Annotated in this window: 49 protein-coding genes, 7 tRNA genes, 3 rRNA genes and 1 riboswitch (2 of these 60 running past the window's edge); of the genes, 18 read left to right on the plus strand and 41 right to left on the minus strand. The window is 58.0% G+C overall.

Annotated elements, in window-relative coordinates; all coding sequences use genetic code 11:
- The 3 genes in view from arsC to C2E19_RS22125 are tightly spaced (at most 2 nt apart) and all read left to right on the plus strand, a layout consistent with a single transcriptional unit that may run on beyond the window.
- Positions 1-265, plus strand: the 3' portion of a protein-coding gene (arsC, locus tag C2E19_RS22115) for an arsenate reductase (glutaredoxin) (protein WP_129395082.1). 89 nt of this gene lie to the left of the window's left edge; only the last 265 of its 354 coding nucleotides appear in the window; its start codon lies off the left edge, out of view; it ends in the stop codon at positions 263-265.
- Complete coding sequence (gene wrbA / locus C2E19_RS22120; protein WP_129395083.1) at positions 262-858, plus strand: NAD(P)H:quinone oxidoreductase; 597 nt, start codon at positions 262-264, stop codon at positions 856-858. The genes arsC and wrbA overlap by 4 nt, the downstream gene beginning before the upstream one ends.
- 2 nt (positions 859-860) lie before the next feature.
- Positions 861-1,286 carry a DUF2069 domain-containing protein gene (locus C2E19_RS22125; RefSeq protein ID WP_129395084.1) on the plus strand — a complete coding sequence of 142 codons (426 nt, stop codon included), beginning with the start codon at positions 861-863 and terminating at the stop codon, positions 1,284-1,286.
- Between the two features lie 90 nt (positions 1,287-1,376).
- Here C2E19_RS22125 and C2E19_RS22130 read toward each other — a convergent pair whose 3' ends face one another.
- Positions 1,377-2,051 (minus strand): DNA-3-methyladenine glycosylase I, encoded by a 675-nt coding sequence (locus C2E19_RS22130; protein WP_123376387.1) that lies wholly within the window; start codon positions 2,049-2,051, stop codon positions 1,377-1,379.
- Between the two features lie 165 nt (positions 2,052-2,216).
- A complete protein-coding gene (gene ttcA / locus C2E19_RS22135; protein ID WP_129395085.1) occupies positions 2,217-3,041 on the minus strand; it encodes a tRNA 2-thiocytidine(32) synthetase TtcA in 825 nt (274 codons plus the stop codon).
- A 384-nt stretch (positions 3,042-3,425) separates the two neighbouring features.
- Here ttcA and C2E19_RS22140 point away from each other — a divergent pair, with 384 nt between their 5' ends.
- Entirely contained in the window at positions 3,426-4,028 is a 603-nt protein-coding gene (locus tag C2E19_RS22140; protein ID WP_129395086.1) for a Yip1 family protein, read from the plus strand.
- Positions 4,029-4,168: 140 nt separating this feature from the next.
- Complete coding sequence (locus tag C2E19_RS22145; RefSeq protein ID WP_129395087.1) at positions 4,169-4,663, plus strand: SprT family zinc-dependent metalloprotease; 495 nt, start codon at positions 4,169-4,171, stop codon at positions 4,661-4,663.
- Positions 4,664-4,748: 85 nt separating this feature from the next.
- Here C2E19_RS22145 and C2E19_RS22150 read toward each other — a convergent pair whose 3' ends face one another.
- Together C2E19_RS22150 and C2E19_RS22155 are read right to left on the minus strand one after the other, a co-directional pair.
- A complete protein-coding gene (locus tag C2E19_RS22150; protein WP_129395088.1) occupies positions 4,749-5,930 on the minus strand; it encodes a CaiB/BaiF CoA-transferase family protein in 1,182 nt (393 codons plus the stop codon).
- Positions 5,931-6,161: 231 nt separating this feature from the next.
- Complete coding sequence (locus C2E19_RS22155; protein ID WP_129395089.1) at positions 6,162-7,496, minus strand: dicarboxylate/amino acid:cation symporter; 1,335 nt, start codon at positions 7,494-7,496, stop codon at positions 6,162-6,164.
- Positions 7,497-7,846: 350 nt separating this feature from the next.
- Here C2E19_RS22155 and C2E19_RS22160 point away from each other — a divergent pair, with 350 nt between their 5' ends.
- Positions 7,847-8,845 carry an AraC family transcriptional regulator gene (locus C2E19_RS22160; RefSeq protein ID WP_129395090.1) on the plus strand — a complete coding sequence of 333 codons (999 nt, stop codon included), beginning with the start codon at positions 7,847-7,849 and terminating at the stop codon, positions 8,843-8,845.
- Positions 8,846-9,060: 215 nt separating this feature from the next.
- On the opposite strand, the gene C2E19_RS22165 is transcribed toward C2E19_RS22160, so the two are convergent.
- The 3 genes from C2E19_RS22165 to C2E19_RS22175 form a co-directional block, all read right to left on the minus strand.
- Positions 9,061-10,407, minus strand: a complete 1,347-nt coding sequence (locus tag C2E19_RS22165) for an ATP-binding protein (RefSeq protein WP_129395091.1) — start codon at positions 10,405-10,407, stop codon at positions 9,061-9,063.
- A complete protein-coding gene (locus C2E19_RS22170; protein ID WP_008079190.1) occupies positions 10,404-11,081 on the minus strand; it encodes a response regulator transcription factor in 678 nt (225 codons plus the stop codon). Before C2E19_RS22170 ends, C2E19_RS22165 begins: the two co-directional genes overlap by 4 nt.
- A 149-nt stretch (positions 11,082-11,230) precedes the next feature.
- The gene (locus C2E19_RS22175; protein WP_129395092.1) at positions 11,231-11,836 is read right to left on the minus strand and encodes a hypothetical protein; all 606 of its coding nucleotides are present in this window, start codon (positions 11,834-11,836) and stop codon (positions 11,231-11,233) included.
- A 144-nt stretch (positions 11,837-11,980) separates the two neighbouring features.
- Here C2E19_RS22175 and C2E19_RS22180 point away from each other — a divergent pair, with 144 nt between their 5' ends.
- The gene (locus C2E19_RS22180; RefSeq protein WP_129395093.1) at positions 11,981-12,772 is read left to right on the plus strand and encodes a dienelactone hydrolase family protein; all 792 of its coding nucleotides are present in this window, start codon (positions 11,981-11,983) and stop codon (positions 12,770-12,772) included.
- A 150-nt stretch (positions 12,773-12,922) separates the two neighbouring features.
- Entirely contained in the window at positions 12,923-13,648 is a 726-nt protein-coding gene (locus C2E19_RS22185; protein ID WP_129395094.1) for a 4'-phosphopantetheinyl transferase, read from the plus strand.
- 117 nt (positions 13,649-13,765) lie between these two features.
- Here the strand turns inward: C2E19_RS22185 and C2E19_RS22190 are convergent, their stop codons facing one another.
- Both C2E19_RS22190 and C2E19_RS22195 read right to left on the minus strand, forming a co-directional pair.
- Positions 13,766-15,376 carry an ATP-binding protein gene (locus C2E19_RS22190; protein WP_129395095.1) on the minus strand — a complete coding sequence of 537 codons (1,611 nt, stop codon included), beginning with the start codon at positions 15,374-15,376 and terminating at the stop codon, positions 13,766-13,768.
- The gene (locus tag C2E19_RS22195; RefSeq protein WP_129395096.1) at positions 15,373-16,095 is read right to left on the minus strand and encodes a response regulator; all 723 of its coding nucleotides are present in this window, start codon (positions 16,093-16,095) and stop codon (positions 15,373-15,375) included. Before C2E19_RS22195 ends, C2E19_RS22190 begins: the two co-directional genes overlap by 4 nt.
- Positions 16,096-16,937: 842 nt before the next feature.
- Here C2E19_RS22195 and C2E19_RS22200 point away from each other — a divergent pair.
- Positions 16,938-19,832, plus strand: coding sequence for a ribonucleoside-diphosphate reductase subunit alpha (locus tag C2E19_RS22200; RefSeq protein ID WP_129395097.1), 2,895 nt, complete (start codon positions 16,938-16,940; stop codon positions 19,830-19,832).
- Positions 19,833-20,136: 304 nt separating this feature from the next.
- Here the strand turns inward: C2E19_RS22200 and flgE are convergent, their stop codons facing one another.
- The 6 genes from flgE to C2E19_RS22230 form a co-directional block, all read right to left on the minus strand.
- Positions 20,137-21,453, minus strand: a complete 1,317-nt coding sequence (gene flgE / locus C2E19_RS22205; protein ID WP_129395098.1) for a flagellar hook protein FlgE — start codon at positions 21,451-21,453, stop codon at positions 20,137-20,139.
- A 30-nt stretch (positions 21,454-21,483) separates the two neighbouring features.
- Positions 21,484-22,212, minus strand: a complete 729-nt coding sequence (gene flgD, locus C2E19_RS22210; RefSeq protein ID WP_129395099.1) for a flagellar hook assembly protein FlgD — start codon at positions 22,210-22,212, stop codon at positions 21,484-21,486.
- Positions 22,213-22,227: 15 nt separating this feature from the next.
- The gene (gene flgC, locus C2E19_RS22215; RefSeq protein ID WP_003227217.1) at positions 22,228-22,671 is read right to left on the minus strand and encodes a flagellar basal body rod protein FlgC; all 444 of its coding nucleotides are present in this window, start codon (positions 22,669-22,671) and stop codon (positions 22,228-22,230) included.
- 3 nt (positions 22,672-22,674) lie between these two features.
- Complete coding sequence (gene flgB, locus C2E19_RS22220) at positions 22,675-23,082, minus strand: flagellar basal body rod protein FlgB (protein WP_129395100.1); 408 nt, start codon at positions 23,080-23,082, stop codon at positions 22,675-22,677.
- Between the two features lie 367 nt (positions 23,083-23,449).
- On the minus strand, positions 23,450-24,277 hold the full coding sequence (cheR, locus tag C2E19_RS22225) for a protein-glutamate O-methyltransferase CheR (RefSeq protein WP_129395101.1): 828 nt from the start codon (positions 24,275-24,277) through the stop codon (positions 23,450-23,452).
- A 46-nt stretch (positions 24,278-24,323) separates the two neighbouring features.
- The gene (locus C2E19_RS22230; protein WP_129395102.1) at positions 24,324-25,256 is read right to left on the minus strand and encodes a chemotaxis protein CheV; all 933 of its coding nucleotides are present in this window, start codon (positions 25,254-25,256) and stop codon (positions 24,324-24,326) included.
- Positions 25,257-25,338: 82 nt separating this feature from the next.
- Between C2E19_RS22230 and flgA the strand changes: the two genes are divergently transcribed.
- From flgA to C2E19_RS22250, 4 genes are all read left to right on the plus strand, one after another.
- Positions 25,339-26,100 (plus strand): flagellar basal body P-ring formation chaperone FlgA, encoded by a 762-nt coding sequence (gene flgA / locus C2E19_RS22235; protein WP_129395103.1) that lies wholly within the window; start codon positions 25,339-25,341, stop codon positions 26,098-26,100.
- A gap of 149 nt (positions 26,101-26,249) precedes the next feature.
- A complete protein-coding gene (flgM, locus tag C2E19_RS22240) occupies positions 26,250-26,576 on the plus strand; it encodes a flagellar biosynthesis anti-sigma factor FlgM (protein ID WP_007960324.1) in 327 nt (108 codons plus the stop codon).
- 48 nt (positions 26,577-26,624) lie between these two features.
- A complete protein-coding gene (locus tag C2E19_RS22245) occupies positions 26,625-27,092 on the plus strand; it encodes a flagella synthesis protein FlgN (protein ID WP_127929418.1) in 468 nt (155 codons plus the stop codon).
- An 88-nt stretch (positions 27,093-27,180) separates the two neighbouring features.
- Entirely contained in the window at positions 27,181-27,927 is a 747-nt protein-coding gene (locus C2E19_RS22250) for a flagellar brake protein (protein WP_129395104.1), read from the plus strand.
- Between the two features lie 291 nt (positions 27,928-28,218).
- On the opposite strand, the gene C2E19_RS22255 is transcribed toward C2E19_RS22250, so the two are convergent.
- The 10 genes from C2E19_RS22255 to C2E19_RS22305 form a co-directional block, all read right to left on the minus strand.
- On the minus strand, positions 28,219-29,613 hold the full coding sequence (locus C2E19_RS22255) for an MFS transporter (RefSeq protein WP_129395105.1): 1,395 nt from the start codon (positions 29,611-29,613) through the stop codon (positions 28,219-28,221).
- Between the two features lie 69 nt (positions 29,614-29,682).
- The gene (locus tag C2E19_RS22260) at positions 29,683-30,924 is read right to left on the minus strand and encodes a glutamine synthetase family protein (RefSeq protein WP_174823977.1); all 1,242 of its coding nucleotides are present in this window, start codon (positions 30,922-30,924) and stop codon (positions 29,683-29,685) included.
- 305 nt (positions 30,925-31,229) lie between these two features.
- Positions 31,230-31,922 (minus strand): sensor histidine kinase KdpD, encoded by a 693-nt coding sequence (locus tag C2E19_RS22265; RefSeq protein ID WP_129395107.1) that lies wholly within the window; start codon positions 31,920-31,922, stop codon positions 31,230-31,232.
- A complete protein-coding gene (locus tag C2E19_RS22270) occupies positions 31,919-33,523 on the minus strand; it encodes a tetratricopeptide repeat-containing response regulator (protein WP_129395108.1) in 1,605 nt (534 codons plus the stop codon). Before C2E19_RS22270 ends, C2E19_RS22265 begins: the two co-directional genes overlap by 4 nt.
- Positions 33,524-33,838: 315 nt before the next feature.
- Positions 33,839-33,954, minus strand: a 5S ribosomal RNA gene (gene rrf / locus C2E19_RS22275).
- Between the two features lie 168 nt (positions 33,955-34,122).
- Positions 34,123-37,016 (minus strand): 23S ribosomal RNA (locus tag C2E19_RS22280).
- A 247-nt stretch (positions 37,017-37,263) separates the two neighbouring features.
- A tRNA-Ala gene (locus C2E19_RS22285) sits at positions 37,264-37,339 on the minus strand.
- A gap of 30 nt (positions 37,340-37,369) precedes the next feature.
- Positions 37,370-37,446, minus strand: a tRNA-Ile gene (locus C2E19_RS22290).
- 81 nt (positions 37,447-37,527) lie between these two features.
- A 16S ribosomal RNA gene (locus tag C2E19_RS22295) occupies positions 37,528-39,064 on the minus strand.
- Together the 16S, 23S and 5S rRNA genes with 2 tRNA genes alongside form the textbook arrangement of a ribosomal RNA operon.
- A 759-nt stretch (positions 39,065-39,823) precedes the next feature.
- A tRNA-Arg gene (locus tag C2E19_RS22305) sits at positions 39,824-39,900 on the minus strand.
- Between the two features lie 294 nt (positions 39,901-40,194).
- On the opposite strand from C2E19_RS22305, the gene C2E19_RS22315 reads away from it, so the two are divergent.
- Complete coding sequence (locus C2E19_RS22315; protein WP_129395109.1) at positions 40,195-40,431, plus strand: hypothetical protein; 237 nt, start codon at positions 40,195-40,197, stop codon at positions 40,429-40,431.
- A 20-nt stretch (positions 40,432-40,451) separates the two neighbouring features.
- Complete coding sequence (locus C2E19_RS22320; RefSeq protein ID WP_129395110.1) at positions 40,452-40,631, plus strand: PA3371 family protein; 180 nt, start codon at positions 40,452-40,454, stop codon at positions 40,629-40,631.
- On the opposite strand, the gene phnN is transcribed toward C2E19_RS22320, so the two are convergent.
- Positions 40,606-41,175 (minus strand): phosphonate metabolism protein/1,5-bisphosphokinase (PRPP-forming) PhnN, encoded by a 570-nt coding sequence (gene phnN, locus C2E19_RS22325; RefSeq protein ID WP_129395111.1) that lies wholly within the window; start codon positions 41,173-41,175, stop codon positions 40,606-40,608. The genes C2E19_RS22320 and phnN overlap by 26 nt on opposite strands.
- 390 nt (positions 41,176-41,565) lie before the next feature.
- Between phnN and C2E19_RS22330 the strand changes: the two genes are divergently transcribed.
- A complete protein-coding gene (locus tag C2E19_RS22330) occupies positions 41,566-41,892 on the plus strand; it encodes an Arc family DNA-binding protein (RefSeq protein ID WP_003178899.1) in 327 nt (108 codons plus the stop codon).
- 114 nt (positions 41,893-42,006) lie between these two features.
- On the opposite strand, the gene mgtE is transcribed toward C2E19_RS22330, so the two are convergent.
- Positions 42,007-43,449, minus strand: coding sequence for a magnesium transporter (gene mgtE, locus C2E19_RS22335; protein ID WP_129395112.1), 1,443 nt, complete (start codon positions 43,447-43,449; stop codon positions 42,007-42,009).
- 321 nt (positions 43,450-43,770) lie between these two features.
- On the opposite strand from mgtE, the gene C2E19_RS22340 reads away from it, so the two are divergent.
- A complete protein-coding gene (locus C2E19_RS22340; protein WP_129395113.1) occupies positions 43,771-44,289 on the plus strand; it encodes a cell envelope protein SmpA in 519 nt (172 codons plus the stop codon).
- A gap of 19 nt (positions 44,290-44,308) precedes the next feature.
- Here C2E19_RS22340 and C2E19_RS22345 read toward each other — a convergent pair.
- The 8 genes from C2E19_RS22345 to ltaE form a co-directional block, all read right to left on the minus strand.
- Positions 44,309-44,385 (minus strand) — tRNA-Arg (locus C2E19_RS22345).
- Between the two features lie 72 nt (positions 44,386-44,457).
- Positions 44,458-44,534, minus strand: a tRNA-Arg gene (locus C2E19_RS22350).
- Positions 44,535-44,605: 71 nt separating this feature from the next.
- A tRNA-Arg gene (locus tag C2E19_RS22355) sits at positions 44,606-44,682 on the minus strand.
- A gap of 107 nt (positions 44,683-44,789) precedes the next feature.
- Positions 44,790-44,880: transfer RNA gene (locus C2E19_RS22360), tRNA-Ser, on the minus strand.
- Between the two features lie 62 nt (positions 44,881-44,942).
- Positions 44,943-45,131: a carbon storage regulator CsrA gene (csrA, locus tag C2E19_RS22365; RefSeq protein ID WP_002554426.1), complete on the minus strand. Its 189-nt coding sequence runs from the start codon at positions 45,129-45,131 to the stop codon at positions 44,943-44,945.
- Positions 45,132-45,318: 187 nt separating this feature from the next.
- Positions 45,319-46,560, minus strand: coding sequence for an aspartate kinase (locus C2E19_RS22370; protein ID WP_053122853.1), 1,242 nt, complete (start codon positions 46,558-46,560; stop codon positions 45,319-45,321).
- 90 nt (positions 46,561-46,650) lie between these two features.
- Positions 46,651-49,269, minus strand: coding sequence for an alanine--tRNA ligase (gene alaS, locus C2E19_RS22375; protein WP_129395114.1), 2,619 nt, complete (start codon positions 49,267-49,269; stop codon positions 46,651-46,653).
- A gap of 146 nt (positions 49,270-49,415) precedes the next feature.
- Entirely contained in the window at positions 49,416-50,420 is a 1,005-nt protein-coding gene (ltaE, locus tag C2E19_RS22380) for a low-specificity L-threonine aldolase (protein ID WP_129395115.1), read from the minus strand.
- 299 nt (positions 50,421-50,719) lie between these two features.
- Positions 50,720-50,892, plus strand: a riboswitch (FMN riboswitch).
- Between the two features lie 101 nt (positions 50,893-50,993).
- Between ltaE and C2E19_RS22385 the strand changes: the two genes are divergently transcribed.
- A complete protein-coding gene (locus C2E19_RS22385; RefSeq protein ID WP_129395116.1) occupies positions 50,994-51,503 on the plus strand; it encodes a 6,7-dimethyl-8-ribityllumazine synthase in 510 nt (169 codons plus the stop codon).
- A 133-nt stretch (positions 51,504-51,636) separates the two neighbouring features.
- On the opposite strand, the gene astE is transcribed toward C2E19_RS22385, so the two are convergent.
- The 6 genes from astE to aruF all read right to left on the minus strand — a co-directional run.
- Positions 51,637-52,647, minus strand: a complete 1,011-nt coding sequence (gene astE / locus C2E19_RS22390) for a succinylglutamate desuccinylase (RefSeq protein ID WP_129395117.1) — start codon at positions 52,645-52,647, stop codon at positions 51,637-51,639.
- 12 nt (positions 52,648-52,659) lie between these two features.
- Positions 52,660-52,950 carry a hypothetical protein gene (locus tag C2E19_RS22395; protein WP_016983958.1) on the minus strand — a complete coding sequence of 97 codons (291 nt, stop codon included), beginning with the start codon at positions 52,948-52,950 and terminating at the stop codon, positions 52,660-52,662.
- Positions 52,951-53,008: 58 nt separating this feature from the next.
- Complete coding sequence (gene astB, locus C2E19_RS22400; RefSeq protein ID WP_129395118.1) at positions 53,009-54,355, minus strand: N-succinylarginine dihydrolase; 1,347 nt, start codon at positions 54,353-54,355, stop codon at positions 53,009-53,011.
- 139 nt (positions 54,356-54,494) lie between these two features.
- Complete coding sequence (astD, locus tag C2E19_RS22405; RefSeq protein WP_164979479.1) at positions 54,495-55,964, minus strand: succinylglutamate-semialdehyde dehydrogenase; 1,470 nt, start codon at positions 55,962-55,964, stop codon at positions 54,495-54,497.
- The gene (gene astA / locus C2E19_RS22410; protein WP_129395120.1) at positions 55,961-56,986 is read right to left on the minus strand and encodes an arginine N-succinyltransferase; all 1,026 of its coding nucleotides are present in this window, start codon (positions 56,984-56,986) and stop codon (positions 55,961-55,963) included. Before astA ends, astD begins: the two co-directional genes overlap by 4 nt.
- Before the next feature lie 51 nt (positions 56,987-57,037).
- Positions 57,038-57,671 carry the 3' portion of an arginine/ornithine succinyltransferase subunit alpha gene (gene aruF, locus C2E19_RS22415; RefSeq protein ID WP_129395121.1) on the minus strand. It continues 386 nt past the right edge of the window, so 634 of the gene's 1,020 nt are visible here — the last part of the coding sequence; its start codon lies beyond the right edge, outside the window; the stop codon is at positions 57,038-57,040.

Here is a 57,671-nt window from a genome sequence, read left to right on the forward strand (position 1 = left end):
CGTCGTGCGTTACCTCGAAACCCCACTGAGCGCGGGGCAAATCAAGGCCCTGCTGGGCAAACTCGGGATCAGCGCACGTCAGCTGCTGCGCAGCGGAGAAGATGAATACAAAATGCTTCAACTCGCTGACGACAGCCTCAGCGAAGCGCAATTGATCGACGCCATCGCCGCGCATCCAAAACTGATGGAGCGACCGATTCTCGAAGTCGGCGACAAAGCCGTGATCGGTCGTCCGCCGGAAAACATCCTGGAGTTGCTGCCGTGAGCGCGCCGTACATTCTGGTGCTGTATTACAGCCGCAGCGGCTCGACCAACGAGATGGCGCGGCAGATTGCGCGCGGCGTCGAACAGGCTGGCTTCGAGGCGCGCCTGCGCACCGTACCGGCGATCTCCACCGAGTGCGAAGCGGTAGCGCCAGAGATTCCGGATGAAGGCGCCTTGTACGCCACCCTCGACGACCTGAAGAACTGCGCCGGCCTGGCACTCGGCAGCCCGACACGTTTCGGCAACATGGCGGCGCCGCTGAAATACTTTCTCGATGGCACCAGCAACCTGTGGCTGACCGGCGCTCTGGTCGGCAAACCGGCCGGCGTGTTCACTTCCACCGCCAGCCTGCACGGCGGCCAGGAAACCACCCTGCTGTCGATGATGCTGCCGCTGCTGCACCACGGCATGCTGATCACCGGCCTGCCCTACAGCGAATCGGCGCTGCTGGAAACCCAGGGTGGCGGCACGCCTTATGGCGCCAGTCATCACGCCGGGGCTGACGGTAAAAAAGGTCTGGATCAGCACGAAGTGGCGCTGTGTCGCGCCCTCGGCCTGCGCTTGGCCAAGACTGCGCAAAAACTGGAGGGCTGACAGTGGCGAAGAAGCCGAAGATTTTGCCTTCCGTCGAATGGCTGGAGCCACGCGTCAAGGCCATGCGGGTAATCAGCCTGCTGAGTTTTTTCGCCTTGGCCGGTTTGCTCGCCGCTTATTACCTGGTCTTCGCCGACCTGCACGGCGCGCGGCCGTGGGTGATTCTGCTGGTCGAACTGATCCCGTGGATTGTCCTCGCTCCGGCGATGATCATGGGCAGCGCGCGCGGGCATTCGTGGATGTGTTTTGTGGTGAACCTGTATTTCATCAAAGGCGCACTGGCGGCGTATGACCCGAATCGACAGTTGTTTGGGGTGCTGGAGATGGTCGCGAGTCTGGCGGTGTTCTGCTCGGCGCTGTTGTATGTGCGGTGGCGGTATCAGTTGAATCGCAAATTGGCGGGTGAAGGCGAAATCTCTATCGCCTGAACGGACGCCTTCGCGAGCAAGCCCGCTCCCACAGGGGAACGCATTCCAAAATGTGGGAGCGGGCTTGCTCGCGAATGGGGCGACGCGGTCTTAATGGTTGACGGTGTACGCGAGCATCATCGAAATCTGGCTCATCGCCCGCCCGCCGCTCTGTTCATGCCACTGATTGAAGGCGTCCTGCACAATCGCCAGATCACGCTGGCTGGTCGGCACCTTGTCGACGATCTTCTGCGCATTCAGCGCCGCGACCACGTCGTAGCTCGGCACGAATGTGTCCTTGCCGACCATGCGCAAAAAGCGTGGTGCCGACAGCCCGCCGAGTTGATGGCCGTGCTTTTTCAGGTAGGTCCACAAACCGACGATATCGGTCACCGGCCAGTCAGCAATCAGCGCGCCGAAACTGCCTTTGTCCTTCTCGACATCGAGAATGAACTGCGCATTGCGCGGCACACTCTTGAGCTTGCCCAGATGACGGATGATCCGTGCATCCTGCATCAGGCGTTCGAGATGCTCGGCACTCATCAGCACGACTTTTTCCGGATCGAACTTGAAGAACACTTCTTCGAAGGCCGGCCACTTGGCGTCGACCAGACTGTGCTTGAGGCCGGCACGAAACACGCGCAGGGCCATGGTCGAGAGGTAGCGGTCGTCGCTGATCTTGCGCAGTTGCGCAGGGGTCTTGGGAACGGGCAGATGGGCTTCCAGTTCAGCTGCCGAACCGAAGCGGTTCAGACAGTATTCGTGCAGCCACTTGTAATCGCGCATGCCCTCTCCTATCGAATGAAACAAAAAACCAATGTGGGGCCCTTGTGGCGAGGGGATTTATCCCCGTTGGGCTGCGCAGCAGCCTCAGACTATTCTGGGAGCGCTTCGCGCTCCAACGGGGATAAATCCCCTCGCCACAAAAGCGCGGCCACATAAAAATGGGGTTTACAGATTGACGATGTTGACGAAGCGCGAAGCTGCGGTCTCGTCGATCTTCAGGCTGGTGAAGTCGAACAGGTTGCGGTCAGCCAGTTGCGACGGGATGACGTTCTGCAGACTGCGGAAGATGCTTTCAGTTCGGCCCGGGGTCTTGCGCTCCCAGTCCTGGAGCATGTCCTTGACCACCTGACGCTGCAGGTTTTCCTGCGAGCCGCAGAGGTTGCACGGGATGATCGGGAATTCCTTGAGGTCCGAATACGCCTGAATGTCTTTCTCGTTGCAGTACGCCAGCGGACGGATCACCACGTTGCGGCCGTCATCGGCGCGCAGCTTCGGCGGCATCGCTTTCAGGCTGCCATTGAAGAACATGTTGAGGAAGAACGTCTCGACGATATCGTCACGGTGGTGACCGAGGGCCATCTTGGTCGCGCCGATTTCGTCGGCGAAGGTGTACAACGTGCCGCGACGCAGGCGCGAGCACAGCGAGCAGGTGGTCTTGCCTTCCGGAATCAATTCCTTGACCACCGAGTAGGTGTCTTTCTCGACGATGTGGTACTCGACGCCCAGCTCTTTCAGATAGGCCGGCAGCACGTGCTCGGGGAAGCCCGGCTGCTTCTGGTCCATGTTCACCGCGACGATCTCGAACTTGATCGGTGCAACCTTCTGCAGGTGCAGCAGCACGTCGAGCATGGTGTAGCTGTCCTTGCCCCCGGACAGGCAGACCATGACCTTGTCGCCGTCTTCGATCATGTTGAAATCAGCGACCGCTTCGCCGGCCAGGCGGCGCAGGCGCTTTTGCAGTTTGTTCTGGTTGACCGTAAGAGTGCCCATGACGCGAAATCCGTGAGGTGTGACGAAAGGCCGGCATTTTACGCAAAAACCCCGAATGCGCGAAGTGTGCATCCCGACCGTCCGTAATCTGGAATGCCGCCTTCAATGTAGGAGCTGCCGAAGGCTGCGATCTTTTGACGGTAAAAAACAGGATCAAAAGATCGCAGCCTTCGGCAGCTCCTACAGGGGCTCGTCAAGACTGTACGGCGATTAAGCCCCGTGTTTACAGCGCGATTTGCTCTAAGCCCCTAATACCTGTGCGGTTAAGTCCTTTCTATACTGCGACATAAGGTCGCACACATCCAAGACCTGAATTTGCTCGGCCTCATTGGCCCGTAGGCGCTCCGTTGGGGGGCGATGGCAATAACAAGAGGAGTGACTGGCATGATCCATCACGTAGTGGGACTTTTTACCCACCCCGATCAGGAATGGAAGGAAATCCGTGGCGACCAAGAGGAAAGCATCAGCCACATGTACCTGACACACACGCTGATTCTGGCGGCGATCCCCGCTGTCTCGGCGTTCATTGGCACCACGCAGGTCGGCTGGGTGATCGGTAGTCGCTCGCCAGTGATGCTCACTGTTGAAAGCGCAGTCTGGATGACCGTCATGTCCTACCTGGCGATGCTCGGCGGCGTCGCGGTGATGGGCGCTTTCGTGCACTGGATGGCGCGCACTTATGACGCCAACCCAAGCCTGGCGCGTTGCGTCGCGTTCGCTACCTACACCGCGACACCGTTGTTCGTCGGTGGGCTGGCGGCGCTGTATCCACATATGTGGCTGGGGATGATCGTCGGCACGGCGGCCATCTGTTACACGGTTTATCTGCTGTACGTGGGGCTGCCGACGTTCATGAACATTCCATCGGACGAAGGCTTTCTGTTTTCCAGCTCGGTGCTGGCGGTGGGCCTGGTAGTGCTGGTCGCGATCATGGCGTTTACCGTGATTGTCTGGGGCCTGGGCGTAGGCCCTGTGTATACGAACTGACCGGCCGAGAAAAACCACATCTGCCCATTCAGGCCGCCGCAAGGCGGCCTTCTCGTTTTCCGGATGACCATTCGGCAGCTCGACGATTCGCAAGTCCGGGGCGTTGCGGCATACTCATGGTCTCTGGAGATCCATCAAGCATGCCCGAGCAACTCAATACCCGCGTCGAAGACTGTTACCAACTCGCTGAAGCCTTTTTCAAACGTTCCTTCCCACGTCCTGTCGTCAGCCTCAAGCTGCGCGGGCAAAAAGCCGGTGTCGCGCATTTGCACGAGAACCTGCTGCGCTTCAATTTGCAGCTGTACCGGGAAAACACCGAGCACTTCCTCAAGCAGACCGTGGCCCACGAAGTCGCGCACCTGATCGCTCATCAATTGTTCGGCGAGCGCATTCAGCCGCATGGCGAAGAATGGCAATTGATCATGCGCGGGGTGTATGAACTGCCGCCGGATCGCTGCCACACCTACGCAATCAAGCGCCGCAGCGTGACGCGCTATATCTACAAATGCCCGTGCGCGGACAGTGATTTTCCCTTTTCGGCGCAGCGCCATGGACTGGTGCGGCAGGGACGGCGGTATTTGTGCCGCAGCTGCCGCAATACCTTGGTCTTTAGTGGTGAGATGCGGGTGGAATAAAGATCAAAAGATCGCAGCCTTCGGCAGCTCCTACATGAGATTGCATACCCCTGTAGGAGCTGCCGAAGGCTGCGATCTTTTGCATCTACCCCACCACTTTTGCCGCACGCAATTCAGCAACCCGCTCAACACTAAATCCCAACTCTGCCAACACCTCATCCGTATGCTGCCCCAACACCACCCCGACATGCCGTGGCGCCGGTAAATCCTCGGAAAATTTCAACGGACACGCCATCTGCGCCTGCGTCGTGCCATCCCCGCGCGGCACCTGCGTCACCAGTTCACGCGCCTGCAATTGCGGATGGCGCACGGCCTCACTCAAATTCAACACCGGCTCGACACACGCATCGATCCCGGCAAACATCTCGCACAGTTCAGCAAAGTCATGCCGTTCAAACTCGATCTTCAACGCCTCCTTCAGCGCCCGCTGTTGCTCAGGTTTCGGCGACAACCCTTGCGCCGCCAATTCCGGCCGACCGAGCGCCGCACACAGCGGCTGCATGAATGCCGGCTCAAGGCTGCCGACAGACATCCAGCGTCCATCACGCGAACGGTAATAATCGTAGAAGCTGCCGCCATTGAGCATCTGGTCTTCCCAGCCAGGCTCCGCGCCGCAGGCCAGATAGCCGGCGCCGGCCATGGCATTCAGACTGAACGCGCAGTCGGTCATGCTCACGTCCAGATGGGTGCCCTGCCCGGTTTGCTGACGGGCAATCACTGCCGCTAGCAAGCCGATCACGCCGTGCAACGAACCACCGGCAATATCCGCCACCTGCATGCCCAACGGCAACGGCCCACTGTCGGCGCGGCCGGTGTAACTGGAGAGGCCCGCCAGCGCCAGATAGTTGATGTCATGCCCGGCGCGATCCTTGTACGGGCCGGTCTGCCCATAGCCGGTGATCGACACGTAAATCAGCTTCGGGTTGATCGCCTTCAGCGCCTCATACCCCAGGCCCAATCGCTCCATTACCCCGGGGCGAAACTGTTCCAGAACGATGTCGTAATCAGCGAGCAACTGCTTGACCACTGCCAGCGCCTCGGGCTGTTTCAGGTCCAGCGCCAGGCTGCGCTTGTTGCGATTGAGGTAGGCGTGACTGGCCGACATCCCGCCATCGTGCGGCGGCAACACGCGCAACAAATCCATGCGCGTCGGCGATTCGATGCGCAGCACGTCGGCGCCCATGTCCGCCAGCAACAGCGAAGCGAACGGCCCCGGCAACAGGATCGAAAAATCGAGGATCTTCAGTGAGGCCAGCGGTGCGGACATGGGCAAACTCCTTGAGCGATGCAAGCAGCCTAGGCAGCCGTGCCGCATACAGCAATCACCCGATGTGTCAGCAACAGTGACCGTAACGCTCAAATCGCAGGCAATAAAAAACCCTGTGGTGAGGGGATTTATCCCCGTTGGACTGCGCAGCAGGCCCCTTCTCTTATCTTCAGAAGGGGCCGCTTCGCGACCCAACGGGGATAAATCCCCTCGCCACAAGGGCTTTTTTACTTACTTGACGCTGCTCGGAGTTGGGCCTTCAGCCACACCCAGGTCATCTTCCGGACGGGTATCAGCAATACCGCGACCGCCCGAGGCCAGCTCGGCTTGCAGCGTGTCGGTGTCCAGCTCTTTCACCCACTTGGCAACCACGATGGTCGCAACGGCGTTGCCCACCAGGTTGGTCAGTGCGCGTGCTTCGGACATGAAGCGGTCGATACCGAGGATCAGCGCCAGACCGGCCACCGGCAGGTGACCTACCGCCGACAGGGTCGCTGCCAGCACGATGAAGCCCGAACCGGTGACACCGGCTGCGCCTTTGGAGGACAGCAACAACACCACCAGCAGCGTGATCTGGTGAGTGATGTCCATGTGCGTGTCAGTTGCCTGAGCAATGAACACGGCGGCCATGGTCAGGTAGATCGCGGTACCGTCGAGGTTGAACGAGTAACCGGTCGGGATCACCAGACCCACTACCGATTTCTTCGCACCCAGACGCTCCATCTTGATCAGCATGCGTGGCAGAACCGATTCCGACGACGAAGTGCCGAGGACGATCAGCAGTTCTTCACGGATGTAACGGATCATCTTCAGCACGCTGAAGCCGTGCATGCGTGCAATACCGCCAAGCACGATCAGCACGAACAACAGGCAAGTGATGTAGAAGCAGATCATCAGTTGACCCAGCTGCACCAGCGAGCCGACACCGTAGGCACCGATGGTGAAGGCCATGGCACCGAAGGCACCGATTGGCGCGAGCTTCATGATCATGTTGATGATGTTGAACATCACGTGGGCAAAGCGATCGATGAAGTCGAGGATCGGCTTGCCGTAAGCACCCAGGCGATGCAGGGCGAAACCGAAGATCACCGAGAACATCAGCACTTGCAGGATGTCACCGGTGGCGAACGCGCCGACGATGGTGGTCGGGATCACGTTGAGCAGGAAACCGACCACGCTTTGGTCAGCACCAGCCGCTACATAAGAAGCGACTTTCGAAGCATCAAGGGTGGCGACGTCGATGTGCATGCCGGCGCCCGGTTGCACAACGTTGACCACAACCAGACCGACCAGCAGCGCGATGGTCGAAACGATTTCGAAGTACAGGAGTGCGTAGCCGCCGGTCTTGCCGACCGACTTCATGCTTTGCATGCCGGCGATGCCGCTGACCACGGTGCAGAAAATGATCGGGGCGATGATCATTTTGATCAGTTTGATGAACCCGTCACCCAGCGGCTTTACGGCCACACCGAACTGCGGGTAGTAGTGACCGAGCGCGATACCGATAACGATTGCGACGATCACCTGTAAATACAGGGATTTGTACAGTGGCTGACGAGTCGTCATTGCAAGTTTCCTCAAGAGCCCCGCGTAGCAACATCCATCTGTTGGCCGCGAAACCTGAATTGCGAACCCTCCTGCACTGGAGGGATTTGTTGTTGGAGCGGCGCTGTCCGGACAGGATCAACGCACGCTTCTGTCGCTCATATCGCAAACGCCGTGCCACTTTGGTGCATTTCGCTGCAAGCCTTTTGATATCAAGGCCTGCAGGTTTTTTTCCGTCACCCCCTGGTGACTTGAGTGTGGCGGATTTCCGCCAAGTTGCTCGATCTCGTCCTACAATTTGGCGGAAATCCGCCTTGTTGCGCCTGTCACCCCCGGCTACCATCCAGCGCCTGAGGAAGGATCTGCCGCTTATGCGCGAACGCACCATTGCCAGTCATTTCGCCCGTGCTGCACTCGGTGGCGCGCGGCGCCTGCAGTTCGACTACTCAAAGATGCTGCTGCAACTGGGCATCAGCCCGGAGTTACTTGACGAGCCGCGCGCGCGCCTCGCTCCGGAACAATTCACCCGCTTGATCCAGGGCCTGTGGCTGGCGCTGGACGACGAGTATCTGGGTTTCGGCAATGCACCGAGCAAACCCGGCAGCTTCGCGATGATGTGCCACGCCTCGATTCACTGCCGCAATCTGGAGAAGGCACTGCAACGCGGTTTATTGTTTTATAGCCTATTCCCCGCAGCCCCGCGCCTGACCCTGAGCCGCGAAGACGAATGGGTGCGTTTGAGTCTCGACGATTCGCCATTGTGGGATCCGGATCACTTTTTGACGGAAAGCCTGCTGGTGATCTGGCATCGCCTCGGCAGTTGGCTGATCGGCCAGCGGATTCGCCTCGAACAGGCGACATTCAGTTACCCGCGCCCGGAGCATGGCGCCGAGTACGATCTGCTGTTCCCCTGCCCGACGACCTTCGGCACCGAGCAGAGCAGCCTGCTGTTTCACAGTCGCTATCTGCACATGCCGCTGCTGCAGGATGAACGCACACTCAAGCATTTCCTCGAACGCTCTCCCGCCGACCTGCTTTCTCGCCCGGACGACGGCGACAGCCTCAGCAGTCGCCTGCGCCGTTTGCTCAGCCGCGACAGTGCGCGCTGGCCGGATCTGGAAGCGGTCGCGGCGCATATGCACATCAGCCCGCAGACGCTGCGCCGGCATTTGCGCGAGGAAGGCACGAGTTTTCAGGAGTTGAAGGATCAGCTGCGGCGGGATATCGCCATCTACCATCTGGGGCGGGCGGATCTGTCGTTGCAACAGATTGCCGAGCAGTTGGGGTTCTCTGAACCGTCGGCGTTTCACCGGGCGTTCAAGAAGTGGACGGGGCTGACGCCGGGGGCTTATCGGGCGCAGGAGCAGTGAGGCGCTGAATCAAAAGCCCCTCACCCTAACCCTATCCCTATCCCTATCCCCGAGGGAGAGGGGACTGATTGGGGGATGTTCAGAGTTTCCGCCGACCTGAACGCTCTCTACTGAATCCATAATCGACTGGCTATTTCAGGTCGATGTATAACGCCAGACACTTCGGTCGGTCCCCTCTACCTCTGGGAGAGGGTTAGGGTGAGGGCAGCTTTTAATCACACCGCCGGAAAATGAATCCGGAACGCCGCCCCGCCCATCGGTGAATCCCCCAGCGCCAGTTTGGCGCTGTAACTTTCGATGATGTCCTTGACCACCGCCAACCCGATCCCCTGCCCCGGATGCTGGGCATCCAGGCGTTCGCCGCGCTCGAGAATCCGCGCGCGCTGATCCGGCGGCACGCCTGGGCCGTCGTCTTCGATGCACAGCTCAATCCCGGCCAGAGATTCACGCACACTGATGCGCACTTCACCCAGACACAGGCGATAGGCGTTTTCCAGCAGGTTGCCCATCATCTCCAGCAAGGCGCCCTGCTCGATCGGCACATAGCAATGCTCGGGCAGATCAAACGCCACGCGCACACGTTTGTCGCGGTAGACCTTGTCCAGCGTGTCACAGAGGCTTTTCAGCACCGGTTGCAAACGCACCTGATGGCGCACCAGACCACTTTTACGCAAGCTCGCGCGTTGCAGTTGATAGCTGATCTGCTGGCTCATGCGCTCGATCTGACTTTGCAGCACCCACGCCTGATCGCGGTCTTCGGGGCGCTGGGCCATGTCTTCACTGACGCCTTGCAACACCGCCAACGGGGTTTTCAGGCTGTGCGCCAGATCATCGAGCGAGTCGCGATAACGGCTGCGCTGCTGGCGTTCGCTGAGCAGCAAACGGTTGAGCGAGCCGGTCAGGCGCAGCAGTTCACGCGGGTGTTGCTCGGTGAGGCTTTCGCGGGTGCCGCCTTCGATTTCGTCGAGTTCCTGACTGAGTTGGCGCAAGGCCTTGAGGCCCCAGGTCAGGCCGATCCACAACAGCGCCAGCAACACCAGCAAAGCTGCGCCAAACCCGAGGTAGAGGTTTTCGCGCAGGCCTTCGAGGGTGGTTTCGTACTCGCGCACCGGTTGCAGGGCGACGATGCTGAACGCCGCGCTTTTGCCGCCAAGCAGTTTGACTTCAACGTCGTAAACGAAGAATTCCTGACCGTTGACCTCGCGGATCCGCGCGAACTCGTTGCCGAGGCCGTCGTAGCGCGGTTTGTAATTGATCTGCTCTTCCTGGGTGGCTTTCGAGCGCCAGACCAGATGCCCTTCACGGTCGTAGATGTAGCCGAGCAGGCGGAAGTCAGTGAGGTTGAAACGCTCATCCGGCAACTGATTGGGCATCACCAGCCGGCCGTTTTCTATACGTGCGGCAGAGATCAGCGTGGTGACGTCCGAGGCCAGCCGCTGTTCGATCGAGTCCTGCAACGCGAGGCTGAACGCGCCCTGCATCGCCGGGAGCAAGGCGAGCATGAACAACACCGCCAACGTGGTGGCGGCGAGCATCAGCCGAACGCGTAACGAACGAATCAAGTGCAGCGCTCATTGAACAGATAACCGAGACCGCGCACGGTGTCGATCGGTTTGAACCCGGCCGGACCTTCGAGCTTGCGGCGCAGACGCCCGACCAACACTTCGATGACGTTTGGATCGCGCTCGTCGTCGTCCGGGTAGAGCTGCTCCATCAAGCGATCCTTGGGCACCACTTGTTGATGGTGGCGCATCAGGTATTCGAGGATGCGGTATTCGTAGGCGGTCAGCGCCAGCGGTTGTTCGTCGAGGGTCGCCTGTTTGCGATTGAGGTCGAGCAGCAGCGGGCCGGCGACGATGGTCGACTGGGTGAAACCGCTGGAGCGGCGCAGCAAGGCATTCAGGCGCGCGTCGAGCTCTTCGAACTGGAACGGCTTGACCACGTAGTCGTCGGCGCCGGCGGCGAGGCCTTCGACCTTGTCCTGCCAGTTGCCGCGCGCGGTGAGGATCAATATCGGGAAGGTCTTGCCGCCCGAGCGCAGCTGGCGAATCAGGTCGAGGCCGCCCATGCCCGGCAAGCCAAGATCGATCACCGCCAGGTCAAAGTTGAACTGCCCGGTCTGGTACAGCGCCTCTTCGGCATTGGCCACGGACTCGACCACGTGACCGCTTTCCGTCAGGCGGGTTTGCAGGTGATGGCGCAACAGCGCTTCATCTTCGACGACCAACAGTTTCATAACACTCTCCCGGGTAAATCAGCATCTCCAAAAACACACCTGTGGGAGCGAGCCTGCTCGCGAAGGCTATGTGTCAGTCGATAAATTGATCGACTGATTCACCGCTTTCGCGAGCAGGCTCGCTCCCACAATGATTTCGCTGTCGCTCCTTAGAAATAGTAGTTGGCCGACAGGTAAGTCTGCGCGCTGCTGGTCAAATCCAGCGAGCCTTGTTTGCTGCCACCGCTCTCTTTCATCTCGGTGCTGGCGTTGCTCATCAGGTAACGGTAACCGAGTTCGACCGAAGTGCTCTGCGAGACTTGCTGCAACACACCGAACTGGCCGCCGACGGCGTAACCGATGTCACTGTCGCGGCTGTAGCCTGGCGAATCCTGCGTCAATTTGGTCAAACCGGCCGTGGCGCCACCGAACAGCTTGGTGCTGCCGCCCACCGGATAGAACAGATCGTAGCTGCCCAGCAGGTTTTCCTGGCGCAGTTTAATGCCATTGTGCGAGCCCGACACATTATCGTAGGTGGCGTAGTAGCGACCCTGGCTGTTTTGCTGACCGAGGCGTACGCCGTAGGTGTTGTTGCCGTCGATGGCGCCGGTGGCATTCGGGTGACCGAGGTTGCCATTCAGTGCGCGGGACTTATCGATCTTGTCGCTGGTCTGGCCGAAAGTCAGGCCGGCGAAATTGGTGGTGTCGTCGGCGTTGGCCGCGATGCTGGAGCCTAACAGGGTAAATGCCAGCAGCAGTTTGTTAAAACGAGTCATGAGTATTTCCTCTTTCACAGTGCTGTTTGGGTATGGCGCAAGGTTACTGACCTGCCCCTGTACCTCCCCTGAACGCTCTCTGAACCTGACCTGAATCAAATCGACTAGGCTGTTTTGAACACTTTTCAATAAGGACACCCGACCATGCGCCTGTTCCTCGCCCTCACGTTGCTGGCGGTCAGCAGCCTCACCCAGGCTGCGATCAAGACTGAAGAAATCCCCTATCAGAGTGCCGACGGTACGAAACTGATCGGTTACTACGCCTATGACGACGCCATAAAAGGCGCGCGCCCCGGCGTGGTCGTGGTGCACGAATGGTGGGGCCTGAACGATTACGCCAAACGCCGCGCGCGCGATCTCGCCGGGCTCGGCTACAGCGCGCTGGCAATCGATATGTACGGCGAAGGCAAGAACACTGAACACCCGAAAGATGCGATGGCGTTCATGCAGGCGGCGACGGCGGACACGGCCGCCTCCAGCAAACGGTTTGACGCCGGGCTGAATTTGCTGAAGAAACAGCCACAGACCGACGTCAATAAAATCGCCGCTATCGGTTACTGCTTTGGCGGTGGCGTGGTGTTGAATGCGGCGCGTCAGGGTGAGCCGCTGGCCGGCGTGGTGAGTTTCCACGGTGCGCTGGCGACCAATACCCCGGCGACGCCTGGCAGCGTCAAGGCGAAAGTTCTGGTCGAGCATGGCGCGCTGGACAGCATGGTCACCCCGGCCAACGTCAGCGCATTCAAGGCGGAGATGGACAAGGCTGGCGTTGACTACACGTTCGTCAGCCTCGATGGCGCCAAGCACGGGTTTACCAATCCGGACGCCGATCGCCTGAGCCATGGCGACCACGGCGGTCCAGACATCGGTTACAACAAGGCGGCCGATGAAAAATCCTGGGCGGACATGAAAGCGTTCTTCCAGAAAATCTTTAGCTGATCAGCGACACCGCGGCGCGGCCTTCGCGAGCAGGCTCGCTCCCACAGGGGATCTTCTGGGTGACATAGATCCAGTGTGGGAGCGAGCCTGCTCGCGAAAGCTTCACCGCCAATCTCGACCTCGGCTCGACTAAACGGCAAAATGCCCGCCATGAATCTCACCCCCGCCCTGCCCGCCTGCTGCACCGCGCTCGACAGCCACTGGCCGTTACCGACGGTGTTGCCTGATACCGTGCTGCTCAGCACCCACTTCGATCCGGCTCAATTGCTGGGCGATGACTTTCGCCGAAGCGCCATCGAACCGCCGCCGAGCATTCAACGTTCGGTGGCCAAGCGACAGGCCGAGTTTCTCGCCGGACGTATCTGCGCCCGTGCAGCATTGCAGCAACTGGAAGGTTCGAGCGTGGTGCCGGCGATCGGTGAAGATCGCGCGCCGGTCTGGCCATCGCACATCTGCGGCTCGATCACCCACAGCACCGGGCGTGCGGCGGCGATTGTCGCCAACAAAGAGCATTGGCGCGGTTTGGGTATGGACCTGGAGAATATTCTCGGCAGCGAACGCGCCGAGCGTCTCGCCGGGGAAATTCTCACCCCGGCAGAAATGCAGCGCATGGCTGCCGGCTCGCCGGAGCAACTGGCACTTTGCGTGACGCTGACGTTTTCGGTGAAAGAGAGCTTGTTCAAGGCGCTGTACCCGATTGTGCAGCAGCGCTTTTATTTCGAGCACGCTGAAGTGCTGGAGTGGACTGAGGCGGGTCAGGTGCGCTTGCGGCTGCTGACGGATTTGTCTGCGCAGTGGAGCAACGGGACGGAGCTGGACGCGCAGTTTGGAGTGCAGGATGGGCAGTTGTTGAGTCTGGTCAGCATTAAAGCCTGAGGATTTTCGGCGCCTGTTCGGTCGCCTTCGCGAGCAAGCCCGCTCCCACATTTTGCAATGCATTCCCCTGTGGGAGCGGGCTTGCTCGCGAAGAAGCCAGCAAAACCACCACACCTCTCAACGGCGTTCCTGATTCCGCGGCCAACTCAGGCTGAAACACGCCCCACCCAAACTCTTGCTCTTGCCAATGATCGCCCGGCCGTCATGCCAGTGAATGATCCGCCGTACAATCGACAACCCCAGACCATGCCCGCCCGACGCGCGTGTGCGGCTGTCATCCAGACGCAGAAACGGCGTAAAGATCCGTTCCCACGCCACCTCCGGCACACCCGGGCCGTCATCTTCAACATCGACCCGGCAGCGCAACTGCCCGACCTGATAACTCACCGTCACGTTCGAGCGCGCATGACGCATCGCGTTGCTCACCAGGTTCTGCAACGCCCGGTGCAGATAACGCGGCTCGGCTTCGACCCAGGCATCGTCGTTATCTGCGGCAGACAAACACAAACCGCGCAGCACCGTGACCTCGGCGCGCAACGGCGCCAGCTCTTCGATCACCTGATTGACCAGCGCATCGAGGTCTATTCGCTGGAACGTCAGCGCCGGCGAGCCCTGCTCCAGTCGCGCATAGGTGAGCATTTCGTCGACCAGTTTATCGAGGTCTTCGATGTCGTGGTCCATGCCTTCGCGGTACTTCTCCAGCGCTTGCGGGGTGGTCGCCGAGCCGATCATCTCGAGGCCGAAACGCAGGCGCGCTACCGGCGTGCGTAACTCGTGCGACACCGCGCGCACCAGTTCACGCTGGATCGCCAGCAACTGCTGCAAGTGTTCGGCCATGCCGTTGAACGCCGAGGCCAGACGCCCGACCGAGTCGGCACCGCGCGCCGGCACGCGGGTTTCCAGACTGCCTTTGGCGATCCGCGTGGCCGCCGCTTCGAGGCCGCGCAAACGTCGTTCGAGCTGGCGCACCAATAGATAAACGATCAGGCCGATCAAGCTCAGCCCCAACGCAGCAATCAGCACCAGCCATTCCGGCGGGTACGGATTCATCTGGTACAGCGGGCCGATCTCAAGCACCCACGGCGTGCCGACCATGCCGGCAAACACGCGGATCGAGTCGCCGCCCTTGCCCAACGCCATCACCGTGTCGCCTTCTGCCACGCGACGGCTCTGGTCTTCGTCCATGTCGGCATCGTTCACCGTGACCAGCCGCAGGTCGAAACCAAAACCTTTTTCTTCCTTTATCTGCGCAAGACGTTTCGGCTGTTCGGAGACCGGCACGCGCACCAGCTCATCGGCCAGCAGATAAATAGTCGCGCGGGCCAACTGCTCACTGATCTGCTGCACCTCGCCCGTGAGAACAAGTTGTTCCTTGTCGCTGACCATTCGATAGACCTTGGCCGCGTGCGGCCCGGTCTGCTCGACCAGCGCCTGACCACGCTGCACGCGGGTGCGCTGGGACAGATCAAGATCGGTCTCGGAAATTTTCTTCAGCGCCAGCGGAATCCCCAGCAGACGTTCCCACACCAGCAGCGCGCGATGGCGCTCGGTCTCGTTCATCGGTTGCAGGTTGCCCGCCATCAGCGAAAACGTGCCGTGGGCCAGGCGCTCGCGGTATTGCTCGCTGCGCACCTGATTGAGCAGGTTCAACGCCAGTACGCCGAGCACCGCCACCAGAATCAGCGCTGCGCACATGCCGCCGTAGATGCGCAGGAAGATCGAATTCACAGCGACAGGTCTACGCAGGCTTCAGGGACGAACAGATAACCTTTGCTGCGAATGGTCTTGATCAGGCGCGGATGATCGGGATCGTCACCGATTTTCGGGCGGATCCGCGAGATGCGTACATCGATCGAGCGGTCCTGGCCGTCGTAGCCAATGCCGCGCAGGGCGGTGAAGATTTCTTCGCGCGAAAGAATCCGCCCGGCGTTGGACACCAGCAGCCAGAGCAGGTCGAATTCAGCGCTGGTCAACTCGATGCCGTTGTCGCTCAGCCAGGCTTCGCGCAGGGCGTTGTCGACCACCAACGGGCCGAATTGCAACCGGCGAGATTTTTCCGCGACCGGCTCGGCACTGTCACTGCGGCGCAGCAACGCCTGAATTCGCGCCAGCAGCAATCGTGGACGCACCGGTTTGCAGACGTAATCGTCGGCGCCGAGGTCGAGGCCCTGAATCTGGTCGGCATCGTCGGTGCGCGCGGTGAGCATCAGGATCGGCCCGTCGAATTGGTTGCGTACCTTGCGGCAAATGCTCAGGCCGTCTTCACCGGGCAACATCAGGTCGAGGATCACCAGATCCGGTTGTTCCTTGATGATGCGTGCCGCCGCCAGCGCGCCGTTGCCTTCGATGTCGACGCGCAGTCCATTGGCTTGCAGGTAGTCGCGCGTCAGTTCGGCCAGTCGCTGGTCATCCTCGACGATCAAAACCTGAAAGGCTTGTTGCTCCACCGGTGACCTCTGCTTTCTGTTTTTATTAATAAAGGATGGCCCAGACACACACGATCCCCTGTAGGAGCTGACGAGTGAAACGAGGCTGCGATCTTTTGATTTTTTTTCAAGATCAAAAGATCGCAGCCTTCGGCAGCTCCTACAGGGATCCTCCCGTCTTTTTGTCATGTTTCGGGAGGATAAGAATGCGTTCACATGGGCCGATTGTATAAACGGCGTACAGCCAGAACACAAGTCGGTAAATGCGTTCGGACACGGCGGTTTTTTGTGGTAGGGTTCGCGCCCTTAAAAATCCGCTGAAGCGTTTTTCCCGGTGAGAAATCGGTGACAAACGGTCTAGCTCAGCAGGTTCGCGGCCTACACGAGAATTCGACCTTTCTTACACAATTTACGCACAGGTTTATCCACAGGTAGTACGTTGCAACACCCCTCAAAACGCATTATCTTGTAGCACGGCGCAAAAAAAACCCTACATATAGGGTTTTCGACTCAAACGCCCAACCACATTTCAGACCTGAAACTCAAGCGATTTATTGCCGGTTTCCGGTTGAACCAAGCAAGTTTTCTGAAGCCCAAACCGCACTTGCGGATGGCACCGTTTTTTAGCTCGGAAACGACCGAAACGGTACGGGTGTTGCAGTCATTACTGTCACCCGGGATGGAACCAGGCTCGAGCCTTGGCTCGCAGCCAAAACTTCGGCAGGGACGCGGCGTCATTAGCCTTTTTCCTACTGGTCCGAAGTTGTTATGCCCGACGCCCGTCGGTTGTAGTGCTTCTGGCCAGAACGGTGGGCACCATGATGGTGCCCAAACAAACATAGAGAATGTGGAGATCACCCCCCATGCAAACCGACACAACTCGCGAGAACCCGCAGGGAACCTTGCCGCAGGCCGCCGATTCGACTTCGGATCTGGCAGCCACCGCGCCTGGTCAACTGCGCGTGATCAAGCGTAATGGCACTGTCGTTCCTTACACCGATGACAAGATCACCGTCGCTATCACCAAAGCGTTTCTCGCAGTTGAGGGCGGCACTGCTGCCGCTTCGTCGCGAATCCACGACACCGTTGCCCGCCTGACCGAACAAGTCACCGCGACCTTCAAGCGTCGCATGCCTTCGGGCGGCACCATCCACATCGAAGAAATCCAGGACCAGGTTGAACTGGCCCTGATGCGTGCCGGCGAGCAGAAAGTGGCGCGCGACTACGTGATCTACCGTGACGGCCGTTCGAAAGAACGCGCTGCCCACGCCCCGGCGGAAGAGGCGGTCAACGCTCACCCGTCGATCCGCATCACCCGTGCCGATGGCAGCCTGGCGCCGCTGGACATGGGCCGCCTGAACACCATCGTCACCGAAGCATGCGAAGGCCTGGCCGAAGTCGACGGCGACCTGATCCAGCGCGAAACCCTGAAAAACCTCTACGACGGCGTAGCGCTGACCGACGTCAACACCGCTCTGGTGATGACCGCGCGCACCCTGGTTGAGCGCGAGCCGAACTACTCGTTCGTGACCGCCCGCCTGCTGATGGACACCCTGCGTGCCGAAGGCCTGGGCTTCCTCGGTGTGGCCGAAAGCGCCACTCACCACGAAATGGTCGACCTGTACGCCAAGGCGCTGCCGGCCTACATCGCCAAAGGTATCGAGTTCGAACTGCTGAACCCTGTGCTGGCCTCCTTCGACCTGGAAAAACTGGGCAAGGCGATCAACCACGAGCGCGATCAGCAATTCACCTACCTGGGCCTGCAAACCCTGTACGACCGTTACTTCATCCACAAGGATGGCGTGCGTTTCGAACTGCCGCAGATCTTCTTCATGCGCGTGGCCATGGGCCTGGCGATCGAAGAGAAGAACAAAGAAGACCGTGCGATCGAGTTCTACAACCTGCTGTCGTCCTTCGACTACATGTCTTCGACGCCAACACTGTTCAACGCCGGTACTCTGCGTCCACAGCTGTCGAGCTGCTACCTGACCACCGTGCCGGATGACCTGTCGGGCATCTACCACGCGATCCACGACAACGCCATGTTGTCGAAATTCGCTGGCGGCCTGGGCAATGACTGGACGCCGGTGCGTGCACTGGGTTCGTACATCAAGGGCACCAACGGCAAGTCGCAAGGCGTGGTTCCGTTCCTCAAGGTAGTGAACGACACCGCTGTAGCCGTCAACCAGGGTGGCAAGCGCAAAGGCGCTGTTTGTGCCTACCTGGAAACCTGGCACATGGACATCGAAGAGTTCATCGAGCTGCGCAAGAACACCGGTGATGATCGTCGTCGTACCCACGACATGAACACCGCCAACTGGATTCCTGACCTGTTCATGAAGCGTGTCTTCGATGACGGCAAGTGGACCCTGTTCTCGCCATCCGAAGTTCCGGACCTGCACGACCTGACCGGTAAAGCCTTCGAAGAGCGCTACGAGTACTACGAAGCCCTGACCGAATACCCGGGCAAGGTCAAACTGTTCAAGACCATCCAGGCCAAAGACCTGTGGCGCAAAATGCTTTCCATGCTGTTTGAAACCGGCCACCCATGGCTGACTTTCAAAGACCCGTGCAACCTGCGCAGCCCGCAGCAGCACGTCGGCGTGGTTCACAGCTCGAACCTGTGCACCGAAATCACCTTGAACACCAACAAGGACGAGATCGCCGTTTGCAACCTGGGCTCGATCAACCTGCCGAACCACATCGTCAACGGCAAGCTGGACACCGCCAAGCTGGAACGCACCGTGAACACCGCAGTACGCATGCTCGATAACGTTATCGACATCAACTACTACTCGGTGCCACAAGCGAAGAACTCCAACTTCAAGCACCGTCCGGTCGGTCTGGGCATCATGGGCTTCCAGGACGCGCTGTACCTGCAGCACATCCCTTACGGTTCCGACGCTGCCGTCGAGTTCGCCGACAAGTCGATGGAAGCGGTCAGCTACTACGCGATCCAGGCTTCCTGCGACCTGGCTGATGAGCGCGGTGCGTACGAGACGTTCCAGGGTTCGCTGTGGTCCAAAGGCATCCTGCCGCTGGATTCGCAACAGATCCTGATCGAGCAGCGTGGCCAGAAGTACATCGATGTCGACCTGAACGAATCCCTCGACTGGGCACCGGTTCGCGCCCGTGTACAGAAAGGCATTCGTAACTCGAACATCATGGCCATCGCACCGACCGCGACCATCGCCAACATCACTGGCGTATCGCAGTCGATCGAACCGACTTATCAGAACCTGTATGTGAAATCGAACCTGTCGGGCGAATTCACCGTGATCAACCCGTACCTGGTTCGCGACCTCAAGGCTCGCGGTCTGTGGGACTCGGTCATGATCAACGACCTGAAGTACTACGACGGTTCGGTTCAGCAGATCGAGCGCATCCCGCAAGAACTCAAAGAGCTCTACGCGACCGCGTTCGAAGTGGACACCAAGTGGATCGTTGACGCGGCCAGCCGTCGTCAGAAGTGGATCGACCAGGCCCAATCGCTGAACCTGTACATCGCTGGTGCATCGGGCAAGAAGCTCGACGTGACCTACCGCATGGCCTGGTACCGTGGTCTGAAAACCACTTACTACCTCCGTGCCCTGGCCGCGACCAGCACCGAGAAGTCGACCATCAACACCGGCAAGCTGAACGCTGTATCCAGCGGCGGCAACCACGGCGACGATTCGGTTCTGGCAGCTCCTGCCGGTCCGGCGCCAGTGCCAAAGGCTTGCGCCATTGACGAGCCGGATTGCGAAGCTTGCCAATAAGCTGAGCTGAGTCAGGCGTTGCGAGACGCCTGAACGAAAAAGCCCCTGACAGGCCTCTGGTTTGTCGGGGTTTTTTTTGCCTGAGTGTTGAGCCGGGGAGAAATGGGCCGGCTTTCAGGACGCCATCGCGGGCAGGCTCAGCCCCTAAAAGATCAGGATCGGGATCGGAATCAAAAGATCGCAGCCTGCGGCAGCTCCTACATGGAATTCGAGCAGTGCTCCTCACCACTCAACAGGACGAACCCAAGCCCCACAAAAAAGCCCCTCTAAAAAGAGGGGCTCCTTTACACATCTCAAACCAGCATCAAGTCATCTGAATGATGGTTTGCATGATGGTGCTCTGAGTGGAAATGGTCTTGGCGTTCGCCTGATAGTTGCTCTGGCCCTTGATCAGGTCTACCAGCTCATTGGTCAGGTTAACGTTCGACTCTTCCAGCGAGTTGGAAGCGATCGAACCCAAGGTACCGGTTTCCGGTGCGTCGTAGCCCGGGATACCCGAAGCGAACGTCTCTTTCCAGCTGGTACCACCGATTGCCTGCAGGCCTTGTTCGTTGGTGAAGCTGGCCAGTGCAACCTGGCCGATGGCCTTGCTCTGGTTGTTGCTGAAGTTGGCGAACAGGGTACCGGTGCCGTCGATGGTCAGGTTGGTGATCTGGCCAGTCGCGTAACCGTCCTGAGTCGGGATCGAACGCGCGGTGTCAGCGTTGTACTGAGTGGTACTGGCCATCGAAATGGTGATGCCGGCAGGGTTGGCAGCTGCACCGTTAGCCTTGAAGGTACCGTTGACCACGTTACCTGGCACCCAGCCAGTGATTTTCAGGTCACTGCTGATCACCGGACCCGGCAGAGTGCTGACCTGCGTCAGCTTGCCCGCGGAGTCAAAGCTCATGGTCGAAGCGACTGGCGCGGTGGTTTTCGGATCGCTGCCGGTAGCGTCCGGGTTACGGCCGTCTACCAGGGTGTAGACCTTCCAAGTGTTGGCACCGGTCTTGACCACGTACTGATCCATCGGGTGCATGTTGCCCTGACTGTCATAGATCGGCGTGCTGAACGACTTGGTGTAGGTCGCGAGGTTGGTCGGGTCGAATTTGCCGGCAGCCACTGTGTCGTCGATCACCGGAGCGGTCGAGTTCAGGTTGATGGTCGACGTCACCAGAGAGGTGGACTTCGGCGCCAGGTTCGAAGTGTCGATCTTCAGGTCGGTCAGTACGCCGTTGATGATCTTGCCGTTGGCATCCACACCGTAGCCTTGCAGACGCGAGGTGTAATCGGTGTTGGTGATGTAACCGGCGTTGTCGACCTTGAACGTACCGGCACGGGTGTAGGACACCGAGCCGTTGTTGCTCATGGTGAAGAAACCGGAGCCGTTGATGCCCATGTCCAACACGTTACCGGTGTTGTTGATGTCACCCTGGGTGAACTGCTGGGAAACGTTGGCCAGGCGCACGCCGTTGCCGATCACTTTGCTGCCGCTGCCCAGACGAGTCGCCGAGTAGACGTCTTCGAATTCTGCGCGCGAGGATTTGAAACCGGTGGTCGCGACGTTGGCGATGTTGTTGCCGGTCACGTCCAGTTGTTTGTTGGCTGCATAGAGACCGCTAAGGCCGATATTGAAAGACATATTCCACTCCTTTGTGCCGGTTAGTCGGCTCTATATACCAATGGTTTGTACTTTGGACAGGGCAACGGTGCCCTTGCCGGACAGGTTGAGCATCAGCTCGCCACCGGTCTGGCTGATCGTCACGCTGTTGACGGTCGCTGGCAGGTAAGTCGCCAGGTCTGTCGCGGTGCCGTTGATCGATGCGTTGGCCTTGAAGGTGTAAGTACCGACGGGCACCACGTTGCCGGACGCATCTTTGCCGTCCCAGGTGAAGCTGGCACTGCCGGCAGCGCGGCTGCCCAGATCAATGCTGCGCACGGTCGCGCCGCTGCTGTCGGTGATGGTCACCGTGCCGCCGGCAATCGACGCAGGCACAGTCGCCGAACCGGTCAGGCCTTTGCTCGGGTCGTCGAGCTGGGCGGTGTTGGTCTGCACAATCACGTTGCGGCCAACCAGTGACGATGCCTGCAAGGCTTGCGACGAGTTGTAGTTGCCGGCCAGCGAGCTGACGGTGCTGTTGAGCGTGGTGATGCCTTCCAGGCTGCTGAACTGCGCCAACTGGGCAACGAATGCGCTGTTGTCCTGCGGATCGAGCGGGTTCTGGTTTTTCAGCTGGGTAACCAGCAGTTGCAGGAACGCATCCTTGCCCAGTGCCTGACCGCCAGTGGCGCTGTTGGTCGCCGAAGCGATGCCGCCGGTGGTCGAACTGCTGGCCTTCTTCGATGAGTTGGCCAGAATGTCGTTCATGCTCAGGGAGCTGGTGGTATCGGAAACACTCATGGCATTCGCCCCTTATTACTGACCGAGGGTCAGTACCTTCTGCATCATGGTTTTCGCGGTGTTCATCATTTCGGCGTTGGTCTGGAAGGACCGGCTCGCGGAAATCATGTCAGCCATTTCTTCAACCACGTTGACGTTCGGGTAGTAGACGTAGCCTTTGGCATCAGCGGCCGGATGGTTCGGCTCGTAGCGCGCTTCGAGGTTGCTCTGGTCTTCGACCACGCCCAACACCTGTACGCCTTGACCTGCGGCATCCTGGCTCTGGAACAGCGAGTTGCTGCCGCTGTTCTGACCGCCCTGGAACATGGTGGCGAATACCGGGTGACGGGCGCGATAGGTCTGGTCGATGCTCGACGAAACGGTTTCGGCGTTGGCGATGTTCGAAGCCACGGTGTTCAGACGCGTGGTTTGTGCGCTCATGCCGCTGCCGGCAATGTTGAAAACGCTGGACAGGGACATGGATTACTCTCCGCGCAGGGCTGACACCAGCCCTTTGAATTTGCTGTTGAGCAGCGTGAAGCTGGCCTGGAAGCCGACGGCGTTTTCCGCGTAGTTCGACTGTTCCAGTTGGGCGTCCACGGTGTTCTGGTCGATCGACGGTTGCATCGGCGTGCGATACAGCAACGATTCGTCGCCATTGCCCACGCCTTCAGCTTCGATGTGACGGCTGTTGGTCATGTTCAGGGCGATGGTGCCGTTGGCGTTCTTCTGGGTCTGTGCTTCAAGCACTTTGGAGAAGTCCAGATCCCGAGCCTTGTAGTTCGGGGTATCGGCGTTGGCGATGTTGTTGGCCAGGACTTCGGCACGCTGGGCGCGGAAGCCCAAGGCTTTTTCGTGAATTCCGAGCGCTTTATCGAAGCTGATGCTCATGTCGGGACCTTCAGGTGACCGGTTTTTCGTAACTGAGCTTTAGCAAGCCGCGTGCCAATGCGAAAAAACCCCGTAAACCGGGGCTTTGCGAGGAGCCGGCAAAGCGGCAATGCCAGAAAAGCGGCAACCGGTTTCCGCCGAATGCCGCTTTTCTGCCGCTTGCCGTCCCATCACTATCACCGCCGGACAACTGTGGGAGCGAGCCTGCTCGCGAAGGCGGCGTGTCAGTCGCCAACTGTCTTACCGACAGACCGCTTTCGCGAGCAGGCTCGCTCCCACAGGGGGTTGTGGTGGTTTGGGAGATAATTCAGGCATAAAAAAACGGCAGGCCTTTGCGGGCCTGCCGTTTTTTGTGTTGCCGATGCAATCATTTCGCTTGGTAAATGATCCCCGGGCTGCACTGCACCATCTGATAATGGTCCGGCAAACCGTTCAGCGCTTCGGAAGCGCCAAGGAACAGATAACCGCCCGGCTTCAACGTGCTGTGAATGCGCAACAGGATGTCTTTCTTCACTTCGGCAGAGAAGTAGATCAACACGTTACGGCAAAACACGATGTCGAACTTGCCCAGCGCTGCATAGCTGTCGAGCAGGTTGAACGAGCGGAACTCCACACGGTTCTTGATCGGCGCCTTGATCACCCAGCGACCCGGCCCTTTCGGGTCGAAGTAACGCTGCAGACGTTCCGGCGACAAACCGCGACCGATCGCCAGGCTGTCGTACTCGCCGGTCTTGCAGTTGTTGAGCATGAGGCCGGACAGATCAGTGGCAACGATCTGCACGCCCATTTTCAACTGACCGAGGTTGGTCCGCTCGAACTCGTCGATCGACATCGACAGCGAGTACGGTTCCTGGCCCGACGAGCACGCCGCCGACCAGATCCGCAGACGCTGGTTGGGGCTGGCCTTGATCGCTTCAGGCAGGACCTTGTTCTTCAAGACTTCAAACGGATAGGTGTCCCGAAACCACAAGGTTTCGTTGGTCGTCATGGCATCGACCACTTGCTCGCGCAAACCGCTGCGCGGCTGGGTCTGGATGCGCTGGACCAGCTCACCCAGGGATTTGATGCCTTGCTGCTCCATCAGTTTGTTGAGACGGCTCGAGACCAGGTACTGCTTGTTTTCACCGAGCAAAATGCCACAGGCTTTTTCCAGGAAGACCCGGAACTGTTCGAAATCCAAATTACCCGTAGACAATGATGCCGCCTCTTAAATCGTGTTGACCGCCAAGGGCAAAACGCCCTTAGCTGATATCTGCTGCTTTGATCCGGTCGACTACCCGGGATGCCAGGTCATCAGGACGGAATTTGGCCAGGAAGTCATCGGCACCGACTTTCTTGACCATCGCCTGATTGAATACCCCGGACAACGAAGTATGCAGGATGATATGAAGCTTTTGCATGCGTGGATCAGCGCGGATTTCCGCCGTCAGGGTGTACCCGTCCATCTCCGGCATCTCGATGTCGGAGATCATCATCAGGAACTCTTCTTCCGGCTTCTTGCCCTCATCGACCAGCTTGCGCAGGTAATCCAGCGCCTGCTTGCCGTCGTTCAGCGCCACCACTTCGACACCGATCGTCTGCAGGCAACGCGTGACCTGTTTGCGCGCCACCGACGAGTCATCGACCGTCAAGACCCGCAGCGACAACGCTTTGGTCTGGGTCTCGACATCGACCACACCCACCGAAATCGCTTCCGGTGTCGGCGCAACTTCCGCCAGCACTTTCTCGACGTCGATGATTTCGACTAACTGATTGTCCACCCGAGTCACAGCGGTCAGGTAATGATCGCGACCCGTGCCCTTGGGCGGCGGATGAATCTCTTCCCAGTTCATGTTGACGATGCGCTCCACCGAGCGAACCAGGAAACCCTGGGTCTTGGTGTTGTACTCCGTGATGATCACGAACGGGTTTTTCTTGTCTTTCAACGCTCCGGAACCGGTCGCCATTGCCAGATCGAGGATCGGAATGGTTGCCCCCCGGATATTTGCCACCCCGCACACGACAGGACTGGACTTGGGCATCAACGTCAGCGACGGGCACTGCAACACTTCCCGCACCTTGAACACGTTGATTCCGTAGAGCTGCTGACCGTCGAGACGGAACAACAACAGCTCCAGGCGATTCTGCCCCACCAGTTGCGTGCGCTGGTTCACCGAATCCATTACACCAGCCATGCCCAGACTCCTACACCAACGCCAAGTGTTGTTGCGACGCACATTCATTGCTAAACGGCACGGCGCTTGCTTTTTAACTCGTATGAACGCTCAAACGACATTTTTCCGACACCTGACATCCCGCACTCGCAAAAGCCTGTGCGCGATGTCTGCCGTCTGCTTCTTCTTCGCTGGCAGCCCTGCCGTTGCTGATACGGTTACCTTGCCTGACATGCTTATCGGCGTCACTCAGGGCTTTCTTGAGTTCACCGTAGAAGACTATCTGGCTACCAGTCAAACCGAAGGCCGCTACGAAATCGAGGTCAAGCAGCTCGATCCACGCATGCGCATGCCTATGTGCGACAAGGAATTGACAGCCTCGCTGGAGAGTCCGGCACGCCCATTGGGCCGGGTAACCGTCAAGGTTCGCTGTGAGGGCGCATCGCCCTGGACGGTCTTCGTGCCCGCTCAAGTCCGCCTGTTTCGCGAGATTGTGACGACCACCCGCCCGCTCAAGCGCGCCGGCATAATCGAGCCGCAGGACGTGACCTTGCGTGAGCGTGACGTCAGTGTGATCAATCAAGGCTTCCTGACCTCGGTAGACGAAGCGATCGGGCAGAAATTAACCCGACCAACGGTAGCCGATCAGGTGATTACCCTGGTTCATCTGGAGCAGGCGGAAGTTGTGCGCAAAGGTGATCAGGTGGTCATTACCGCCCGCAGCGGCACGCTCGCCGTGCGCATGCCCGGTGAAGCCCTGGCCAATGGCGGTTTGAAAGAACAGATCCGCGTGAAAAACCTCAACTCGCAACGGGTCATCAAGGCGCAAGTCATCGCGCCGGGCCAAGTGGAAGTGGCGATGTAGAAAACTGGCGCTGACCACGGCTGTTCCCTAAACTGTGCCGCAGCAGGACACGCGTCGGCGCATGCAAGGCCCATTGGTAAATGTGCCTAAAGTTTTCCAGGGGATGGCCGAAAACATGGCAAGCGTCCAAATTCCCAGAGGTTTTTAACATGGTCATCGATTTCAGCCGTTTGAACAGCTCCTCGTCACTTACGGGCAGTACACGTACCAGCAACGCCAAGGAAACCGCCGAAACCGGCACCTCCGCGCCGCTGAATACCCCGGCCGAACAGGCCAGTACCGCAAAAAGCGGGGAATCGGTACACCTCAGCAATGAGGCTCAACAGTTGCAGAAGGTCACTGACAAGCTGCGCGATCAGCCTGCTGTCGACAAAGCCCGTGTGGCCGAGTTGAAAGCGGCGATTGCCGATGGCAGCTACAAAGTCGACAGCAACCGTGTAGCCAGCAAACTGCTCAACTTCGAAGCCCAGCGCTAGGCTTTTGCCGGCGCGAGGCTTTTGGACGCTTAACACCCAAGGCCAGCCATGCACGACACTAATTTATTGCAACTGATCAACGACGACTTTGCTCCAGCTCAACAATTGCTGGAGTTGTTGCAAACCGAATCCCTCGCGTTGCACGGTCGCGACATGCCGTTGCTGGAAGAAATTCTGGCGCACAAACAGGCATTGATCATTCTGCTTGAACAGCATGGCCGCAAGCGCAGCGAAATCCTCGCCAGCCTCAACCTGCCGACTGATCGTTCAGGTCTTGAGCAACTGGCAGGCCAGTCGAGCATTGGCGATCAATTGCTCAGCCAGGGCGATGCCCTGACCGATCTGATCGCTCAATGCCAGGCTGCCAACGTCAAAAATGGCCAGTCCATTCAGATCCAGCAGGCCGCCACGGCCAATCAGCTGAAGATCCTCACCGGTGGTGAAGCGCCAGCGTTGTATAACGCCAGCGGTACTTTTGCCAAACCCGCCGTACCGCGTCCGCTCAGCCAGGCATGAGTCGTTGATGCGCCAGCTCTATCAACCCGCGAAACATGCTGGCAAAATGCTGGCTAGTCGTCATATTTTGTCTGGAGATTGATAAACCGTGTCCAACGCCCTCAGCGCGGATGATGCTCCGCAGCCCCCTAAGGTGCTCACCACGCCACTGGAAATCTCCAGCAACCTGCGTCAGCTGCAAGACAGCCATGATCCGCTGATTATCACGTTCCACGAACGCAGCCAGCGTTTTCAGAGCTACCTGATCAAAGTCGACCGCGACAGCGCAACGATCGCCCTCGACGAAATGATCCCGCGCGATGGCGAGCGTTTCCTGCTGGCCGGCGAGCCGTTCAAGGTTGAAGGTTTTCACGAAGGTGTGCGTATCGCCTGGGATTGCACCGGCACGCTGAACATCGAAGAGTCCGACGGCGACCGCTTCTACACCGGTGACTTGCCGACCGAGGTGGTTTACCACCAGCGCCGCAACGCCTTCCGCGCGGCGCTGAAACTCACCGATCTGGTCAGTGTTGAACTGGGTGGCGAAAAGCTCAAGGCGCCGATCAACGGCAAATTGCTGGATATCTCCGCAACCGGCTGCAAGCTACGGTTCGAAGGCGACATCACTGACCGCCTGCAACTGGGCCAGGTCTACGACCGCCTGATCGCCCCGCCGCTGTTCGGCAATCAGCCGACCGCCGTCGAACTGCGTTACCTGCACTTCGAAGAAAAACTTAACATCACCTTCGCCGGCCTGCGCTTCCATAACATCAGTGGCCCGGCCGCACGCAACGTTGAACGCTTCGTTTATCAATTGCAGCGTGAAGCACGGCGCTTCGATAAAGACGATATGTGATTTGTTTGCGTAAACAAGAAGGGCAGTCCTTGGCGGGACTGCCCTTTTTTGTGCCTGCGGAAAAACTCTAGGCAGGAGATCCTTGTGGCGAGGGGATTTATCCCCGATGGGCTGCGAAGCGGCCCCAATTACTGACCGGGAATTTTTCCTGACAGACCGCATTGAATGGCTTGGCGGCTGCTGCGCAACCGATCGGGGATAAATCCCCTCGCCACAGATAGTCTGTCCACTACAAAGACTCTGTTTACTTCAGAGCTATCTGCTGACTACTGATGACTGTATCGCCAGATATTATGGCCTGCCACCGCTGATGTCCGGGGTCGGCTTATCGCTGCCATCATCCGGCTCACCCTCTGACACTGGTTCGGGTTGCACTTCAGGTTCTGGATCAAGTTGCGGTCCTGGTTCTGGCTCGGGCGTAACCGTCGTCTGCATCTGCTCCTGCACCACGTGCTCGTCGACCCTAGGGTCAAGGGCTGCCACCAACGGCGAACTGGACATGCTGTCGGGCATTGCTACGTGATGCAGCGGTGCGTCGTCGACTTGATGCAGATTGGTCACGGCTTTCGGGCGGATCCGCCACACCAGCACCAGCGCGAAGAAGCTGAAGAACGCATACAGGCTCTGGCTGCCAAACAGCTTCATCAGCACACCGGCGAGCAGCGGCCCGATGCTGGCGCCGACACCGTAAGTCACCAATAGCATCGCGGTCAGCGACACCCGACGATCACCTTCGACGTGGTCATTGGAGAACGCCACCGCCAGCGGGTACAGACAGAACTGCACCAGCGAACACATGAACCCGACGACGAACAAAACCTCCAGCGGCACCTGCGGCAGGATTGCCAGCGGCAACGCTGCCACCGCGAGGAACCCGGCAAAGCAGCGGATCAACAACGCCCGGTCGTAGCGGTCGGATAACCAGCCCAGCGGCCACTGCACCAGCAATCCGGCAAAAATGCAGCTACCCATGAACAGACCGACCTGCTCGGTCGACAGGCCCTGCTGAGACGCATACAGCGGTGCCAGACCATAGAACGAGCCGATGATCAAACCGGCACCGAGCACCGTACTCAGCGACTGTGGCACGCGCTTGATAAAGAAGCGCGGCTCCATCGGTGCAGGGTGCAGCGGCGCCGGGTGAATGCGTCGGGTCAAAGCCACCGGCACCAGACACAGCGCAAAGCACAGGGCCACCAGCATCAGCAACTCGAGACCGAGGCCCGGGTGCATCACCAGAATCAACTGACCCAGCACCAGGCCAAGATACGAAGCAATCATGTAGCCGCTGAACACCAGGCCGCGCTGATTGGCCTCGGCCTGCTCGTTGAGCCAGCTCTCGATCACCATGTATTGGCACATCATGCCCAGGCCGACGATGGTCCGCAGCACCAGCCACGCCGGCAGCCAATCGACCAGGCCATGGCCAAGCACCGCCGCGCCGACAATCCCGGCACACGCCGAATACGCACGGATATGCCCGACGCGGGCGATCAGCCGGTGGCCGATCTTGCCGCCCAGCACCAGGCCGAAATAGTTGCAGGCCATCAACGCACCGACCCACAGCCCATCGACATGGTCAGCGGCCAGGCGCAAGGCCAGATAAGTAGATAGAAGGCCCGAGCCGATCAACATCATCAGCGAGGCGAAATACAGCGCTCGAAAGGATTTCCAGATTTGGCGCATCGGCGTTCCGAGCGGCTCCTTGCAGTGAATATCGGGCTTTCAAAACGATAGCCCGATGGCGACAATTCGTCAGGCCTGGGCTGCTAGAACACGCCGTTCCCAGGGAGTGATTTCATCAAAGAAGCTGGTCAACTCCATGGTCTTCGAAGCGATGTAGCCTTCGATGAACTCCTGTCCGAACAGTTCCCTCGCCAGCTGGCTACGTTTCAGACGTTCGAGGGCGGCATGCAAGGTACATGGCAGCGAAAGGTTGTCCGGCACTTCGAACTCGCCCTGAATGGCTGCCGTCGGCTCAAGCTCATGCTCGATACCATGCAAACCCGCGGCCAGACTGGCGGCGATCGCCAGATACGGATTGGCGTCCGCGCCCGGCAAGCGGTTTTCGACCCGACGGGCGACCGGCGAACTGGCGGGAATACGCAAGCCAGCGGCGCGATTGTCATGGGACCAGCACGCGTTGTTCGGTGAAGCGTAGGGATGGCACAGACGCTGATAGGAGTTCACGTTGGGCGCAAACAGTGCGGTGAACTCCGCCATGCCAGCCTGCTGACCACCGATGAAGTGACGGAACATCGCGGTTGGCTGGCCATTTTCGTCGCTGAAGACATTCTTGCCGCTGTCGCTGGCAACGATGCTCTGGTGAATGTGCATCGAACTTCCCGGCGTGTGCGCCAGAGGCTTGGCCATGCACACCACGGTCAGGCCGTGCTTGAGCGCGACTTCCTTGAGCAGGTGCTTGAACAGGAAGGTCTGGTCGGCCAGCAGCAACGGATCACCGTGGAGCAGGTTGATCTCGAACTGGCTGACACCCATTTCGTGCATGAAGGTATCGCGCGGCAGATCGAGGGCCGCCATGCATTTGTACACTTCGCTGAAGAAGGGGCGCAGGCCGTTGTTGGAGCTGACGCTGAAGGCTGACTGGCCCTCCTCGCGTCGACCGTCGAGGCCAACAGGCGGACGGAATGGTTGGGTCGGATCGGTATTCGGCGCGAAGACAAAGAATTCCAGCTCGGTCGCCACCACTGGCGCCAGGCCGCGCGCTGCGTAACGGGCAATGACCTTTTTCAGCTGGCCACGAGTCGACAGATTGGAGCTTTCGCCGGTCAGCTCATCGGCATCACAAATGGCCAATGCCCGCGGCTCATCACTCCATGGCAGCGGATGAATCATGGATGGTTCGGCAACCAGTGCCAGATCACCGTCATCGCTGCCGTAAAAGCGCGCCGCCGGATAACCGCCCATGATGCATTGCAGCAGCACACCCCGCGCCATCTGCAAACGCCGCCCTTCGAGGAAACCCTCGGCGGTCATCACTTTGCCTCGCGGCACGCCGTTCAAATCCGGCGTGACACATTCAATCTCATCAATGCCCGTCAGTCGCTGAGCGAGTGAACGCTGGCCATCGGTTGTCATGACGCAATCCTTGTTATTGTGCGAGCCGCGAACGGCGACCCGTACAAAATAGGCTTCGGCTGTTCGGAATATCAAGCAGCGTCAAAACAAAAAACCAAACTATGCGAATTCCCCCCTGGAGCTGCCGAAGGCTGCGATCTTTTGATCTTTAAAACAACATCAAAAGATCGCAGCCTTCGGCAGCTCCTACAAAGGGCATGCGTTCAGGGCAGGTAGAGGCTGAACACGCCGCCGCCCAATGGGCCGCCGTTGCGGATTTCGGTGCGACCTTCAACGCCATTGCGCTGATGCAGGGCCGCGATGCGGTTGGCGAAATACAGGCCCAGTCCGGTGCTGCCGCTGCTGTGGTTGATGCCTTGCACGTAATCTGCCTGGCGCTCGAGCATCTCGGGCGGATAGCCAGCGCCGTCATCATTGATGGTCAGCACCAATTGCCCGGCTTCGTCACTGACGGTAATCAGCAGCGATTCGCGGGCATAACGAATCGCATTGTTGATGCAGTTACCGAGCACCGAGGCAATCAGTTCACGGTCGAAGAAGCCAAGCGGGCTCAGCGGGTCGACTTCATAGGTCGCGATGATGCCGCGACTGGCGAACACCTCTTGATGCGCCGCCAGTTGTGCCTCGATGAAGTCGTCCAGTTCGTGATACGCAGGTTGCAGTGGCAGCTGATTGACGCCGAGTTTGTACAGCCCGAGCAACTGCACCAGCATGCCGTTGAGGTGGGCGAACTCGAAGTCGATGACGCCCTGTTCCGAACCTTCGCGCTGCGCCCGCGGTAACCGCGCCAGCCATTGGCTGTGGGCCTGCATGAGCATGGCCAGCGAGTTCTTCATGTCGTGAACGGTGGAGGCAATCACCGTGGAAAAATCCAGTGCCTGCTTGTCGTTGCTCATTCGCCAAATGCCTTGCTTTTCAGCTTCTGATAACGCGCATGACGCGCGTCGGTGTCGGGCATCAGGCCAACCAGTTTCAGGCAGGCCCGACACTCTTCCAGCTCCGCCGACGGCACACTGGTGTCGGTGCCGTGCAACAGCGACTGGGCCATGTTCAGCGCAATACTGATGTTCTTCGGTTGCATCTTCAGCGCCTTGCGGAACACCTCGCGGGCCTCCACCAGATTACCGGTCTTGTACACGCGCACGCCCTGACGGTTGAGGTCGGCAGCAGCGTTGCTGGAACTGAGGATAGTCGGGTCGTCAGTGAGCTTGGCGATGTCTTTCATCACCGCCGGATCATCACCGTAGATCTCTGCGCAACTCTTGAGCATCGAAGTGCCCGCCTCGGCCTGACCGAGCATTTGCAATTGCTTAGCCACCAGCAGCGCCGCTTCGGGGCTCATGAACTGCTCCATGCCGTCGAGGCGCATCAGTGCCTGCTCGGTGAGCTTGTCGGCGGTTTCGGCATCGTTGAGCAGCAGGCTGGTGGCCTTCATCAGGCGCGCACGGATCTGCAGACCCGGGTCGCTCGGGTTTTCCTTGGCGACGGCGCTGAGGGTGGTGTTGATCTCAAGTCGTGTGCGCGTATCGAGGCCGCGCTCACTGCCTTTGCTGATCAGCGCATGGGCCAGCCCGAGGTTGCTTTCCGGATCCTTGAAGCGCGACTGCGCGCCCTGCGCCACAGCTTGGCGATAGGCGCGCGAGGCGGTGTCGAAATCTTCGTTGGCCATCGCCAGTTTGCCCAGCAACGCCTGGCGACGCACCGCCAGCGGCGAGAGACGGATCGCCTCTTCGAGCACCCGTTGCGCGCCTTTACTGTCGCCCTCGGAAACCAGCACGTCGGCCATACCGTCGTACAACGACGGCATCATCGGGAACACCTTCAAGGCTTTTTCGTAGACACCTTTGGCCTGTGCCACCTGGCCCCGCTTGAAGAGCAATTTGCCCAACCCGGCAAATGCCCACGGCAATGGCCGGTCGGCGATGATGCTGTCGTAGAGACGCTCCAGCGCTTCGTTCTGGTTCATGTCGCGCAGCGCATCAGCGCGGTAACGCAGGCACAGCGGCGAATAACGAATGTCCTGCTTGCACAGGGCGATGCAGGCGTTGAGCACCTCGACCGGTTTGCCGCGGTCGAGGGCTTGCAGAATCGGTTTGAGCAGCGTCTTGCGCTGTTCCAGACGCTCCAGGCGCTGGGCCAGACCGGAGCGGTTGAACGGTTTCGTCAGGTACGCGTCCGGCTCGTGTTCCAGGGCACTGAGCACCATCGCCTGACTGGTCTCGGCGGTGACCATGACGAACACCGCTTCATGGCTGATGAGCTTTTCCAGCATCAGGTCTTCAAGCACCTGCTGGCCATTCTTCTTGCCGTCGCCGAGATGGAAATCCTGCAGGATGAAATTGTAGGATTTCTGCGCGCACATCTTCAGCGCCTGCTCGCCACTGTCGGCGGTGTCGACGTCCTTGACCCCAAGCTCCCGCAGCATCGAACGAACGGAACTGCGGAAATCCGAGAAATCATCGACGATCAGAAAACTCTTTTGGTGATACGACAGCATCGAAGATTTCCAGGCAATTGAAGTGAGGGCAATTTCAGGCGCGCAGATGATAGCTGGCGGCTAAATGCTATCAAGCGATTTCGCGCGACTTTGAAGTCACCGAGTGGGTTATCGGCCACAAGTGGCGTTCTCTGAAGGCGCAGGTTCAAGATTCCTTACAGAACATGTTGTCGGTGTCTGCACCGTAATTAACGCCGGCTATGGGCATGAAAAAGCCCCGCCAGGTGATCCTGATCGGGGCTTTATGTGTAAATGTTTTTCTTGCAGGCAAAACAAAACCCCAATTGCTTTCGCAATTGGGGTTTTGGAATTTAATCTTGACGATGACCTACTCTCACATGGGGAAACCCCACACTACCATCGGCGATGCATCGTTTCACTGCTGAGTTCGGGATGGGATCAGGTGGTTCCAACGCTCTATGGTCGTCAAGAAATTCGGGTACTGAGTCGTGGCCGGACGGCCTCGCTTCAGCAAATTGGGTATGTGATAGCTTTCGGTGTTTGTGAACATCGAACTTTCGGTTCGTTTCGTCTTCACACACCGCAATCTGGTCTCTCTCGCTTTTCAGCTTGGAGCATGCAAATTGCTTGGGTGTTATATGGTCAAGCCTCACGGGCAATTAGTATTGGTTAGCTCAACGCCTCACAGCGCTTACACACCCAACCTATCAACGTCGTAGTCTTCGACGGCCCTTCAGGGAACTCAAGGTTCCAGTGAGATCTCATCTTGAGGCAAGTTTCCCGCTTAGATGCTTTCAGCGGTTATCTTTCCCGAACATAGCTACCCGGCAATGCCACTGGCGTGACAACCGGAACACCAGAGGTTCGTCCACTCCGGTCCTCTCGTACTAGGAGCAGCCCCTCTCAAATCTCAAACGTCCACGGCAGATAGGGACCGAACTGTCTCACGACGTTCTAAACCCAGCTCGCGTACCACTTTAAATGGCGAACAGCCATACCCTTGGGACCGGCTTCAGCCCCAGGATGTGATGAGCCGACATCGAGGTGCCAAACACCGCCGTCGATATGAACTCTTGGGCGGTATCAGCCTGTTATCCCCGGAGTACCTTTTATCCGTTGAGCGATGGCCCTTCCATACAGAACCACCGGATCACTAAGACCTACTTTCGTACCTGCTCGACGTGTCTGTCTCGCAGTCAAGCGCGCTTTTGCCTTTATACTCTACGACCGATTTCCGACCGGTCTGAGCGCACCTTCGTACTCCTCCGTTACTCTTTAGGAGGAGACCGCCCCAGTCAAACTACCCACCATACACTGTCCTCGATCCGGATAACGGACCTGAGTTAGAACCTCAAAGTTGCCAGGGTGGTATTTCAAGGTTGGCTCCACGCGAACTGGCGTCCACGCTTCAAAGCCTCCCACCTATCCTACACAAGCAAATTCAAAGTCCAGTGCAAAGCTATAGTAAAGGTTCACGGGGTCTTTCCGTCTAGCCGCGGATACACTGCATCTTCACAGCGATTTCAATTTCACTGAGTCTCGGGTGGAGACAGCGCCGCCATCGTTACGCCATTCGTGCAGGTCGGAACTTACCCGACAAGGAATTTCGCTACCTTAGGACCGTTATAGTTACGGCCGCCGTTTACCGGGGCTTCGATCAAGAGCTTCGCGTTAGCTAACCCCATCAATTAACCTTCCGGCACCGGGCAGGCGTCACACCCTATACGTCCACTTTCGTGTTTGCAGAGTGCTGTGTTTTTAATAAACAGTCGCAGCGGCCTGGTATCTTCGACCGGCATGAGCTTACGGAGCAAGTCCTTCACCCTCACCGGCGCACCTTCTCCCGAAGTTACGGTGCCATTTTGCCTAGTTCCTTCACCCGAGTTCTCTCAAGCGCCTTGGTATTCTCTACCCAACCACCTGTGTCGGTTTGGGGTACGGTTCCTGGTTACCTGAAGCTTAGAAGCTTTTCTTGGAAGCATGGCATCAACCACTTCGTGTTCTAAAAGAACACTCGTCATCAGCTCTCGGCCTTAGAATCCCGGATTTACCTAAGATTCCAGCCTACCACCTTAAACTTGGACAACCAACGCCAAGCTGGCCTAGCCTTCTCCGTCCCTCCATCGCAATAACCAGAAGTACAGGAATATTAACCTGTTTTCCATCGACTACGCTTTTCAGCCTCGCCTTAGGGACCGACTAACCCTGCGTCGATTAACGTTGCGCAGGAAACCTTGGTCTTTCGGCGTGGGTGTTTTTCACACCCATTGTCGTTACTCATGTCAGCATTCGCACTTCTGATACCTCCAGCAAGCTTCTCAACTCACCTTCACAGGCTTACAGAACGCTCCTCTACCGCATCATCCGAAGATGATACCCGTAGCTTCGGTGTATGGTTTGAGCCCCGTTACATCTTCCGCGCAGGCCGACTCGACTAGTGAGCTATTACGCTTTCTTTAAAGGGTGGCTGCTTCTAAGCCAACCTCCTAGCTGTCTAAGCCTTCCCACATCGTTTCCCACTTAACCATAACTTTGGGACCTTAGCTGACGGTCTGGGTTGTTTCCCTTTTCACGACGGACGTTAGCACCCGCCGTGTGTCTCCCATGCTCGGCACTTGTAGGTATTCGGAGTTTGCATCGGTTTGGTAAGTCGGGATGACCCCCTAGCCGAAACAGTGCTCTACCCCCTACAGTGATACATGAGGCGCTACCTAAATAGCTTTCGAGGAGAACCAGCTATCTCCGAGCTTGATTAGCCTTTCACTCCGATCCACAGGTCATCCGCTAACTTTTCAACGGTAGTCGGTTCGGTCCTCCAGTTAGTGTTACCCAACCTTCAACCTGCCCATGGATAGATCGCCCGGTTTCGGGTCTATTCCCAGCGACTAGACGCCCTATTAAGACTCGCTTTCGCTACGCCTCCCCTATTCGGTTAAGCTCGCCACTGAAAATAAGTCGCTGACCCATTATACAAAAGGTACGCAGTCACCCAACAAAGTGGGCTCCCACTGCTTGTACGCATACGGTTTCAGGATCTATTTCACTCCCCTCTCCGGGGTTCTTTTCGCCTTTCCCTCACGGTACTAGTTCACTATCGGTCAGTCAGTAGTATTTAGCCTTGGAGGATGGTCCCCCCATATTCAGACAAAGTTTCTCGTGCTCCGTCCTACTCGATTTCATGACTAAGAGATTTTCGCGTACAGGGCTATCACCCACTATGGCCGCACTTTCCAGAGCGTTCCGCTAATCTCAAAGCCACTTAAGGGCTAGTCCCCGTTCGCTCGCCACTACTAAGGGAATCTCGGTTGATTTCTTTTCCTCAGGGTACTTAGATGTTTCAGTTCCCCTGGTTCGCCTCTTGCACCTATGTATTCAGTACAAGATAACCATCTTATGATGGCTGGGTTCCCCCATTCAGACATCTCCGGATCAAAGTCTGTTTGCCGACTCCCCGAAGCTTTTCGCAGGCTACCACGTCTTTCATCGCCTCTGACTGCCAAGGCATCCACCGTATGCGCTTCTTCACTTGACCATATAACCCCAAGCAATCTGGTTATACTGTGAAGACGACATTCGCCGAAAATTCGAATTTCTCAACTAAGAGAACTCACAAATTTTACCTTAGCCTGATCCGTTACCAGTGAAAGTAACGTTCAGTCTATCTTTCTATCACATACCCAAATTTTTAAAGAACGAACTAGTCAAAGACTAGAAATCAACATTCATCATCACAACGATGGAATGCTCATTTCTAAGCTTTCAAACTTCAGAAGCAGTAGTGGTGGAGCCAAACGGGATCGAACCGTTGACCTCCTGCGTGCAAGGCAGGCGCTCTCCCAGCTGAGCTATGGCCCCGTATTTCTACAGGCGTTTCCCACACAAAATTGGTGGGTCTGGGCAGATTCGAACTGCCGACCTCACCCTTATCAGGGGTGCGCTCTAACCAACTGAGCTACAGACCCAATTTCGGGCTGCTTCTTTCGTCTTCTTCAATGAATCAAGCAATTCGTGTGGGAACTTATGGAGCAGCTGATGTCGTCGATTAAGGAGGTGATCCAGCCGCAGGTTCCCCTACGGCTACCTTGTTACGACTTCACCCCAGTCATGAATCACACCGTGGTAACCGTCCTCCCGAAGGTTAGACTAGCTACTTCTGGTGCAACCCACTCCCATGGTGTGACGGGCGGTGTGTACAAGGCCCGGGAACGTATTCACCGTGACATTCTGATTCACGATTACTAGCGATTCCGACTTCACGCAGTCGAGTTGCAGACTGCGATCCGGACTACGATCGGTTTTATGGGATTAGCTCCACCTCGCGGCTTGGCAACCCTTTGTACCGACCATTGTAGCACGTGTGTAGCCCAGGCCGTAAGGGCCATGATGACTTGACGTCATCCCCACCTTCCTCCGGTTTGTCACCGGCAGTCTCCTTAGAGTGCCCACCATTACGTGCTGGTAACTAAGGACAAGGGTTGCGCTCGTTACGGGACTTAACCCAACATCTCACGACACGAGCTGACGACAGCCATGCAGCACCTGTCTCAATGTTCCCGAAGGCACCAATCCATCTCTGGAAAGTTCATTGGATGTCAAGGCCTGGTAAGGTTCTTCGCGTTGCTTCGAATTAAACCACATGCTCCACCGCTTGTGCGGGCCCCCGTCAATTCATTTGAGTTTTAACCTTGCGGCCGTACTCCCCAGGCGGTCAACTTAATGCGTTAGCTGCGCCACTAAGAGCTCAAGGCTCCCAACGGCTAGTTGACATCGTTTACGGCGTGGACTACCAGGGTATCTAATCCTGTTTGCTCCCCACGCTTTCGCACCTCAGTGTCAGTATCAGTCCAGGTGGTCGCCTTCGCCACTGGTGTTCCTTCCTATATCTACGCATTTCACCGCTACACAGGAAATTCCACCACCCTCTACCATACTCTAGCTCGACAGTTTTGAATGCAGTTCCCAGGTTGAGCCCGGGGATTTCACATCCAACTTAACGAACCACCTACGCGCGCTTTACGCCCAGTAATTCCGATTAACGCTTGCACCCTCTGTATTACCGCGGCTGCTGGCACAGAGTTAGCCGGTGCTTATTCTGTCGGTAACGTCAAAACAGCAAAGTATTAATTTACTGCCCTTCCTCCCAACTTAAAGTGCTTTACAATCCGAAGACCTTCTTCACACACGCGGCATGGCTGGATCAGGCTTTCGCCCATTGTCCAATATTCCCCACTGCTGCCTCCCGTAGGAGTCTGGACCGTGTCTCAGTTCCAGTGTGACTGATCATCCTCTCAGACCAGTTACGGATCGTCGCCTTGGTGAGCCATTACCTCACCAACTAGCTAATCCGACCTAGGCTCATCTGATAGCGCAAGGCCCGAAGGTCCCCTGCTTTCTCCCGTAGGACGTATGCGGTATTAGCGTTCCTTTCGAAACGTTGTCCCCCACTACCAGGCAGATTCCTAGGCATTACTCACCCGTCCGCCGCTGAATCCAGGAGCAAGCTCCTCTCATCCGCTCGACTTGCATGTGTTAGGCCTGCCGCCAGCGTTCAATCTGAGCCATGATCAAACTCTTCAGTTCAAACATCTTTGGGTTTTTAAGAAACCCTAAACTTGGCTCAGCAATCGTTGGTTACATCTTTGATTTCTCGCGGAGTAACTTGTGATGCTGATAATCTTGTTGACTATCAGTCTGACTCCACAAGCACCCACACGAATTGCTTGATTCAGTTGTTAAAGAGCGGTTGGTTAAGATCTTTCGTCTCAACCGAGGCGCGCATTCTACAGCAGCCTCATTTGCTGTCAAGTGATTATTTTCAGAAGTTTTCGAAGAATTCTTCAACAACTTCAACCACTTGCGCTTCCGATCTCTCGTCAGCGGGAGGCGAATTCTACAGCGTTACACGCTGCTGTCAACACCTCTTTTTCTCCGCTTTCGACCGAGAAGATCGAAACGTTAAAAGAGCCAAACATCATCACTCTTTCAACTCCTTCCAGGCTTCGATGATCTGAAGCAAGTCGCTGTCGAAAACTGCGCAACTCATTGAATCTCAAGGAGTTTTCCGTTTCGACTGCGCCGGAAGTGGGGCGAATTATAGACGTCCAGAATCTGCCGTCAACCGTTAATTTCGCTTTTCTATCGAAACACCCGAAAACGCCTTCTTTCTATATAGAAGCATTGCACCAGCCCCGAAAACATCTACTGGTTGTCCGCCGATAATCGCCGGGCGAGACCAGTCCATCCACGCTAAGGATCATCAAGCTGCACAAATGGAACAAGGGTACCGAGCGACCTCGGAAGCGGCGAGTACTACTAATAGAAGGGAATTCAAACAATAGATGGTGTCCCAGGGCAGGTTCGAACTGCCAACCTTCCCCTTAGGAGGGGGATGCTCTATCCAATTGAGCTACTGAGACACACGATTGTCGCGAGCAGAGGCAGCGCGACGGACGGCGAGCATGTTAACGGTCACGCCCCGGTTTGTCATGTCATCCGTAGGCATATTAAGTGTAGGCATGCGTACTGCAACGCTGCGGGAAGATTTACCGTGCATTTTGCACCCTTCCAAAAAGCCATCATTGCAGATTGCAACCCGAGCGATCCGACTCTTCCTCCCAAATCGTTGTTTTTAAAGGACTTAACAGCGGTTAGACTGTTGGCATGACGGCTGCTTTGCCTGTTCCTTAGAAGAACAATCGGAGCGCCGCCCCATGAACACCAACCTCTTGCTTGCAAACGCGACTGCACTGGCGATTTTGCTGAGTTTTCACTTTGCCCCTGCGAGCAATGCCCCGGAATCGGTGGCCCAGCGCATGCCGCATTATCTGCAGGTGCAGAAACAGCCCCAACTGGCGATTCTGACCGATAAGAGCAGCTTTGCCCCAAGGACTGTCAGCGCCCCCGATCAGGCCCTGCCAGCTCAACTTACAGAACGTCTGGTTTTTTGAAATATCTTCAGGAGTACAGCATGTCCAAATCAGCAGCAGGATTTCTGATCCTCGCCTTATTGAGTGGCGTAATGCATCTTTCGCTGTTCGAGGAAACCACAGTCACCCTGCCCCTGATTGTCTGCGGCGTATTTTCGGTGCTGTTTGTGCTGGCACTGGCTGCCGGGCGCAAGATCAAGTTTGATCCAGTGCTGCGCTGAGCCGAATCAGATCCAGCAACTGTTCCACCGCCCCCGCCAGCTCACCTGAGTTATCGATCAGAAGCACCGGCTCGTCACTCGATCTGCGATCCTTGAATAAAGCGTTACGAGCAAGCCGAGCCTCGATCTGCTCAAGCGTCTCTCTCCCCCGCCTGAGCAGGCGGCCACGTAGAACCTCATCACTTACCGTTAACAGTACCGGCACCAACGCTGGGTAACGGCCCATCGCTTGTCGCAGATTGGCGCGCGAGCCGTTAACCAGCACATGGCGCCCTGCAGCCAAAAACCGATCCATCTGCGCCGGGATTCCATAGGCAAGACCGTTCGCGTGCCATGCCAAGGCAAAATCACCCTTTTGCGCACGTCGCTCGAACTCCTCAGGTGTCACGCCCATCGCATCCTCACCCACCGATTCAGCTGATCGCGTGATGACTCGCCGCATGACTTCACAGCCCATCGCCCGCAGTGGTTCGCGCGCAGCCTCAATCAGACTGTCCTTGCCTGACCCTGAGGGGCCCATCAGATAAATAAGCTTGCCATCCATCCTGAAAACGCCCTCCAGACCACCTTAGCCACTAGTAAATCGGCAATTTGCCACTATCCTGTAAAGACAAGGAAACAAGGATAGAAAGCCGCATAGCATGCACGCTCTGACGTCTTCGGACATCAACTGATATGCACCAGGACGCGAGCAGCGATGCAGACCAGGGCGAAGTTTTCAAACCAGTCCGCATTTCTGATAATTGGTGCTGGCATTACGCCTTTACCCAGCTCAATATTTGTCACAGAATTGACGCCAATGATCTGGCAATTTTGAGGCATGATGCGGGCCTCTTAACAATTCAGGTTGAACCATTTGGCGCGGATGCTTGTCCTACCACACATCCTGCGGCCAATCCCGAGAACCGCTCCCCTGAACTAACCGGTTAAATATATGCGCCCATTGAAACAGGCAATTTATTCCAGCCGTACGGCTGACAAGTTCGTCGTACGTCTGCCAGACGGAATGCGTGAACGCATTGCCGAGGTGGCTCGCAATCATCATCGCAGCATGAACTCCGAGATCATTGCGCGCCTTGAGCAGAGTCTTATTCAGGAAGGCGCACTGGGCGAAGAGCTGAGCATGCGCCTCGACAGCCCGGAGCTGTCGTTGCACGAGCGCGAGCTTTTGCAACGATTCCGCCAACTGTCTCACCGCCAGCAGAACGCTTTGGTATCTCTGATCGCTCATGACGCCGAAATGGCAGCAGACGCGTCCTGAGACATACCGAACATCTCAAGCCAGCTTAATTGCTGGCTTTTTTTTGCGCGCAATTTGAGTTTTTGCAGACACAAAAAAGCCCGCCAATTTGGCGGGCTGTTTCGATGCAGCAATTTAGAGCAGGAAGATTGTCGCCAACCCCAGAAAAATGAAGAAGCCCCCGCTATCGGTCATCGCGGTAATCATCACACTCGCCCCCATTGCCGGGTCGCGCCCCATTTTCGCAAGGGTCATCGGGATCAATACGCCCATCAGGGCAGCCAGCAGCAGGTTGAGCGTCATTGCCGCAGTCATTACCACGCCCAATGACCAACTGCCATAGAGCAGATAAGCAACCACACCGATCACCCCGCCCCAGACCAGGCCATTGATCAGGCCCACCGCCAATTCCTTGCGCATCAGTCGCGAAGTGTTACCGGTGCTCACCTGGTCGAGCGCCATCGCGCGAACGATCATGGTGATCGTCTGGTTACCGGAGTTACCCCCAATACCCGCCACAATCGGCATCAACGCCGCGAGGGCTACCAGTTTCTCGATCGAACCCTCGAACAGGCCGATCACACGGGATGCGATGAACGCGGTAATCAGATTGATCGCCAGCCAGGCCCAACGGTTGCGCAGTGACTTCCAGACGGAAGCAAAGATGTCTTCCTCTTCACGCAGACCGGCCATGTTGAGAACTTCGTTTTCGCTCTCTTCACGAATCAGGTCGACCATTTCGTCGATGGTCAGACGGCCGATCAGCTTGCCGTTCTTGTCGACCACCGGGGCCGAGATCAAGTCATAACGTTCGAACGCCTGCGCGGCGTCGTAAGCATCTTCGTCCGGGTGAAAACTCACCGGATCGCTGGCCATTACTTCGGCAACCTGCTTGTCCGGGTCGTTGACCAGCAAACGCTTGATCGGCAGCACGCCCTTGAGCACACCGTCGTAATCAACCACGAACAGTTTGTCGGTGTGACCAGGAAGCTCTTTGAGGCGACGCAAATAGCGCAGAACCACTTCGAGACTGACGTCCTCGCGGATGGTCACCATCTCGAAGTCCATCAGCGCACCGACCTGCTCATCGTCATAAGACAGGGCCGAACGCACACGCTCGCGTTGCTGGTTATCCAGACTCTCCATCAGCTCATGGACGACGTCTCGCGGCAGCTCTGAAGCCAGGTCAGCAAGTTCGTCGGCGTCCATGTCCTTGGCCGCAGCCAGGAGCTCGTGATCATCCATGTCGGCGATCAGCGTTTCACGAACGGAGTCGGATACTTCGAGAAGAATGTCGCCGTCGCGGTCGGCCTTGACCAATTGCCAGAGCGTCAGACGATCGTCCAGCGGCAAGGCTTCAAGGATGTAGGCAACGTCGGCGGAGTGCAGATCATCGAGCTTGCGTTGCAGCTCGACAAGGTTCTGCCGGTGAACCAGGTTTTCAACCCGGTCGTGATGCGCGCCTTCCTGGCGATGAGTCAGGTCTTCGACGACCCGCTGACGCTGCAGCAGCTCGACGACTTGAGCCAGGCGATCCTGCAGGCTTTCCTGTGTTTTCTTTACTTCGATTTCAGACATAGGCGAACTCCACTCCCAGCAGCGGGGCACGCCGGAAGGATCAATCAGTCAATTCATGATTGGTGAAACTGTTTACTGAGTAACTACTGGGTAAGTCCATGGAGGTTTTCCACAAGCCCCGGCGGGGCTGACGGGCGCAATGATACACCGCCTGACGGTTTTAAACGTTAAAAAATCACGGCCGAAACAAGCGCTTGCGAAACAAACCTGAGCACCGTCCTGATCCGTGCAAATGCGACGACTCATCCTGAAAAGAAAACACACCGGCAATGGAAAATGTAGCGACTACCCTTCAGCGTAGATCGTCATGGAGGACGTCGAATGCCATTGAACACATCACACCTGATACTCACCACCCTGCTCTACCTGCCGCCTGCCGGGGCTGCCACCACCCTTCATCGTTGCGAAGCTGCGGATGGCAGCATCACCTTTACCAGCATGAGTTGCGCACACGGCGAACTGCGCTCCACCCACGAGGTTCACCCCTATTCGCCCGGCTCGGTTGTAGCCGTGATGCCGGAAGCCAACCACGAAGAAACATCCAGTATGAAAGCCAAGGGTCGGGAACCGGGCATCATTGGCCGCGCGGAACATCGATGCGGAAATCTGATCGATGCCAGGCAGCGTCGCGAGGCAATCATCAATCGGCGCGTGATTGCCGGCATGAGCCAGCAAGATGTCGAAAGCGCGCTTGGCAAACCAGACAAGGTAAATATTCGGACATCGACAACCAGCTATCGTTACGACCTCAAGCGAGGTCGCAGTGCTCAAGTCGATTTTGATGAGAGAGGATGCGTGAAGGAAAAAACCAAATCCCGGACAGCAAAAAGCCCGCGTTAAACGCGGGCTTTTCGGTATATGGTGCACTCGACAGGATTCGAACCTGTGACCGCTCGGTTCGTAGCCGAGTACTCTATCCAGCTGAGCTACGAGTGCATTTTGTGTTTTTAGCCCAGACCACAACTGGATGAAGCCAAGTTATCTGCATTACTGCAACTAACTCTTAAATGGTGCACTCGACAGGATTCGAACCTGTGACCGCTCGGTTCGTAGCCGAGTACTCTATCCAGCTGAGCTACGAGTGCATTTGTGTTTTTAGACCAGATCACATCTGGTTGAAGCCAAGTCATTTACATTGCTGTAACTGACTCTTAAATGGTGCACTCGACAGGATTCGAACCTGTGACCGCTCGGTTCGTAGCCGAGTACTCTATCCAGCTGAGCTACGAGTGCATTTGTTGCGCCGCATTATAGCCCGTCTAATCTCTATTCCAACCACTTTTTCTATTAATTTCAACAACTTACAGAAAAAGCCAGATTACGACGTACTAAGCAAATAATGGCGGAGAACGGGGGATTCGAACCCCCGACACCCTTTTGAGGTGTACTCCCTTAGCAGGGGAGCGCCTTCGGCCACTCGGCCAGCTCTCCGCAACACGGGGCGTATCTTAACCAACCTTTTCCCCGTTTGCAAACATAAAAATCGATAAAAATTAATGGCTTGGTTCTTCGTCCTTCTCTTTCTTTATACGCAGGTAAATTTCCTCACGGTGCACGGCAACCTCTTTCGGGGCGTTGACGCCGATACGCACCTGGTTTCCTTTAACGCCGAGCACGGTCACGGTGATTTCGCCGTCACCGATAATCAGGCTTTCTGCGCACCGACGGGTCAGAATCAGCATACCTTTCTCCTTACGCAATTCAGTTCAGGGACAACAGTCTGCAAAAAAAAGGCACCCGACCTACAACCGGAGCGATCGTAGCCCTACATGCCTGAGTATTGACCAGCGCGAGCAAAAGAACAGTTCAGGGCTCGCGCCATTCAAAAAATAAAGGGCGCGGTCAGACCGCGCCCTTCAAGAAATGGAATTACTCGCCTTGACGGGCAGGCGCATCCAGTTCGAAAGCCGTGTGCAGGGCGCGCACGGCCAGTTCCAGGTACTTCTCTTCAATCACTACGGAAACCTTGATTTCCGAAGTCGAGATCATCTGGATGTTGATGCTTTCTTTTGCCAGGGATTCGAACATGCGGCTGGCCACGCCTGCGTGGGAACGCATGCCGACGCCGACGATCGAGACCTTGGCGATCTTGATGTCGCCAACCACTTCACGGGCACCAATCTCGCGAGCGGTGTTTTCCAGCACGTTCTGTGCGGCCTGGAAGTCGTTGCGGTGTACGGTGAAGGTGAAGTCGGTGGTGTTATCGTGCGCAACGTTCTGCACGATCATGTCGACTTCGATGTTCGCGGCACTGATCGGGCCGAGAATCTTGAACGCCACGCCCGGGGTGTCTGGCACGCCACGGATGGTCAGCTTGGCTTCATCGCGGTTGAAAGCGATGCCGGAAATGATCGGCTGTTCCATGGTTTCCTCTTCATCAATAGTAATGAGGGTGCCCGGACCCTCCTTGAAGCTGTGCAGTACGCGCAGCGGAACGTTGTACTTGCCGGCGAATTCCACCGCCCGGATCTGCAACACCTTGGAACCGAGGCTGGCCATTTCCAGCATCTCTTCAAAGGTAATCTTGTCGAGACGCTGAGCGACCGGCACCACACGCGGGTCAGTGGTGTAGACACCATCGACGTCGGTGTAGATCTGGCACTCGTCAGCCTTCAAAGCAGCAGCCAATGCCACACCGGTAGTGTCGGAACCGCCACGGCCGAGAGTGGTGATGTTGCCGTGCTCGTCGACGCCCTGGAAACCGGCGACAACGACGACGCGACCGGCTTTCAGATCACCGCGAATCTTCTGGTCATCAATCTGCAAGATACGCGCTTTATTGTGCGCACTGTCGGTCAGGATCCGTACCTGATTGCCGGTGTACGAAACCGCTGGCACACCGCGCTTGATCAGCGCCATGGCCAACAGGGCAATCGTCACCTGCTCACCGGTAGACACGATCACGTCCAGCTCACGCGGAACCGGTTGACCGTCACCACTGATTTGCTTGGCCAGATCGATCAGACGGTTGGTTTCGCCGCTCATTGCAGACAGCACAACCACCAGGTCATCGCCGGCATCGCGGAATTTCTTAACCTTGTCGGCGACCTGCTCGATTCTCTCGACAGTACCGACCGAGGTGCCTCCAAATTTCTGTACGATCAAAGCCATTTCAAAGCCGCCTCTGCCCATGAAGGGCGCCCAATAATCACTCGAACAGCCACCGCGCCCGCCACTAGACTGCGAGCGCGATGGACCGTCTTATAAACCCTGCTCGACGAATGGAACGGTCAGCGCCAGTGCACCATCCAGCGCGCCGGCATCAACACCGCCGCCCTGCGCCATGTCCGGACGACCACCGCCCTTCCCGCCCACTGCCGCAGCAGCCTGTTTCATCAAATCACCGGCTTTGAGTTGGCCAGTCAGGTCCTTGGTTACGCCTGCAACCAGAACGACCTTTTCCTCATGGACACTGCCGAGCAGGATCACTGCGCGGCCGAGTTTGTTCTTCAACTGATCAACCAGCGCCAGCAACGCTTTGGCGTCCTGACCATCCAGACGTGCAGCCAGAACCTTCACGCCTTTGACGTCCAGTGCCGAGGACGACAGATCGTCGCCCGCCGCGCTGGCTGCTTTGGCTTGCAACTGTTCGAGCTGCTTCTCCAGTTGGCGATTGCGCTCCAGCACAGCCGACAGCTTGTCGATCAGGTTGTCGCGGCTGCCCTTGACCAGGCTGGCCGCTTCCTTGAGTTGTTCTTCTGCAGCATTCAAGTACGCCAGTGCCTGTGCACCGGTGACCGCTTCGATACGACGTACGCCCGAAGCCACACCACCTTCGCTGATGATTTTCAGCAGGCCAATGTCGCCGGTACGGTTGGCGTGGATACCGCCGCACAGCTCGACGGAGAAATCACCGCCCATGCTCAGCACGCGCACGTTGTCGCCGTACTTCTCGCCGAACAGCGCCATCGCGCCTTTGTTCTTGGCGGTCTCGATGTCGGTTTCTTCGGTTTCGACAGCGGAGTTCTTGCGAATCTCGGCGTTGACGATGTCTTCCAGCGCTTTGATCTGCTCAGGCTTGATCGCTTCAAAGTGGCTGAAGTCGAAACGCAGACGCTGGCTATCCACCAACGAACCTTTCTGCTGAACATGCTCACCCAGTACTTGGCGCAATGCAGCGTGCAGCAAGTGCGTGGCCGAGTGGTTCAGCGAAGTCGCATGACGCACTTCAGCATCAACGTGAGTTTCCACTGGCGCGCCGATGGTCAGGCTGCCCGAATCCAGCACACCGTGGTGCAGGAAGGCGCCGCCGGTCTTGGTGGTGTCACGCACGTCGAAACGGCTGCTGCCGGCCTGCAGATAACCGCAGTCGCCGATCTGGCCGCCGGATTCAGCGTAGAACGGCGTCTGGTTCAGCACGATCACCGCCTCTTCGCCTTCATTCAAGACGTCGACCGACTGGCCATCTTTATAGATAGCGACGATTTTTGCCGAACCGCTGGTGTCTTTGTAACCGGTGAACTCGGTGGCAACGTCAACCTTGACCAGCGTGTTGTAGTCCAGACCGAACGAGCTGGCCGAGCGCGCACGAACACGCTGGGCTTCCATCTCACGTTCGAAACCGGCTTCGTCGACGGTCAGACTGCGCTCACGCGCGATGTCGGCGGTCAGGTCCATCGGGAAACCGTAGGTGTCGTAGAGTTTGAACACCACGTCGCCCGGCACCACGGTGCCTTTGAGTTCCAGCAGATCCTGCTCGAGAATTTTCAGGCCGTGCTCCAGAGTCTTGGAGAACTGCTCCTCTTCGGCCTTGAGCACGCGCTCGATGTTGCTCTGCTGCTTTTTCAGTTCCGGGAAGGCTTCGCCCATCTCGGCAACCAGCGCAGCAACGATCTTGTAGAAGAAGCTGCCAGTGGCGCCCAGCTTGTTACCGTGACGGCAAGCGCGACGGATGATCCGCCGCAGCACATAACCGCGACCTTCGTTGGACGGCAGCACGCCGTCGGCGATCAGGAAACCGCACGAACGAATGTGGTCGGAGACTACTTTCAGCGAAGACTGATCGCCGTTTTCGCAGCCGATGGCTTCAGCCGAAGCCTTCAGCAGGTTCTTGAACAGGTCGATGTCGTAGTTGGAATTGACGTGCTGCATTACCGCACTGATCCGCTCCAGGCCCATGCCGGTGTCGACCGACGGTGCTGGCAACGGATGCAACACGCCATCGGCGGTGCGGTTGAACTGCATGAACACGTTGTTCCAGATCTCGATGTAACGGTCGCCGTCTTCTTCCGGCGAGCCCGGTGGGCCGCCCCAGATGTGGTCGCCGTGATCGTAGAAAATCTCGGTGCACGGGCCGCACGGGCCGGTGTCACCCATGGTCCAGAAGTTGTCGGAGGCGTAAGGCGCGCCCTTGTTGTCGCCGATGCGGATCATGCGCTCGACCGGCACACCGATTTCTTTGGTCCAGATGTCATACGCTTCGTCGTCGGAGGCGTAGACGGTGACCCAGAGTTTTTCCTTCGGCAGTTTCAGAACGCCGGTCAGGAAGGTCCAGGCAAAGGTAATCGCGTCGTGCTTGAAATAGTCACCGAAGCTGAAGTTACCGAGCATTTCGAAGAACGTGTGGTGACGAGCGGTATACCCGACGTTTTCCAGGTCGCTGTTCTTGCCACCGGCACGTACGCATTTCTGGCTGCTGGTCGCGCGGGTGTACGCACGTTTTTCCTGGCCCAGGAAGCAGTCCTTGAACTGGTTCATCCCCGCGTTAGTGAACAGCAGGGTTGGGTCGTTGCCCGGAATCAAAGAGCTGGAGGCTACACGGGTGTGGCCTTGATCTTCGAAGAAGCGAAGGAAGGCTTCACGGATTTCTGCGCTTTTCATTAGGTTCTTCCACGGAGGCTGCGGCCAAAGGCCTGTTCGAAACGTCAACAGACGAAGCGACGGCAAAGGGCCGCATTATATCGGCCCTGCGCGCGGGGTACAGCGTGTTTATACGATAGAAACGGTCAATTGGACGGCGAACGCTGTCACTTGCGCGAAAACTCGACGAATGTCGCGATCACTTGCTCGATTTGCGAGCGATTGACGTCCATGTGCGTGACCATGCGCAGACGCGCGGCGGCGCTCAACTTGATCCCACGTTCAGCAGCAAAGGCCTTGATCGCTTCGGCTTTGTTGCCCATTTGCACATAAACCATGTTGGTTTGCACCGGTTCGACAGTGAAACCGGCTTCACGCAGACCGTCGGCCAAAAACTGCGCGTTGGCGTGGTCATCCGCCAGACGCTCGACGTTGTTATCCAGCGCATACAGCCCCGCCGCTGCCAGCAACCCGGCCTGACGCATGCCGCCACCGACCATTTTGCGCAAACGGCGGGCCTTGCCGATCAGCTGCTCAGAACCGCACAAAACCGAGCCCACCGGTGCGCCGAGGCCTTTGGACAGGCACACCGACACCGAATCGAAATGTTTCGTGATTTCCCGCGCATCAACCCCGAGTTTGACCGCCGCGTTGTAAAGACGCGCGCCATCCAGATGCAACTGCAGACCGTGCTCTTGGGTAAATTGGCGCGCCCGGGCTAGATATTCCAGCGGCAGCACTTTGCCTTGCATGGTGTTTTCCAGCGCCAGCAATCGAGTGCGGGCGAAGTGGAAATCGTCCGGTTTGATCGCCGCCGCGACCTGATCCAGGTCCAGCGAACCGTCGACCTGCACTTCCAGCGGTTGCGGCTGGATCGATCCGAGCACTGCCGCGCCTCCGCCCTCGTACTTGTAGGTGTGCGCCTGCTGGCCAACGACGTATTCGTCGCCGCGCTCGCAGTGCGCCATCAAGCCCAGCAGGTTGCTCATGGTGCCGGTCGGCACGAACAGCGCGGCGGCAAAGCCCAAACGTTTGGCCAGTTCGGCTTCCAGACGATTGACGGTTGGATCTTCGCCATACACATCATCACCGGTGCCTGCCGCGGTCATCGCGTCGAGCATGGCGGGGGTCGGTTGGGTGACGGTGTCGCTGCGAAGATCGATAACGCTCATAAACCTGGCCTCTGGTCAGCGGGAAAATCCCTTTACGAAGGTCAATTACTGCGGTCATGAGGCAGATTATTCAAGCCTTTAATGAGAAAAGGCCACGTTACGCCCCTAGAAAGCGCAATCCATGTGGGAGCGGACTTGCTCGCTAAGGCAGATTGCCAGCCAACATTTGCGTTGAAGGTTAAATCGCTTTCGCGAGCAAGCCCGCTCCCACAGGTTCTGTATTTCGCTGGCCGGTATTGAGTATGCAAGGCCTGAAAATATATGTTAAAAACGCTGCGCCGCCCGAGAAAGGGCGGCAAAAACGTTCTCAGGGCGGGGTGTAATTCCCCACCGGCGGTAATTGCGCGCAATGCGCATAGCCCGCGAGCGCTTGGGTGCTGAACACGGCTTTGGTTGTGAGCGGCGGCAAGGTCAGCAGACCCGGTGTGATTCCGGGGCCGACGGTCATAGTCCGGATGAAGAGAGAACGGGATTAACGCCAAAGGGCCGTCCGCGCAATGTTGTGCGTGTGCGCACCCTTGAATCCCTTTCGATTCATAACGCCCTGTTTTTCACACAAACAGGAGTCAGAACATGCAACCCACCGCTATCGACAGCAAAAGCAAACACCCACACGGCGAGCGCGTAGCGTTCATCCAGGCCTGCTGGCACAAGGAAATCGTCGATCAGAGCCGTAAAGGCTTCGTCGCCGAAATGATTGCCCTGGGTTATCAGGAATCGGACATCGACATCTTCGAAGTCGGCGGCGCCTTTGAAATGCCTCTGCACGCCAAATTGCTGGCCAAGACCGGACGATATGCCGGCATCGTCGCGGCAGCCTTGGTCGTCGACGGCGGCATCTACCGTCACGAGTTCGTCGCCCAGTCGGTGGTCAGCGGCCTGATGCAGGTGCAGCTGGAAACTGAAGTGCCGGTGTTCTCGGTGTCACTGACCCCGCATCATTTCCATGCTGGCGACGAGCATCAGAAGTTCTTCTTTGAGCACTTTGTGCACAAAGGTCAGGAAGCGGCGCGGACTTGCGCGGATACGCTGCAAAAAATCCGCTCCCTGCGCCGTACCGAGCCACGTGCTGTAGCGGTCTGACGTCACGCAAATCAAATGTGGGAGCGGGCTTGCTCGCGAAGGCGGAGTGTCAGTCGGCAAAAGTGCTACTGACAGACCGCATTCGCGAGCAAGCCCGCTCCCACAATGGTTTTATGGCGACCTCGGGATGGGGTCAGGCGAGGTTTGCATCGCCGGTCGGGACGATCAGAATGCCCGCGCGCAAGCCGTTCTTGACCTTCGGATTGGGGAAGATGATCCGCGCGCCCTCTTCCTCAATGATCCAGCGGGTATTGGCCAGATCTTCGGCCAGCACGTAACCCAGCTCCAACTCGGAAAAGTTCTCGATGTCCTGCGGCAGGTTCAAGCGAAAGGCATCGCTGTGCTTGATGATTTCTCGCGCGACGCTGAACAGCTGGAGACCGTCCAGGCCTTCCTCAGCCATCTCTGGCTCCGTACCTTCGATGATCTGCTTCAGACGGGTTTCCAGCAGCGAGACGTTTACGCCGTCGTTCTGCCCGAACGGCCGCGCCTTGCCCAGCTCCAGCGTGAAAGCCTCGGCACCGAGCTTGTCGTAGGTGTAGGAACTGAACACGATTGACGGCTTGTTCTGCAACAGCACCGCTTCCATCCCGGCGGCGCGCAAACGGGCCAGCTCAAGACGCGAATGCTGACGACCTTCCTTCCATGGATACAAAGCGAACTGTTCGATCTTCGAACCGCGAATCGCCGTGTGCAAGTCGTAGTGCAGGCGCTGACGATCCGGCAGGCTGAAGAAACTCGCCGCCAGACGCTCCAGCTCACAGGCACGCAGCGCTTCGCTGCCACTGCTTTGTTCATGACGGCCGTTGAACAGCCGATTGACGTCCTGCTCGACGAAGCGCTCGCCTTTGCGAATCGCTTCCGGGTTGCCGAACAGAAACAGAATGCGTGCGCGCGGCTTCAGATCGCCGCGAGCGATGTCATGCAGCAGCCGATCAAGCAACTCGATCGGCGCTGTTTCGTTGCCATGAATCCCTGCCGACAGCAGCAGGTCCAGGCCATTGTCGCGCGCTTGCGGTGGCCGGACTTCCAGCGCACCTTCGCTCAACCAGCGCATCCGCACGCCTTCGACAGTCAGTTGAGTCTTCTCCGCCGGTTCGCGGCCGGCGAGGGTCAGTTCAAGCAGTTTGCCGAGGGCGAGCATAGAGCGGTTTCCTTAGTGATCGTGGTTGCAATCCGGGCCGTGCACGTGGTCTTCGTCGTCGCCGACGTCAGCCGGTTCCATTTCCAGTTGCAGACTTACCAGATTAGTCGCCAATGGGCGCAGCAGCAGGTTGGCGTACTCGGCATCACCTTCTTCAACGTCCACGCCGATCAGCAACTGGCCACGGCCGTCCTGCTGGATCCACAGCTCCTTGCCTTGCCACATGACCGCGACGCGGGTGCACGAGGTTTGCAGTTGCGTGCCGTCGGTGTCTTCAAGGATCAGCTGCAGGGAATCGCTCATGTTTTTACTCTCTTGGGGGAGACAAGCCGCGCGCCGCGTTCAGGCGACGCGCCGGCCATCAATTGATCTGGAATGGATAAACCGCGCCCAGTTTAAGGATTTGCGTCAGTTCATCCAGTGCCGTCCGGCATTCAAGCAGCAATTGCGGATCCGCCAGATCGGTTTCGCTCAGGCGGTCGCGGTAGTGCTTTTCAACCCATGCGGTCAACGAACCGTACAACGGTGCGGTCATGATAACCCCTGGGTTGACCGCCGCCAGTTCAGTTTCGTTAAGCGCGACGCGCAGTCGCAGGCAGGCCGGGCCGCCGCCGTTCTGCATGCTCTGCTTGAGATCGAAGACTTTCACTTCACGAATCAGACCGCCGGAGTTGGTCAGGCTTTGCAGGTAAGCCCAGACACGCTCGTTGGCCTGGCACTCTTGCGGCACGATCAGCAACATCGAGCCATCAGGGCGCGACAGCAACTGGCTGTTGAACAGATAGGAACGAACCGCGTCATCCACGGTAACTGCCGAGCGCGGCACACACACCGACTGGAAGTTGCCGCCAACCTTGGCGAGTTTTCCTTGCAGCTCGGCCAGCATCTGCTCGGTCTCAAGGAACGCGTCCTCGTGATAGAACAGCACCTCGCCATTGCCCACGGCGATCACGTCGTTGTGGAACACGCCTTGATCGATCACGTTCGGATTTTGCTGGGCGTAGACCACGCCTTCGTCACGCAGACCGTGCAGACGCGCGACGGCTTGCGAGGCTTCGAGGGTCTGCCGTGCCGGGTACTTTTGCGGCGCCGGGAAACGATTGTCGAACGCGCTGCGACCGAACACGAAAAACTCGACGCCGGCCTCACCATATTCACGACAGAAACGCGTGTGGTTGGCCGCACCTTCGTCGCCGAACTGCGCCACTGCCGGCAATGCGGCGTGATGGGCGAAGTGCTGCTGATTGGCGAACATCGCACCCAGCACGCGGCTGGTGGTCGGGTGCTCGATGCTGCGGTGATATTTGCAGTTGAGGTTGGCGGCGGTGAAATGCACGCGGCCATCAGCGGTGTCGGCACTCGGGCTGACCGTGGCCGCGTTGGCCACCCACATGCTCGACGCCGAGCAACTGGCAACCAGCAGCGGCATGGCTTCTTTGGCGGCGCGCTCGATGACTTGCGCATCAGTGCCACTGAAACCCAGACGGCGCAAAGCTGCCACGTCCGGACGTTCCTGCGGTGCCAGCACGCCTTGCTGAAAGCCCATTTCCATCAGCGCTTTCATCTTCGCCAGGCCTTGCAGCGCCGCTTCCTTCGGATTCGAGGATTGCTGGCTGTTGCTCTGGGAGGCAACGTTGCCGTAGGACAGACCACCGTAGTTATGGGTCGGCCCCACTAGACCGTCAAAATTGACTTCATAGGATTTCATCAGCGAGGCTCCACGAGAATCTGTTGTTATAGGCATCGAGTAACAATTAGGTAAGACCGAGGCGCGGCTATCGCGAGCAGGCTCGCTCCCACATTGGAATGCATTTCCTTGTGGGAGCGAGCCTGCTCGCGAAAGGGCATCACGCCATCTTCACGCCTGGCGTGAGGGCCGATGGCAACACCAGGCTCGGCGTTTCCAGCGACGCTACCGGGTACGCGCAATAATCCGCCGCGTAATAGGCGCTGGCGCGATGGTTGCCCGAGGCACCGACACCACCAAACGGCGCGCTACTCGCAGCACCGGTCAGCTGTTTGTTCCAGTTGACGATACCGGCGCGGCTTTCCAGCCAGAACTGCTGATAACGCGCTTCGGAATCCGACAACAGACCAGCAGCCAAGCCGTAAGCGGTGTCATTGGCTTCGGCGATCGCCGCTTCAAAATCGGTGTAGCGAATAACTTGCAGCAACGGGCCGAACAGTTCTTCGTCCGGACGCTCGGCAACGGCGGTCACATCAACAATGCCCGGCGTCAACAGCGCGGCTTGCGCCTGTGGCTGAGTCATTTCCAGCAGCGACACAGCGCCGTTGGCCAGCAGATGTTCTTGAGCGTCCATCAGCGCTTTCGCCGCGCCGAGGGAAATCACCGAACCCATGAACGGCGCCGGTTGTTGATCGAACGCACCGACTTCAATAGTCGAGCTGACTTCAACCAGACGCTTGAGCAGGCTGTCGCCCCACGCGCCTTGCGGTACCAGCAGACGACGTGCACAGGTGCAACGCTGACCGGCAGAGATGAACGCCGACTGAATGATCGTGTAAACCGCTGCATCCAGATCCGCGACCTGATCGACCACCAGCGGATTGTTGCCGCCCATCTCCAGCGCCAGAATCTTGTCCGGACGCCCGGCGAATTGCTGGTGCAGATGGTTGCCGGTGCGACTCGAACCGGTGAAGAACAGACCGTCGATGCCCGGATTCGCTGCCAGCGCAATGCCGGTTTCGCGAGCGCCTTGCAGCAGGTTCAGGACACCGGCCGGCAGACCGGCTTCGATCCAGCACTTAACCGTCAGCTCGGCGACTTTCGGGGTCAACTCGCTTGGCTTGAACAACACACTGTTACCCGCCAGCAGCGCTGGAACGATATGACCGTTCGGCAAGTGCCCTGGGAAATTGTAAGGGCCGAATACCGCCACCACACCGTGTGGCTTGTGGCGCAACACGGCAGTGGCGTCGCCCAACGGGCCGCTCTTTTCGCCGGTACGCTCGCGGTAGCTCTGCACCGAGATCGCGATCTTGTTGACCATGCTGGTCACTTCCGTCGCCGATTCCCACAGCGGTTTGCCGGTCTCTTCACCGATGGTGCGAGCCAGTTCGTCGGCATGGTTCTTCAATGCGGCGGCGAATGCCTCAAGCACACCAATGCGCTCTTCCAGCGAACGACGCGCCCAGCCCGGAAACGCCTGACGTGCAGCCTGCACAGCCGATTCAACCTGGGCGGTGGTAGCGCCCTCCCCCGACCACAGCACTTGCTGGGTCACCGGGTTCAGCGATTGAAAGGCTTCGCCCTGACCGGCTAGCCACTCACCTGCGATGTATAGCGAATTCATTATTTCGACTCCCGTGCAGCGGACAACGCCACGGCGCGCACTTGATCGCCAGCGTTGAGTTGAAGACGTTTGGCGGTCTGCGGATCGACCACCAGCGTGCCGGCAGCGAGACGCGCCGGCGCAGCGGTGATGCGGCAGTCTTCGCGCTTGCGGTTATGGATGATGAACGGCGTGGCGTCATCGCCCGGCGTACCCACAGCCAGCACCAGTGCTTCGCTGTCACGCACTGCGCGGATCTTGCCGGTTTCGCATTCGATGGCCGGGCCGGCGTCGAAGATGTCGACGTACCCCTGATAGCTGAAGCCTTCGCCCTTGAGCATCGCCAATGCCGGCTCGGTGTCCGGATGAACCTGACCAATGACGTTACGGGCATCTTCGGACAAGAAGCAGGTGTACAGCGGGAACTTCGGCATCAGCTCGGCGATGAACGCCTTGTTACCGACACCGGTGAGGTAATCGGCCTGACTGAATTCCATCTTGAAGAAGTGACGACCGAGGCTTTCCCAGAACGGCGAACGGCCGGCGTCATCGGAGACACCGCGCATTTCGGCGATGATCTTGTTGCCGAACAACTCAGGGAATTCGGCGATGAACAGCATCCGCGCCTTCGACAGCATGCGACCGTTGAGGCCACTGCGATAATCGGCGTGCAGGAACAGCGAGCACAGCTCGGAATTACCGGTCAGGTCGTTGGCCAGAAACAGTGTCGGAATTTCGCGATAGATGTTCAGTTCTTGCGAAGCACTGACAGTCAGACCAACACGGAAGTTGTACCAGGGTTCACGCATGCCAACGGCACCCGCGATGGCGGAAATCCCCACCACGCGACCGTCATCGTCTTCGAGCACGAACAGGTAGTCCGCATCGCCACGGCCAGCTTCGCCGCGAAAGGTCTTCTCGGCCCAGCCAACCCGATGGGCCAGACGTTCTTCGTTGGCCGGCAAAGTCGTGAGGCCAGTGCCGGTGCTGCGGGCCAGGTCGATCAGAGCGGATAAATCGCTGCTGCGTACGGGACGAACAATCATGCTATCTCCTCAAACGGGCCGCCTTCGCCACCCGTGAAACTCGCTAAGGCGTTAAACCGCCACCAGGCGCACGCTGGCACCTTCACCGACGCCCAGGGCTTCGGCTGCTTCCAGATCCAGAGTCACCGGCTTGCCCGGCGCGTAATCCAGCTCCAGCAGCACCGCTCGGTAATCCTGCAACTGCGCGTTGGCCACCAGATACTGGCGCCCGGCACCTTTGACCGGCTCGCCGATCTTCACTGGCACCACACGGCTCTGGGCGATCGAGCGGATCCCCGAAACACGTGCATGCAGGGTCGGGCCACCGTCGAAAATGTCGATGTAGTGATCGGTCTCGAAGCCTTCGCGCATCAGGATGTCGAAGGTGATCTGCGCACGCGGGTGCACCTGGCCCATCGCCTCTTGAGCGGAGTCCGGCAGCAACGGCACGTAGATCGGGTAATGCGGCATCAGCTCGGCGAGGAACGTACGGCTTTTCAGCCCGCACAGGCGCTCGGCTTCGGCGTAGTTGAGATCAAAGAAGTTGCGACCGATCGCATCCCAGAATGGCGAGTCGCCGTTTTCATCGCTGTAACCGACGATCTCGGTGACCACCGAATCAGCGAACCGCTCAGGGTGGCTGGCGACGAACAGCAGACGGCCACGGGAATTGAGCTCCGACCACGGCGAACCAACCAGCTCGCGC

The organism is Pseudomonas sp. DTU12.3 (genome assembly GCF_004124275.1).
In the GTDB taxonomy this organism is placed as follows: domain Bacteria; phylum Pseudomonadota; class Gammaproteobacteria; order Pseudomonadales; family Pseudomonadaceae; genus Aquipseudomonas; species Aquipseudomonas helmanticensis.

Coding starts and splice junctions, on each gene's coding strand:
- C2E19_RS22130 (WP_123376387.1), bottom strand. CDS start 2,051: ATGCGCGATTACAAGTGGCTGCACGAATACTGTCTGAACCGCTTCGGT.
- ttcA (WP_129395085.1), bottom strand. CDS start 3,041: ATGGGCACTCTTACGGTCAACCAGAACAAACTGCAAAAGCGCCTGCGC.
- C2E19_RS22140 (WP_129395086.1), top strand. CDS start 3,426: ATGATCCATCACGTAGTGGGACTTTTTACCCACCCCGATCAGGAATGG.
- C2E19_RS22145 (WP_129395087.1), top strand. CDS start 4,169: ATGCCCGAGCAACTCAATACCCGCGTCGAAGACTGTTACCAACTCGCT.
- C2E19_RS22150 (WP_129395088.1), bottom strand. CDS start 5,930: ATGTCCGCACCGCTGGCCTCACTGAAGATCCTCGATTTTTCGATCCTG.
- C2E19_RS22155 (WP_129395089.1), bottom strand. CDS start 7,496: ATGACGACTCGTCAGCCACTGTACAAATCCCTGTATTTACAGGTGATC.
- C2E19_RS22160 (WP_129395090.1), top strand. CDS start 7,847: ATGCGCGAACGCACCATTGCCAGTCATTTCGCCCGTGCTGCACTCGGT.
- C2E19_RS22170 (WP_008079190.1), bottom strand. CDS start 11,081: ATGAAACTGTTGGTCGTCGAAGATGAAGCGCTGTTGCGCCATCACCTG.
- C2E19_RS22175 (WP_129395092.1), bottom strand. CDS start 11,836: ATGACTCGTTTTAACAAACTGCTGCTGGCATTTACCCTGTTAGGCTCC.
- C2E19_RS22180 (WP_129395093.1), top strand. CDS start 11,981: ATGCGCCTGTTCCTCGCCCTCACGTTGCTGGCGGTCAGCAGCCTCACC.
- C2E19_RS22185 (WP_129395094.1), top strand. CDS start 12,923: ATGAATCTCACCCCCGCCCTGCCCGCCTGCTGCACCGCGCTCGACAGC.
- C2E19_RS22200 (WP_129395097.1), top strand. CDS start 16,938: ATGCAAACCGACACAACTCGCGAGAACCCGCAGGGAACCTTGCCGCAG.
- flgE (WP_129395098.1), bottom strand. CDS start 21,453: ATGTCTTTCAATATCGGCCTTAGCGGTCTCTATGCAGCCAACAAACAA.
- flgD (WP_129395099.1), bottom strand. CDS start 22,212: ATGAGTGTTTCCGATACCACCAGCTCCCTGAGCATGAACGACATTCTG.
- flgC (WP_003227217.1), bottom strand. CDS start 22,671: ATGTCCCTGTCCAGCGTTTTCAACATTGCCGGCAGCGGCATGAGCGCA.
- flgB (WP_129395100.1), bottom strand. CDS start 23,082: ATGAGCATCAGCTTCGATAAAGCGCTCGGAATTCACGAAAAAGCCTTG.
- C2E19_RS22230 (WP_129395102.1), bottom strand. CDS start 25,256: ATGGCTGGTGTAATGGATTCGGTGAACCAGCGCACGCAACTGGTGGGG.
- flgA (WP_129395103.1), top strand. CDS start 25,339: ATGAACGCTCAAACGACATTTTTCCGACACCTGACATCCCGCACTCGC.
- flgM (WP_007960324.1), top strand. CDS start 26,250: ATGGTCATCGATTTCAGCCGTTTGAACAGCTCCTCGTCACTTACGGGC.
- C2E19_RS22245 (WP_127929418.1), top strand. CDS start 26,625: ATGCACGACACTAATTTATTGCAACTGATCAACGACGACTTTGCTCCA.
- C2E19_RS22255 (WP_129395105.1), bottom strand. CDS start 29,613: ATGCGCCAAATCTGGAAATCCTTTCGAGCGCTGTATTTCGCCTCGCTG.
- C2E19_RS22260 (WP_174823977.1), bottom strand. CDS start 30,924: ATGACCGCCGAGGGTTTCCTCGAAGGGCGGCGTTTGCAGATGGCGCGG.
- C2E19_RS22265 (WP_129395107.1), bottom strand. CDS start 31,922: ATGAGCAACGACAAGCAGGCACTGGATTTTTCCACGGTGATTGCCTCC.
- C2E19_RS22270 (WP_129395108.1), bottom strand. CDS start 33,523: ATGCTGTCGTATCACCAAAAGAGTTTTCTGATCGTCGATGATTTCTCG.
- C2E19_RS22315 (WP_129395109.1), top strand. CDS start 40,195: ATGAACACCAACCTCTTGCTTGCAAACGCGACTGCACTGGCGATTTTG.
- C2E19_RS22320 (WP_129395110.1), top strand. CDS start 40,452: ATGTCCAAATCAGCAGCAGGATTTCTGATCCTCGCCTTATTGAGTGGC.
- phnN (WP_129395111.1), bottom strand. CDS start 41,175: ATGGATGGCAAGCTTATTTATCTGATGGGCCCCTCAGGGTCAGGCAAG.
- C2E19_RS22330 (WP_003178899.1), top strand. CDS start 41,566: ATGCGCCCATTGAAACAGGCAATTTATTCCAGCCGTACGGCTGACAAG.
- mgtE (WP_129395112.1), bottom strand. CDS start 43,449: ATGTCTGAAATCGAAGTAAAGAAAACACAGGAAAGCCTGCAGGATCGC.
- C2E19_RS22340 (WP_129395113.1), top strand. CDS start 43,771: ATGCCATTGAACACATCACACCTGATACTCACCACCCTGCTCTACCTG.
- csrA (WP_002554426.1), bottom strand. CDS start 45,131: ATGCTGATTCTGACCCGTCGGTGCGCAGAAAGCCTGATTATCGGTGAC.
- C2E19_RS22370 (WP_053122853.1), bottom strand. CDS start 46,560: ATGGCTTTGATCGTACAGAAATTTGGAGGCACCTCGGTCGGTACTGTC.
- alaS (WP_129395114.1), bottom strand. CDS start 49,269: ATGAAAAGCGCAGAAATCCGTGAAGCCTTCCTTCGCTTCTTCGAAGAT.
- ltaE (WP_129395115.1), bottom strand. CDS start 50,420: ATGAGCGTTATCGATCTTCGCAGCGACACCGTCACCCAACCGACCCCC.
- C2E19_RS22385 (WP_129395116.1), top strand. CDS start 50,994: ATGCAACCCACCGCTATCGACAGCAAAAGCAAACACCCACACGGCGAG.
- astE (WP_129395117.1), bottom strand. CDS start 52,647: ATGCTCGCCCTCGGCAAACTGCTTGAACTGACCCTCGCCGGCCGCGAA.
- C2E19_RS22395 (WP_016983958.1), bottom strand. CDS start 52,950: ATGAGCGATTCCCTGCAGCTGATCCTTGAAGACACCGACGGCACGCAA.
- astB (WP_129395118.1), bottom strand. CDS start 54,355: ATGAAATCCTATGAAGTCAATTTTGACGGTCTAGTGGGGCCGACCCAT.
- astA (WP_129395120.1), bottom strand. CDS start 56,986: ATGATTGTTCGTCCCGTACGCAGCAGCGATTTATCCGCTCTGATCGAC.